This window comes from Thalassotalea mangrovi (genome assembly GCF_005116735.1).
In the GTDB taxonomy this organism is placed as follows: Bacteria; Pseudomonadota; Gammaproteobacteria; order Enterobacterales; family Alteromonadaceae; genus Thalassotalea_A; species Thalassotalea_A mangrovi.
The window spans coordinates 1-57,671 of the sequence record NZ_SWDB01000007.1; the positions used below are offsets into that span (position 1 = coordinate 1).

Consider the following 57,671-nt stretch of genomic DNA (forward strand, 5'->3'; position numbering starts at 1 on the left):
TACTGATCGGTGGTACCAATACCGTTAGCACCGTGACAAGCGGCACAAACAGCAGCTTTTGTTTTACCTGCTTCTGCATCACCTTGAGCCAATACATTACCCATCAAACCGCAACCCAGGATCGCTGAGAGAATGATTTTTTTCATAGAGTTTCTGCCTGTTTTTTAAACTGTAATACACTCTAGCAATACAGTTTATAATGCGTTTATAAAAAATTTTCGATATTTTACACGAAATTCTCTGGATCTGTAATGGCTTTGGATAAAATTATCCGGCAAATCTTGACCTTATTTACTAATCTTCTCGTCTAAAAAAGGATATAATTTAGCGCAAGTAAATTTCATCATTGGACATAATTTTGACTGCACCGGTTATAAATCTTCACAAAGCGACATTCACCCTGAGCGCTCCGGATATCCGCCGCCTGCCAGAAGACTCAGGCATTGAAGTGGCGTTTGCGGGGCGGTCAAACGCCGGCAAGTCCAGTGCCCTTAACACTCTGACTAACCAGAAAAGCCTGGCCAGAACCAGTAAAACTCCCGGGCGCACGCAGTTAATTAATGTCTTTGATATCGGTGATAATCGCCGCTTGATCGATTTACCCGGTTATGGGTTTGCCAAGGTTCCTCTGGAAATGAAGAAAAAGTGGCAAAAATCACTGGCAGAGTACCTGGAAAAACGCCTGAGCCTGAAAGGCTTGGTGGTACTGATGGATATACGCCATCCGCTAAAAGATTTAGACTCTGATCTGATTGAGTGGGCTAATGACTGTGGGTTACCAGTGCTGGCTCTTCTTACCAAGGCGGATAAATTAAAATCCGGTAAGCGAAGCGCAGAAGTGTTAAAAGTGCGTAAGGAGTGCCAGAAGCTTCATGAAAACATTAAAGTTCAGGCGTTTTCATCACTTAACCGCATAGGACTAGATTCCGCTAATCAAATCATTTGTGATTGGTTTGTGTACCTTGAAGAGCAGCAAACCGAAGAATCGCAACCTGAAGAAGAGTAGCTCTCTAACATTCTCTAAACCGAGGTTAACCATGTCTGTGCTTTCAATGGGTTAATCATGAATTTGCAATGTTCTGCTTATATCGCCACTTCCGTTGATGGCTTTATTGCCGGCGAGGGTGGTGATTTATCCTGGCTCGATGAAGCTAATAGGCTAGTGCCCGAAGGCGAGGATTGTGGTTTTTCGGCCTTTATGGATAGCATCGATTATCTGGTTATGGGCCGCAATACCTATGAAAAGGTACTCTCTTTTGGCGGCGAGTGGGTATATACTAAACCCGTTATTGTATTGAGCTCAAAATTCGTATCGATTCCCGATCACCTGAAGGATAGGGTATCCGCTTGTTCTCAATCCATCGAAGAGCTTTGCCTCAAGCTCGCCAACCAAGGCGCCCGGCGTATCTATGTTGATGGCGGCTATACCATTTCCCAATTCATCGATGCCCGACTACTTACGGATATCGAACTAACCCTGATCCCAATTGTGTTGGGAAAGGGTATTCCTTTATGCAATGGATTGCATCAACGACAAGAGCTCAAACTTGTCGATAAAAACGTTTATGACTTTGGATTTGTGCAGCTCAAATATGAGATTGACTACGGGAGTTGAAATTCCCTAAAGAATTTAGTTTTGAAAAAGCAGTTTTGGTTTGAGCCAAGTCTTCAAAGAGTTAAGTGTTATCCATGCACACTCGCATTTCAGTTCTCAGCAATTGAATCGATTGTCAGTTCCCGACAAATTCGATCTACCTACTTCCGTGTAGGCAAACCCTGACTAGCACCATCCATGGCTCGTCAGGATAAGTGCTTTCCATGCACAAAAAAAACCGATGCCAAGGGCATCGGTTATAAGCTTATGGGGAAGCTAGAAAACAAAAGTTATTACAACAAGAATTCCGTTAGGAATGAGTGTATTTTAGAGTACTCACTCTAGCTTGTAAAGTCTTTACTCTAAAAAAATTACATTTTTTAGTAATTTTTTGTAATTAAACGTCATAAAGTGACAGCATTTATACTATCTACCTAAATAATCGCACTTTATATGTAATTTAATTTCAATTTTGATCTCTAGCTCCAAAATAACAAGTTTTTAATGTGCTTGTTGCCAATTATCGCCGATACCAGATTCGGCAATTAATGGCACATTCAATTGAACGGCATCATTCATGATTTGCACCAGTTTTTGGGTTGCATCCTCGACAATATCTTCATGAATTTCAAAGATTAATTCATCGTGAACCTGCATTGTCATTTTTATTCTTGGATCATTCTGAGCAACTATCCATTGATCAACCGCTAACATGGCCAACTTAATGATATCGGCGGCTGTACCTTGCATCGGAGCGTTAATGGCAGCACGTTCAGCCGCTTTCTTACGTGCCTGGTTACGAGATTTTATTTCCGGCAGAAACAGGCGTCGACCATACAAGGTTTCCACATAGCCCTGTTCATTAGCCAAATGGCGGGTGTCTTCCATATACGTTAGTACGCCCGGATAACGTTCAAAGTATTTATCCATGTAGTCCTGGGCCTTGCCTCGGGCAATTCCTAGTTGTTTAGCCAGGCCGAAAGCAGACATACCATAAATTAGACCAAAATTAATGGCTTTGGCACTGCGACGATGATCACTTGTAACCTCATCTAACTCGATGCCAAATATTTCAGCAGCTGTTGCCTGGTGAATATCACGCCCCTGAGCAAACGCTTTGAGTAAACCCGGGTCATTGGATAAGTGCGCCATGATGCGTAGCTCGATTTGCGAATAATCGATAGCAACAATCTTATGGTTATCAGGAGCAATAAACGCCTGGCGTATCTTTTTTCCCTCATCGGAACGAATCGGAATATTCTGTAAATTCGGATCGGTCGATGATAGCCGGCCAGTTGCAGTTACCGCCTGATGATAAGAGGTATGAACACGACCAGTGTTAGAGTCGATCATCAATGGCAGCTTATCAGTATACGTTGATTTGAGTTTTGCCAGCCCTCTATGCTCAAGAATCAATTTAGGCAATGGATAATCCAAGGCCAGTTCCTGTAATACTTCTTCGGCTGTGGAAGGTGCACCCTTTGGCGTTTTTTTGATGACCGGAATTTCTAGTTCTTCAAAAAGAATCGTCTGCAACTGTTTTGGCGAGCTGAGATTGAAGCTTTTGCCGGCGATGTTATGCGCGGCAACTTCGATTTCATCAAGGCGGTTAGCAATATACTGACTCTGCTCATTAAGAAGGTCCGCATCGATAAGCACTCCATGCTGTTCCATTCGGGCTAATACCGGCAAAAGAGGAAGCTCAATATCCGTAAATACCGAACATTGCTTTTCGCTTTTTTGCAATTTAGGCCACAATACCTGATGCAATCTCAGGGTAATATCAGCATCTTCTGCGGCATAATGACCGGCCTTATCAATATCGATTTGGTTAAAGGTGAGCTGTTTCGCTCCTTTTCCGGCGATATCCTCAAAATGCACGGTTTTATAATCAAGATATTTTTCCGCCAGAGCGTCCATATTGTGACGCGTGGCAACACTGTTAAAACAGTAAGATTCAAGCATCGTATCAAAGCCGATGCCTGCCAGTGTAATCCCGTAATTGTTTAACACATTCGCATCATATTTAAGGTTTTGGCCAATCTTAATCAGGTTCACATCCTCGAGCAGAGGCTTGAATTTTTCCAGGACAAGTTCGAGATTTAGTTGCTGCGGCGCTCCCTCATAATCATGGGTGAGGGGTAGGTAAGCTGCTTCACCAACCTCGGTTGCAAAGGACAAGCCAACCAGCTTTGCCTGCATATAATTTAACGATGTTGTTTCAGTATCAAAGGCAAAAATACCGCTTTCGGTCAGCTTTTCAATCCATTTGTCCAGCTCGTCTTCGTCAAAAATAATTTGATAATTACTGGGAATATCCTGGTTCAGTACGGTTAATTCTTCCTCTGCATCGTCGCTGGCCTGTGCTTCGCTGTCATCGGGTGCTGAACCAGCATTCAATTCTGCCAGTAAGCGCTTTAATTCAAACTCTTCCAAAAGAGAGCGCAGGGTATCGACTTCTGGTTCACTGGCTTTAATTTCACAAAGATCCTGCTCTAATTCCACATCGGTTTTTATTGTTGCCAGCTCATAGGAAAGTGGTAATTGGTCGACGGCAGCCCGAAGGTTTTCACCAATTTTACCTTTAACCTTTTCGGCATTAGCGATAACGCCTTCGAGGTTTTCATATTCGCTAAGCCATTTCACTGCGGTCTTCGGTCCACATTTGTGTACCCCGGGAATGTTATCCACTTTGTCACCAACCAGGGCCAGAAAGTCGATAATCTGATCCGGGCGAACGCCAAACTTTTCAATTACGCCATCGACATCCGTGGTGGTGCTGGTCATGGTGTTAATCAGGGTTACATGCTCCGTTACCAACTGGGCCATGTCTTTATCACCGGTGGAAATAACCGTCTCTAAGCCTTTTTCGCTGGCTTGCTGGGCGAGTGTGCCGATTACATCGTCAGCTTCAACGCCCTCTATGACCAATAGTGGATAGCCCATTGCTTTGATGATGTTGTGCAATGGAGCTATCTGACATCGAAGGTCGTCAGGCATAGGGGGGCGATTGGCTTTGTATTCGGGGTATAAGTCGTTTCTGAACGTTTTACCTTTTGCATCAAAAACCACGATGACCTTGCCATCAGGGTAGTCCTTTTTCAAACTTTTCAACATATTAAGAACGCCGGTAATGGCGCCGGTTGGGTGGCCATCGGCGTTTGATAAAGCCTGTAAGTAAGGAACATGATAAGCACGGAACAGATAAGAAGATCCGTCCACCAGAATGTAAGGTGATGATTGGGTCATGGATATTTTTTGCAGTACAGAAATAGTGGTTATAAGAATGCCACAACCAGAAAGGTTATACCAAACCTTATCCGCAGTCGGTCGACCAGGAAGTAGGGATAACAAAAGTTACCGGCAGTAATCAACAATATCCGTGACGACTATCCATATTGAAAACTTGTGAACGAAGGGGTTGTTCGCAACACCCGAATCGCATAATTGCAGGTTAGAGAATGTCATTAACAAACCATCAACGATATCCGAGCCAGTTTGTCACTGCAGAATTTCACATTGTGTTGAAGAAATTTGCTTTATATCAATGCGAACTGCACCAATTTTGCACATCACTTCTTGTGGATAAGTCTGTTGAACAAATAGTGCCATCACCAGTTCATATTGTTAATGAATTAGTGTGCTATGTTAACAGGGCTTGAATTTATTGGGCGAGGGAAGAAGTGTAGAACCGTTTCTATTTATTATTATTGGTCAAATAGATGTGGATAAAAAATCTGATTCGCTCGCTTTTTCGGCATCGTTAGATATGTCTGGATGCTGACTTTTTGTACAACAGTGAAAGATACTAGCAGAAAGAATTTCAAAAAAAAACGCCTTTTTTACATTTTTTTAAAGATTTTGTGAAGACGCTATCGCGATTGATTTGCAGCCCCTATTAAGCCTGAATTTTGGTAACTGACAGAGAAACCGAAAGATTTTTTGCTAAGCGCCGTCAATCGATTTCTCGCCATTGATAGCTTCAGTCAATATCAATGTTATTGGCAATGACCGAACTGTCTATCGCATGGTAACAAACTCTTCAGCCGCAGTGGGGTGGATCGCGACAGTGTTATCAAAGTCGGCTTTGGTGGCACCCATTTTTACCGCAACGGCAAATCCTTGCAGCATTTCGTCACTACCAAGACCAATGCAGTGCATGCCGATGATTTTTTCATTATCACCCTGGCATACCAGTTTCATCCGGCAAGGCTGTCTGTGCCTCGTTACCGCCGTATACATGGAGGTGAACTGAGAGGTATAAATTTTTATATCGTCTTTGCCAAATTGCTTGATAGCTTGTTGCTCGGTAACACCAATGGTGCCAATGGTCGGGTGACTAAATACCACGGTTGGTATCAGGTTATAATCCAGGTGTTCATCCGGTTTGTGATTGAATAATCGTTCTGAAAGGCGACGACCCGCGGCGACTGCTACTGGTGTTAGCTGCGCCCGTCCGGTGTTATCGCCCACCGCATAAATATTGTGGACTTCGGTATTCTGATACTTATCGGTAGGGATAAAGCCTTGCGCGTCGACAGCAATGCCTGCATTTTCCAGTCCGATTTCGTCAGTAGCTGGCTCGCGACCAATCGCCCAAATCACAGTATCAACAGTAAACTCTTTGCCGTTTTCTAGCTGTAACGTCAGTGAGTTGTCATCGTTTTTAATCACGGCCTTGGGGACAGCATTGGTTTCTAAACGTGGGCCTTGCTGCTCCATGATTTCTACTAACGTGTCGCTAAGCAAATCGTCAAAATCACGAAGTGGTTTGTGTTTGCGCACGAATAAATGCGTGTCACTGCCCAATGCATTAAGAACACCGGCAATTTCAACAGCGATATAGCCGGCTCCGACCACGGCGACTCGCCCTGGCTGTTCGGATAGAGCAAAAAATCCATCGGAGGTGATTCCGTATTCTGCTCCCGGAATATCTGGAATAGACGGACGGCCGCCGGTAGCAATTAGGATATGGTCGGCGGTGTAATGTTCACCATTAACTTCGACGGTGTTTTTGTTAATTAACCGGCCAAAACCTTCGATGACTTCCACCTTATTTCTGCCAAGCACCGTGTCATAAGAGTGATGAATACGAGAAATGTAGGCTTCACGACTTTCTACCAGCTTACCCCAGTCCAGAGGTCCTGACTGTAAATCAAAGCCATAGTCTTCGCTTAAATGTACTGCATCGGCAATTTGTCCCGCATACCACATGACTTTTTTCGGAACACAGCCAACGTTTACACAGGTCCCACCAAGTGCTTTAGCTTCGATCAGGGCACATTTTTTACCGTACATGGCGGCGCGGTTAATGGAAGCAATGCCACCACTGCCGGCGCCTATGGCTATATAGTCAAAGTGTTTAGTCATGGGGATACTCCTGATTCTTAGATGCTTTTCCTGTCATCGAAAGCCGAATCTGAATTCTCAAAAATGGTCGTTGAAAGGGTAAGGTATATTCTTTGTTGGTATTAATCATTGTGTCTATCAGGTTGGTTTTCAACTTAATTATGTTGATTATTGACCTGGGCCAATGAAGCCCATACCAATTCCATTAAGTTTGTGCACAACTCAGAGTTAGGGCAGAGGTTCAGTTACAACATAGATTTCATTGATATAGCCATTCTATATTAATGAAATATAGGGTCGTAAATGGGCCTCTGATGAACTCCCTATGGGTGAGTTTTAAAGGCGTATATCCTGCGTTACTGATTTTGACAATGGAGCGACCATTCTCTGCAATCAATGCCTTGCCTAAAAGCCTTTAAACTCTCACTGAGTGGGGAAACACTTAGTGGAATTGGTATATACAAACTAAGAGTACAAGAGGTGCACTGGAACAGGTTGACGAGATCCAGCAAATTATCCTGAATATGGTCTTGAATATCGACGCCTGAGCACATATTACTTAGCTATTAATACATCGAATCAACAAGAGCATCTATGACTACGGCAAATTCATTATCTTCTTCCGCAAATCCATTATTGGCAAATCACCTTTTGCCCGCATTCTCTGAAATTAAACCTGAACATATTCAGCCCGCCGTAGAAAAGGCTATTAGCGATTCGAAACACGCTATTGAAGCTGTGGTAGCCACCGGTGGCCCCTATACCTGGCAATCATTAATTGCCGATATTGAAGCCGTTGACGATGTTCTGGAAAAAATCTGGTCGGCGGTATCGCACTTAAATTCCGTTGCCAGTACTGATGCCATTCGCGAGGCCCATGATGCCTGTTTACCTATGCTCTCTGAATACGGAACCTGGGTAGGGCAGCATCAGGGGCTTTATCAGGCATATGATGCCTTTTCGAAAAGTACTGAATTCAATGGTTTGAATGACGCTCAGAAAAAAGTAGTGGATAACGCCCTTCGGGATTTCAAATTATCGGGCATCGCCTTACCTGAAGAACAACAAAAGCGTTACGGTGAAATTCAGACCCGATTATCAGAGTTATCTTCACAATTCAGTAATCATCTGCTTGATGCTACCCAGGCATTCACGGTTCATGTTACGGATGAAAGCGAGCTTACCGGTTTGCCTGAAAATGCCAAAGCCGGTGCTGCGGAACTGGCACAGGCGCAGGACAAAAGCGGCTGGATATTTACCCTGGATATTCCCAGTTACCTGCCGGTAATGATGTACGCAGATAACGAAGCCCTGCGGGAAACCTTATATCGTGCATACGTCACCCGAGCTTCCGATTTAGGTCCTAATGCCGGCGAATTTGATAATTCTGCCATCATGGCAGAAACCTTAAAGCTTCGTCATGAAGTGGCACAGTTATTAGGTTTTGATAACTATGCGCAGAAATCCCTGGCGACGAAAATGGCACAATCTAACGATCAGGTCATTCAGTTCCTGGAAGATCTTGCGACCCGTTCAAAGTTGCAGGGACAGTACGATTTAAAGCAGTTGCAGGATTTTGCCAAGCAAGAACACGGTAAAGAACAATTAAAACCCTGGGATCTGGCATACTATTCTGAAAAACTTAAACAAAAGAAATATGCAATCTCCGACGAAGATTTGCGCCCTTACTTCCCGGAAGATAAAGTAGTAAGCGGTTTGTTTGAGGTCGTTCATCGCCTGTATGGGTTAACCATTTCTGAGCGAACAGATGTGGATGTATGGCACAAAGACGTCAGTTTTTACGATGTCTTTGATAAAGACGGCGATCTTCGCGGAGGTTTCTACCTCGACTTATACGCCCGAGATAAGAAACGTGGCGGTGCCTGGATGGCCGATTGTGTCGGCCGTCGTGAATTAGGCGATGGTCAGGTGCAGCTCCCGGTGGCATTTCTAACCTGTAATTTCACCAAACCCGTAGGTGGTAAACCTGCGCTATTCTCTCATGATGAAGTCGTAACCTTGTTCCATGAATTTGGTCATGGTTTGCACCATATGCTGACTCAAATCAACGCCGCCGGTGTCGCTGGTATCAACGGTGTGCCTTGGGATGCGGTAGAGTTACCGAGCCAGTTTCTGGAAAACTGGTGCTGGGAACCTGAAGCACTGGCATTCTTATCTTCCCATCATCTAACTGGTGATCCTTTACCTCAGGAAATGTTAGACAAAATGCTGGCGGCCAGAAATTTTCAGTCGGCTATGCAAATGCTACGACAATTGGAATTCAGCCTTTTTGATTTCAAGATTCACGCCGAATATGATGCATCGAAAGGGGATGAGATTCAGTCGATTTTGAATCAGGTTCGCGAGCAATATGCGGTGGTTAAGGCTCCGGAATTTAATCGCTTTCAACACAGCTTTGGTCATATATTCGCTGGCGGTTATGCCGCAGGATATTACTCCTACAAGTGGGCTGAAGTGTTATCCAGCGATGCTTATTCCCGGTTTGAAGAAGATGGCGTATTCAATCGTGAAACCGGGCTGGAATTTTTGACCTGTATTCTCGAAAAAGGTGGCAGTGCCGAGCCGATGGAGCTTTTCAAAGCGTTCCGTGGTCGTGAGCCGCAGGTCGATGCGTTATTGCGTCATTCAGGAATTGGGGCCTAACTTAAGACAGTATAAGAGGCAGGTTTAACCTGCCTTTCAGGAAAATCCATGGAAAAAGTAAGCTCCATTTATCAGCGAGCCACTGATCGAAAAGGAGGAGAGGGTAATTTACAACTCCTCCTGACTCCTTATCACACTGAAGCCTCAGGTAATGACGAGCTTACCCGGTTGGGCGATGACCGGTTTTTAGCGCACTTCACCAAAAAAGTCTTCCAGTCGGGCTTTGTCTGGCGAGTTGTGGAACAAAAATGGCCAGATTTCGAAGCCCATTTTTTTGAATTTGATATCTTCAAAATCATGATGATGAGTGAAGAAATGCTTGAGAAAAAGGCTCAGGACCCAAAAATTATCCGCAATTTCAAAAAAGTCCAGACCATCAGAGCGAATGCCCAGATGATCTACGATGTTCAGGTTGAGAGTAATGGGTACGCCAGCTTTGCCGAGTTTGTTGCTGCCTGGCCAGAGGAAGATATTATTGGTCTCTGGGCGTATCTGAAAAAACACGGTCAACGTCTGGGTGGTAATACCGGCCCTTATGCCTTGCGCGCTTTAGGTAAGGATACCTTCCTGCTTAGCAGGGATGTGGAAAGTTATTTTCGTGAGCACAAATTGATAGATGGTGGCCTGATGACCAAATCAAGCCTTAATACGATCCAGCGATGCTTTAATGAATGGCAGCAGCAATCTGGGTACAGTTTGCAGACGTTGAGCCGACTCATTTCTTACAGTTGTGGCGATAATTCCCTTCAGGTTTAACTCCGAAGCAAAAATATTTCATCTATAGTTTCTTCTTAACTTGTTGTATTTGATAAGCTTTTGGTATTTATTTGGTTCAGTTCTCGTATTTCTTATTTTCTCCATCATAAGATTAATTATCGGCGCATGATTTTAATAAGTGTCGATATACGTGATCTTATGAAGGTCAAATTTAATGGATAAATTCAAAAGGAACGGACATGAACGAACTAACGTTAACGGAATTAGAGCAAGTTAGTGGTGGTAACCCGGTATTGATTGGCATTGGAATAGGAGTTGGTGCAAATTATGTTTATGACTCAGTAGGGGGCATGGACGGTATTAATGCAGGCTTTTCTGCTGTAGGCGATTTCTTTGTTGAGGCCTGGGAAAACGATCCTGTTGTTTCAATGTTTTAATTATGGAGAGGGAAGCTTGTGCTTCCCTTTTTTAATATGAAAATCATTGCGATTTTTTTGGGACTCTCTTGTTATTGGTTAAGCGAAGTCATTCAATCCCTGAGGGAATCCGGAGATACGACCGATTTATTTTTAAAATTGTTCATATTAAGTGGACCAAACTTTGTTTCGCCATTGTTTTTCTGCTCTTTTGTATTTTTCTTTTGTCGTGAATTGAGAATGACGAAGCAACTGATAGTTGCTTATTCCATTGGAGTGGTAATTTATGAATTTATGCATGTTTTTCTCCCCGGTAGAGTCTTTGATTGGCTAGATATATTGTTTTCCTGTTTGGGTTTGATTGTTTCCTTTTGCATTGTTTTGAGCTTTGAAAAACTTGGATGGCTGAGAAATTCAAAAAACTCTGAAAATTAGGGAAACTGCTTGATAAAGAATTTAATACTCACCGTAAACTTACTTTATAATGCTCACAGTTTAACTTTTTAGGATGTAGTTCGTGAGCGTGGAGTCATCTCCTCATTGTTTAGTATTCGCTGAAAGCTTTAACAATATTTTGCAGGCGGAGCAGGTGAGTGAAACCTGGGGAATTGCCTATGGCGGAGAGCTTAAAGACATCAGCAAAGTGAAATCTCCCTTTTACCTGCTGGCGACAGATACACAGTTGGAACTTCACAAAACGGATGAGCCAAAGCTTGGTGGGATCGTGGTAGATTTCGTCAGCGGCGCAGTAGGGCACCGTCGTAAATTTGGTGGTGGGCGAGGTCAGGATATTGCTAAGGCGGTTGGTCTCAAGCATGGGTTCTCTCCCAAAGTTCTGGACGCAACAGCTGGCCTGGGAAGAGATGCGTTTTTATTGGCGAGTTTAGGATGCCAGCTGGTCATGATTGAACGACAGACACCGGTTGCCGCATTGCTTGATGATGGCTTACAGCGAGCAAAACAGGATGCTGAAATTGGTAATTGGGTAGGTGAGCGGATGCAAATGATGCATGCATCATCGCTGGATGCGATGACCTCAGAAAACTTACCTGAAGCACTCCAGGATATAGACGTTGTGTACCTGGATCCTATGTACCCACACCGGGAAAAGTCTGCTCAGGTGAAAAAGGAAATGCGTGTGTTCCAATCGCTTGTGGGCGACGACCCTGATGCTGATGGACTACTCGATAACGCTCTGAAAATTGCTCAATATCGAGTCGTAGTCAAACGTCCTAATTATGCGGAGCCTCTTGCCGGAAAAACGCCATCGACCAGCATAAAAATGAAGAAAAATCGCTTTGATGTTTATGTGAATAAAGGCATTCCGAAAGGCTAGGACTGTTAGCACCTTTCTCTTCGTCAGCACCCACCGATGGCTTATCTTTACCATTGGCAGCTTGTTGGCACAACTTAACACTAAGGCCCTGATAGTTTAAGGCTTTAACGTCACATATATTGGTCGCTCAAATTTTTACACAAAATCCGGGCAGAAAAGGACAACCGAACCTAGTCTTAATGAGTTAACAGACATTATCCATTCTTTAGATTTTTGGGTGTCATAACTCATGGTGAATGCGCTTTTGTGTCGATTGGGCCAGTATCTACCCGTACTCTCGTCGGCATGGACATGCACAATTTTGTGTTTTTTCCTTATAGCTAGCTCGAACGCAAGTCTGGCTGCGGAGCAGGGCCGTGAGCCTGCGGCGATTCTCATTGAAAACGTTAATATATTCGATGGTAAAAGGGACGCAATAAAAGCGAATCAATTTGTTTTGATTGTGGGTCAGCAAATCCAAACAATATCAGATACAAAAATACCGTTTCAGGGGAATGCCGTACGTATAGATGCCACAGGCTTTACCCTGATGCCGGGGCTTATCGAAAGTCATGGTCACCTTGCGCATGTGGCTAGCCTGGAGCAATTAAAATACCAACTGGATTGGAGTGATATTGGCGTGCGCCAGGCCGCAATTGCTAAATCCTGGCTACTTGATGGGTTTACAACTATCCGGGATGTTGGTGGCCCTACTCTGGGATTAAAGCGGACAATTGACGCAGGGATAGTACCAGGGCCAAGAATTTATTCCTCTGGGGCGATAATCACTCCGACCGCAGGTATCGAGGATTATCAATCTGTAAATGCACGAACACGAAATATGACTTTTGCAAATGATCGAGAGCATCTTGAGTCTCTAGGCTACTACTCTCGTGTTGATGGCGTAGCCCAGATACTAACGGCAACCCGTAATAATTTGGGAAGTGGAGTATCGCAAATCAAAATCATGGCAGGCGCTTCAGCGAATGATGGCAAAGCACCAGCTGCCCGATTGCCATTTCGACCAGAAGAAATCAAAGCCGCGGTTAACGTAGCGACAGACTCGGGTACATATGCTTCAGCGCATGTGTATTACCCTGTGCAAATCAATCAATTTATCGAGGCAGGTGGCATGAGCATTGAGCATGCCAGGGCAATTGATAATCCAACCATGAAAAAAGTCGTCAATAAAGGGGTGTTTGTTTCAGTGCCGTTGCGAGCGTTAAGCAAAGACAACAGCGATGGCGATAATAGTGACCAGCAAAATCTGCTGCAATTGGTGCAAAAACATAACCCGAAAATGGTATTTGCCACAGATGCAAAAGGCAGCGTCGATAATCAAGCCAGGCAACGGCGCCAGGAATTGTTCGAGCGTGCCCGTCTGTTAGGAAACTTTGCAACCTTAAAAAGTGCGACATCGGTTGCAGGTGAGTTGATGCAATTGAGCGAACATCGAAACCCTTACAAGCTGGGAAAGCTGGGGGTGATTGAACAGGGTGCCTATGCGGATTTACTGGTTGTCGCCGGTAATCCATTGGCAGACATCTCATTGCTAGGAGCCAGAAAAAGTTGGAAAAATAAAGAGTCACCAGAGCCGATAGATACGATTAAAGTGATTATCAAAGATGGAAAGATCGTTAAAAATATCGTTCGCAGACGCAACCAGGCAAATTAGCGCTGCCTCGGTGCTAAGGTGAAGAATATTGAGCCACTGTTATGAATCTATATTGGTGAACTGAAAGGGTTCAGCTATATTGATGATTCATCCTACATTTTGAACGTCACAATTTTTAGCCAGAGGAACTTTTTATGATCAAGGTAAATGACAAAATACCTGCCGGTGAATTACAGCAACTAACCAGTGATGGTATGAACAACCTGTCCACTGACTATTTATTTTCTGATAAAAAAGTGGTGCTATTTGCCGTGCCCGGTGCATTCACACCAACCTGTTCTGAAGCTCATCTACCGGGTTATGTGGTTAATTACGACAAATTCAAAGCCAAAGGCGTTGATAGAATCATTTGTGTAGCGGTTAATGATGCGTTTGTGATGAGTGCCTGGGGGAAAAGCCAGAATGCCGATAATATCCTGATGCTGGGTGACGGTGATGCGGCTTTTACTAAGTCCCTGGGGCTTGATATGGATACTGCAAGTTTTGGTGGTATACGTTCGCAGCGTTATGCCATGGTGGTAGATAATGGTGTAGTAACCCACCTGAACGTGGAAGCACCAGGTAAATTTGAAGTCAGTGACGCAGAATCAATCCTGGCAGTTCTCTGATACTGAGCTAAATACCTATTACTCGAGGCATCAGGTTGTAAAACCTGACCTTCCTGCATCCTGATTTCCGTTTTAAATTCCAATGCGTTAAGATCGCCCTACCGCAAAGATGGGGCGATCGAATATTTCCCTGTTGTCATCCATGATAAAGAGCAGAGAAAGCTATGTTAAATGCGCAAATGGTTGAGCACTTAAACCAACAAATCAACCTGGAATTTTATTCATCCAATTTATACCTGCAAATGAGCGCCTGGTGCGAAGATAAAGGCTTTGAAGGCGCTGCTGCATTTATGCGCAAGCATGCCATTGAAGAAATGCAGCATATGAATCGTTTATTCAATTACGTCAGTGAAACTGGTGCATTACCGATTTTAGGTACAATTGATGCGCCGCCGCATGAATTTGAATCATTAGTCGAAGTGTTTCAGGCGACCTTTGAGCACGAGTGCCTGGTGACGCGTAAAATTAACGAATTGGCGCACTTTGCTTTTAGTAATCAGGACTATTCAACCTTTAACTTCCTGCAATGGTATGTCGCCGAGCAACATGAAGAAGAGACCTTGTTTAAGTCCATTATCGATAAGATTAAATTAGTGGGTGATGATGGCCACGCATTATTTTTTGTCGACAAAGATTTGGCTGAACTTGCCAAGAAAGGTCCAACGTCAGTGACGCCTCCTGCAAACGCGTAACCTCAGGTTTTTTGGCTAAGCTTAATTGAGCTTGGTATAAAGCCCTGCTATGCAGGGCTTTGTTTTTATCTGTCTGATGAGGTAGTTGTGACCATTCAAAAGGTTGATGTACTGGTAATCGGTGCCGGCGCTGCCGGACTTATGTGTGCTTTAAATGCCGGCTATAGAGGCCGCACGGTAACGGTCGTGGATATGGGTAAGAAGCCCGGTCGTAAAATCATTATTTCCGGCGGTGGTCGTTGTAACTTCACCAATCAGAATGCGAGCCCTGAAAACTTTTTGTGCCATAACCCGCATTTTGTGAAATCTGCACTAAGCCGTTATACCCAATACGATTTTATCGAGATGGTTGAGCGCCATGGTATTGATTATCATCATAAAACGCTGGGACAGTTATTTTGTGATAACTCTGCACACGATATTGTTGAGATGCTTACCACAGAGTGTGAATGGGCAGGTGTTACCGTCAAAATGCAGTCAGAAGTGCTCAAGGTCGAATCGCTGGAAGAAGGTGGTGGATATCAGGTCACCACATCTGGCGATGATTACCAGTGTGAATCTCTGGTTATTGCCTCCGGCGGCTTAACCATGCCAAAACTCGGTGCCAGTCCGATTGGTTACAAAATTGCCGAGCAATTTGGCCTAAACGTATTGCCAACCTGCGCAGCACTGGTGCCATTTACTTTACACGATCAGGATAAAGCTCGATTTGATGGGCTATCCGGTATTAGCGTGGATTGTGAAGTGACTAGCGAGTCCGGGCAAATGTTCCGAGAGAATATTCTGTTCACCCACCGTGGCTTATCGGGCCCGGCGATATTACAAATCTCTTCTTACTGGCAGGCAGGGCAATGGGTAAGCATTAATTTACTGCCGGAAATGTCATTGCAGGAAACGTTGCAAGCCATCCGAGAGAAACACCCGCAACGTAGCCTGAAAAATGCCTTAACACAGCTTCTCCCTAAACGCCTGATCGAAAAACTGGATGCCGCCGAAGAAATTCCTCAAAAGAATTTGAATCAGTTGAATCATCAGGAGTATCAGGATATCCACAATCATTTCCATCACTGGCAAATCAAACCCAATGGCACCGAAGGATATCGTACCGCAGAGGTAACATTAGGTGGGGTTGATAGTGATGAACTATCGTCAAAAACCCTGGAAGCGAAAAAAGCCCCAGGGCTTTACTTTATCGGTGAAGTGACTGAAGTCACCGGTTGGCTAGGTGGCTACAACTTCCAATGGGCCTGGTCGAGCGGCTGGGCCGCCGGGCAGGTTGTGTAGGTAAACTTTCATTGAAAGACCCGTAAAGTTCAACAGACCTTACGCTCTCGTTACTGTTTTAATTGCCTTTTGATACCAGAAAGAGGCAACGAGAATAAATATCCCTATGCCCATAAACAGAATAACTTTTTGCCACAGCAGAGCATTTGCCGCATCGATGAGAGAAAGCTTAGCGATTCCTAAAAATATCAGTGTAAAGCTAAACTTTATCGTTTGTGGGGTTCGGGCTTTGAGGAATAAGATTGCAGCGCCGTGCACCGCCATTACCGGAGCAATGAGTAAATCGGCTCGAAAGCCAGATATTGCCAGCAACACCAGAACATAAGTGATGGCAAATATCGAGTTAAGGGGGACGGTCAAATTACCATGTAAACGGATTCCGATATCAGACGTTTCAAATCGTTCGGCGCGTCGGTAAAGGATGCCCGCAACCAGCAGACAAGGTACTGTCGCATATAGAGGGTTCGAGTCAATTAACACCCAGGCACAAACTAATAACAGCACATTGATTATCTGCGTTAATGTTTTAATAGTTCTAAGATAGCCGGATTCCTGGCTGAGGTTTAAGCAAACGGTCCAGTATAGGGATGCCGAAATAATGCCAAACAATAAACTGTCAGCGACAGAGCCTATTAGATTTGGCAGTGCTAACCCCATGGAGATAATCCCAATTATCACCACGAAATGATACAGATTCGATGGGTATCTGTTATTGAAATACCAGGCTAAAAGATAAACGCCAGTAATTCCGGTCAGTGCGATGACGCTTAATATCGGATCCACAATGCCTATCCCTAAAACTACTGCCAGGCTTGCAAGGAAAATCAGAACCTTCACTTCCTTAACTAAAAAGTCATGCTTAACGTACTTGCTGATTAACAATGCGGTTAGCGGTGAAAGCCAAATTACTGCAAGAACATCCAGCTCTAAGCGACGAACCGCTGTACCTAACCAACACACTGGGATCAGCATGTAAAACAGAATTCTGGCATGTTCGGAAAACGCTCTGTAACGACTGTTCGGCTGAAACTTTCGATAAAAGGCTGACCAAAGCCACAATTGTAAAAATGCTGAAATCACCGCGAATTTGGCAAACCAGGGCAGATGGGTAAACCTAAAACTTTCGGCGAGTAGCGCTCCCTGATAGGCATAGCTTAAAGAAACAAGAATTAATGCTGCAGCAAATAATTCGATCCCACTATGACTGATGCGTTTAGCCCGGAATAAGAGCCCGATTTGCAGTAAAAGGATAATGACTCCTGTCCAATTGCCAATGAGTAAGTGACTCGCGCTAATTACTAAAATGGACAACCACACCATTTCAAGCAGCTGTACCGCTGGTTTGACATATTGTCTGGTTGGTGGGTCAAAACTTTCGCTGTAACCAAGTAAATAACGCCAACCGCTCAGTGCTATAAGCATGACGATGGATATACTCCAGCCATCGATGGTCTGTAGTGCGGGTAGAGGGAAATAAGGCGCCAGGGCAAAGCCACAAAATAACATTGCGATAGCGGTTAGTGCCTGGCCCTGATTTATGGTCGCAGATAATTGATACCGTTGCCCTAAATACAATAACAACAGACCTTCTGCAGCCCAGCCAATTCCCCAATATGCCTGGCTAAATAAACTGATGATAGAGAAGGCTGCCCACGCCGCTGTGAGAAGAATATAAAATGGTGCCAGCGATCGATACAGTTTGTGGAGCAAAACGCTGGTGCCAAGCGCGATGAGCGTATTGATCAGAAACAGGGTGGTAACCTGCCATGAAGAAATATCGGTTGTTTGCAGGAAAAGGAGTATGGTTGAGCCAAAAACTGCTGCCAGGAAGATCAGGTTTTTCTGAACGGAACTTTTCTGCTTCAACAGGCTAAGTAACGTATATGCATAGAACATCAGATAGAAAACACTGATAAACCATCCGGAAATCGATAAGGATTCAGGGCCTATCAACCACTCGATGGAAGCTACGACAAATGCCAGGGTTAGGTGAGCTAACCATTGTCCGACAATTCGATAAGCCAATATCAAACTGCTGCAGCCTACAAATATCAGGGAAGCGAGATAATAATCAGTATCGATATGGATGCTGTCAGATAAGATAGGCATGGTCGCGATGCCTATGATCCCCATTGCCGCGACAATTTTAGTATCAAAAACATAAGCCAGAAAATGACACAACAGGGCAACCCCGAGATACAAAATCAAAATTGCCAATTGAGGGATTAATTCATAGACACTACCTGAAAAATAAACGGTGCTGTAACCTAAAAGAACCCCCAGTGCGATGATCGCAGACGCAAACTCATGGTGTATTGTTTTCAGCTTTAATCCGATTCCGATACCTATAACCCCAGCGGCAGCACCCGCCATCAGCAATGATTTGGCACCTGCGCCCATTTGATCGATAACCAGTTGCATCAGGTAACCAAATCCTGACAGCGTCAGTCCAATGCCGATCACGGTCAGGATAAATATCCCTAACAACCCTCGTTGTTGATAAGAGCGATATATGTTTCGAACCGGTGCAAACCAGTCAAACAAAACCGACAATAAACTTCGTAATATGGTGGCCAAAAATGACCAGGGGGCAGGTTGTGAACAATCGGCTTCCTGAATCGTCGATTGCCCCGATTGTTCTGCGGCACTGTTGTTTCCGGGGGCAGTGTTGACAGGATTGGTGTCTGCTTGCACCGACAGTTGTTGAGGGCTTGCGGTTTCTGTAACAACGTTCTGATGACCCTTCTCGGTTAAGTCATCAAGGCGCTTCTCGATGCCATCTAATTGTTGATTCAATTGCTCTCGAATCAACAATAATTCGCATTTAAGTGCCAATATATCGTTGCTCATCAATTACTTCCTGTAATTTTATTTTTATGCACCTAGCTTAAGCGATTTAATTGGTTAATGCCATCGGCTGATATGATCATCTATGTTGTGATTTTATTTTTGTTTTCGTTAGCTAGGATAGATCACGATTAGCTGTGCGTCTTCACTTGCTGTAAATTCGATACCACTTTCGAGGTGAAACAGGGTGCGAAGCTCAACTTTGTCACCGTTAAGCGTGCCTTTCCCTTTGCTTAGATACAGCATCGCATCCCCCCAGTGGTGAATTGACTGGCCCGCTATTAGGTTTGCCACGGCAATCGAGGTTTTGCTGTGGAAACGGTCTGTCTGCGATCTATCGCCTCCATATACCTGCTGAAGTTTTCCGACTTCTGGTTCAAAAACCTGATAGCCGGCTGGTTCGCCCGGATTATCCGGCAATACCCAAAGCTGAATCATTTGATTCTCTGAGCTATCCGGGTTTATCTCATTGTGAAAAAAGCCCTTGCCGCCCGCGCGTTGCACTTGCGTGAAACCTGCATCTAATTGCTGCCCGTGCTCCAGTGATCCTGCATGAGAAATGCGGCCTTCAACCATCACCGAAATGACATCGATCTCCCGATGCGGGTGCATACCAGTCTCGCCATGGGGCAAAAAGTTGGCATCCGCCAGATAGACAAAATTTCCAATACCGTTAAACGCTTTGGGGTGCTTGTGAAGACCAAAAATTCGCTCATCCGTGACCATACGCTTTTCTTTGAGTCCGGCAAAGCCGCCTAAAGGCAATTCTGAATAGTGTAAAATTTTCATGGTGAATCTTCTTAATTCCTTCTACCAGGATCTGTCGCTTTTTATGTATCGATATTATCGAAAGTTGCCAAAGGAAATACGAAATTTATTACATCTTAGTTTAACGATGCCAATAGTTTTTGTCAGTGCTGGCGGTAAATGAATATAACTTTACAGGATACCCATGGTGGGTTGTTAAGTATTATCTATCAGCCATTTACTTAATCCCTTTGCTGTGATTTATTGAGCACAAACATTACATGTCATCCGTTGATTGAAGTTAGGGGTAGTTAAATGAATGGCGGCAATTTAATTAAGTTGGTTACGGCTAATTTGGGCTGTAATCAAAAAGCACTGGCACAACAGCTTGGTGTGTCAGGGGCGCAAATCAGTAAGTGGAAATCCGGGGAGTATATTTCAGGAGAAATGGAGAAGCTGTTGGTCTCTTTGTCAGGTATCGGTGATCGGGACCCGGATATTGTTGCCTGGACTGGTGGTAACGCCCAGGCAGACCAGTGGGACTCCCTGGTTCGTTTTCTGGCATCGCTATCGCTGGAATATAATGACACTGGTTACTACATCGAGCCGCTAACCATGGTGGAAGATGACTTTCTGTGTTGGAAAGTCATTCATGCTTTGTTGCAGGCCGGGGTTGAAATGCCCCTTGAGTTTCCGCCAGAGTTAATCATCGACCATGAAAAATTCCTGCAAAAAGGCGTGCAGTTACCAATAGAATTTACGACCCATCCAATCGTTCAGGTAATTTTTGACAGCTTCAAAACGCTGATTCATCTTTACGGGTTTTATTCTGCTTACATTGGCGAGATTATTGAGAGTTGGGAGTTAAATCTGCTGGAAACCGAGGCTTGTAATATTGAACCTTGTTTGCTTGAACTCGCCTTCAGTAAAAGTGGCAGGCAATCACCTCTGCTTCCTGACTTTAATGATTTTAAACATAAAACCATTAACGAGTATCGGCAGTGGCTGGAACTGGTGAAAAAGACCGCATACCAACATAACGTGCCAATGCGGGCAGAGTTATTGAATCTGATTTACGATAATCACGAAAATATTGGTTATGCCGCGAAAGAAGAACATACTGGCGCTAATCGTTATCGTTTGCACCCTGACATTTATATGAATGAGCTTTTGCAGAATCAGCGGACAATTTTAAAGGTCCTGCCGGTGATCTGTGACAAGCTGGGGATCGAGATGACCGAGCTTGAAAAGGCGTAGAGTGAAACTCCGGCAGGCCATTTAGCCTGCCGGGTTTATGCTAGATATTTACTCTACCAATGCGATTTGTTTTTGTGCGTATTCGAATTTCAGGCGATACTCAGTAACCTGATTTTCCAGTGTGGACACTTCTTCGTGCAACCTGGCTTTTAGTTCGTTGTTCTCATCGCGCAACTGTTTAAGCGTTTCTCGAATCTGAGCATTACTGTCTTCCTGGCGATTTTTAAACTCCGCATTTTTCTTCACCAACTCAGCGATTTTCTCTCGTTCATCGGCCAATAGTTGCTTAAGGTTTTGCAGTTGCTCACGCTCTGTAGAGCTATCATTACGTGCATCAAGCAACTTACTTTCGAGAACATTTTTGTCCTGATTTAACTGGCCGATTATGGCATCACTATTGACGCGTTGTTTTTCTGAGTCCTGTTGCTGCTTGCTAAGGTTTGCTTTAAGGGTTCGAATTTCTTCGGTTTTTTCCGTAAGTAAGGCCTCAGTTTCTTTCTTAAGCGAAGCGATAGTATTTTGTTGTTCTGACTTGGTTTGTTCGAGTTGCGTTTCCTGCTTTTGCTTCACAGCCATTAGCTGTGCATTTACTTTTCGAAACTCAGATTCAAGTTCTGTAATTTTTTCATCTTTGCGGCTAACTTTGTCTTTTAACGTGTTTGCCTGAACCCAAAGACTTTTCTTTTCCTGCTCATTTTGCTTCAGTGCTAATTCCAGTTGCTCCAATTCGTCCAGTTTTGACTTGTTACCATTTACCTGGGACTGCAGGGTAGCGATATTCTTTTCATAGCCTTGCTGTAGTTCCATAATTTCTGAACTGCGTTGTTCGAGCTGAGTGGCAAAGTCGCTTTCCTGTTGTCGTAACAGTTTCTTCAACTCTGCTATTTCGGCTTTCAACTGAGTTTCCCGATCACGGGTTTCCTTGAGTTGTTGCGCCAGTGCCTGGCCATCCTCTTTACCATTAGCAACTTGCTCATCGAAAGACTTTTGTTGGTTAGCGATGGCGATTTCATGAACCTGCTGCTGTTTTTTCAACTCTTTTTCAGTGTTTGCCAGAGCTTTTTGCACGTTAGCAAGATCATTGTTCAACACATCGAGCTGCTTTTTTTGCTGCGCTAATTTATTGCTTTCTTTTTCCTGTGCCAATTGCGCTTTTTGCAATTCAGTTTCGCTGGCTTTCAGTTTTTTACTCAACTGGTTGATTTCTGACTGTTGCTCTTTGCCGGCCTGCTCAACCGCTTTCGCCTGGGCTTTTTCGGCATTTTCAATCAATGTTTTTTGTTGCTTTAACTGGGTCTTTTGACTCGCTAAAGTCTTAGTCAGCGATGTTACCTCATCGCTTAACTCTGAATTTTGTGTCTGCAAAGCCTGAAGCTGAGTGTGTAACTCTTTAGCTTCACTGGCTCTGCCAGTATTGTTTTTCTCAAGTGCTGTAATTTGTTGCTTGTGCTCGCTCAGCAATTCTTCGAGACGTTGTTCATAGCTGTTTTTTTGCGTGTTCAGATCTGCCTGATACTGCTTAGTTTGTTTCTCGGCTTGCTGCAGTGCCGTCTTCAATTCGGTCAGCTCTTTATTCAGGGCCTTTTGTTCCGACAGGTTTTTATTTTCCGTACCCTGAAGCGACTTTAATTCAGCCTGCAGGTTTTTTAATTCAACGCTATGTGCAGATTTTAATTCTTTTAGCTGCGCTGCGGTCTTGTCTAACTGAGTTTGTAGTTTGACATTCTCTTTGCTTAACGTGTTTTTTTCTTTACTGAGGGGATCGATCTGAGTTTGCAATAGCTCGCGATTTTCCTGAACCAGGCGTAGTTCTTTTTGTAGCTTTTCTTCGTTACTGGTCTTTTCCTGGAGTTGTGCCTCTGCTTTTTGGGTACGTTCCTTCAGGGAGTTGTATTTGCCTTCATATTGATCGATTTTGTGTTTGAGTTGCTCGATCTCACTGTACTTGAGATTTACCGTATCATGTTTGGAACGGCTAAGTTTTTCGTGGACGGCAGTGAACTTTTCTTCGAGTTCTTTTTTTTGTCGCGCTAATGCCTGTTTCTTTTGCTCTTGAGCTTCGCCGTCGAGCTTTTTTCTTAACTGGGAAAATTTATCTTCAAGCTGAATAAATATATCACCGGCGAGTAACTGTAACTGTTCTTCGATTTCTTGGTTTAGGGTTGGCTTAGTACTCATAAACAGGCCTTTATTATTGTTTTCTGTTGAAAACCATTAAGTTATTTAACCATCTTTATCGAAAACTGAAAAGGATTTATTCATCATCAACCCTTGCCCAGAGGTAAAATCCAAGCGATACAGATAGTTGTATTGCTTTTTATTTGAGCAGCAGACGCCAGTAATTTATTTGTGAGAGAAATTGCTAAGTTGCATTTTTAACCACTCGTTTTTCCTGGCAATGGCGTAGTCGGATATAGATGGGAGGTGTATTTTTACTGGCGTTATTTTGCCTGTATGAATGAGGTCCATACAGGCACTTGCTACCAGTTTGACGGATCAAAGGTTCCTGCTTTGTTAATCGGAATGTCCGGTAACAGGTTGGCAAACTCAAGCCGGGCGTTAAATTCATAGTTGACTGCTTGTTGGGGATGCTCGGCGACTTGTTTGATCACCCTCAAGCCATTTAAAAGTGAAGCTTTCCCTTGTAACGTGATGGTTTGCCGCGAAAAAGGCTGCAAGGGAGGCACCTGGTAACGGTTGCCAGTAAAGAGGGAAGAGTCGTTGATGATAAATTCGTAGCTGACCTTGGAAAAGTTTAACTCAAAATCGTTAGGGTTAAATACTTCCAGGGTAATTTCGAATTTAGGGCTAAATCCCTTGACCGGTAGCATCTTTACAGCAACCACATCGATTTCGGGCTCTTCCATCTTTAAGCCTAACCCCGCACAACCACAAAGCAGAAAACAGGCCATAACCAGCGAGTAATGTAATTGCGATAAAGTGTTTTTAAACGTCAAAACCCGTTCCTTTTTGCATTCTGGAGATCACCAGCATGCGACATCGTTAACCTGGACACTATTATGCGAATTACAAAATCGGAAAAGCAAGTGTTTAATTTTGTGGTTATCCCGCCGTATTAGTTAAACTGCGACAAAAGCTAGGGTTTGAGAAACTCTACTAAGTCGTCGCTACCGCCAATATGCTTGCCTTCAATATAGATTTGCGGGGTCGTTTCCAGACCGGTAAGCGCCTTTAATGAGGTAATAGTAATATCTTTACCTAACAGGATTTCTTCATAGCGATATCCATGTTCTGTCAACAGGGCTTTGGCTTTAATACAGAAAGGGCAACCTGGCTTGGATAAAATGCTGACCGCCTGCGGTTTGGAAGCATCCGGGTTAATGTATTGCAACATAGTATCGGCATCGGACACCTCAAATGGGTCACCAGGAATATTCGGCTCAATGAACATTTTTTCAATCACGCCGTTTTTAACCAACATGGAATAGCGCCAGCTGCGCTTGCCAAAACCCAGATCCTGTTTATCAACCAGCATGCCCATACCTTCGGTAAAGTCGCCGTTGCCATCCGGGATTAGGGTAATGTTGTCACATTCCTGATCGGCCCCCCAGGCGTTCATGACAAACGTATCATTAACGGAAACGCAGGCAATTTCATCAACACCATTGTCTTTAAAAGTATGAGCAAGCTCATTGAAGCGCGGCAGGTGAGTCGACGAGCAGGTTGGTGTGAATGCACCAGGCAGGGAAAATACAACCACAGTTTTATTGGCAAATAACTCGTCGCTATTAACCATCTTCCAGTCATTATCAACTCGCATGGGAAAGGTAACACTGGGTACTTTCTGGCCTTCACGATTCTCAAACATAGCAGACTCCGCGAGCTTAGGGGTGTCTTTACAGCATAGATGATACTTCGCCTGTTGGCGCACAGTGCCAGTGGATTCGGGGATAGAAATCCAATAATCGATTTGTGCAATCAAAATAAAGCTTTTAATTAATAATTAAACTCATTTGCCTGATTCTGAAAAGTGTCTTTATTGATATTTAAATCAATTGGTTATGGGTTTGCTTAAATGCCTGGTTAATTCTGGGGTAAAACTGGCTTTGCGCTTATCCGGTTGTTCAACTAGGGTTTCTATACCAAAATTCAACGCTCAAATGGTGCTTGTTCTGCGCTTTACCGTGGAAGGCATGTATTCAGAGTCGTTGTCATAACAGGCAATTGAGGGTGTAGTTATGAACTCTGTTGTTTGCAAGGGCGCATTGGCGACAGCCCTGATGCCGCTGTTAATGATTCCTGCGGTTGTAAGTGCAGGTGAATTCACGATTGAAGTCGGCGGCTTCTACGCTAAAACCGACTCTTCCTTTAACGCTCGCTCTCGAGTCGATGAACTCCAGGAGCAAATCGATTTGCAATTGGACTTTGAGAAGGATCTGAAACTCGAAGAAGAAGAGCTACTTCCCTACTTCAAATTAAATTACGCATTTAATGACAGGCATTATGTCTATTTTGATTATAAACGCCTGCACCGTTCAGCAACCTCCCAGGGCAGCATAGAGCCATTTGAGTTTGATTATGACGGCGATACATACATCGTCGATGGTAGTGCGGAGTTGACCAGTTCGATGAATGTGGATATTTCCCGCATCGGTTATGGCTATAAGTTTTTTAATGGTGAACGCCTTGATTTGGGTATTTCCCTTGGGTTACACGTAATGTATTTTGAGGTCGGCTTTGAAGGGCAAATTGAGGTCTGTGATCAAGGTGATAATTCGCTTGGCTGCGCCCAGTCCGATCCCGATAATTCCGTATTTTCCGATGTCACGGCGCCTTTGCCGGATATCGGCTTATCAGCCGATTTTGACTTAACCGAGCATTGGACAATCAATACCCATGCTCAATATTTTCATATTAAAATCGATAATATCGAAGGCGAGATGATTGATCTCCACGCCGGGTTGAAATATCAGTTTGTTGAGGACTGGCACCTGAATTTTGGCTGGCGCTATTATGATGTCACCGTTGATGACAATCGAGACAATGGCGGCCTGGATGTGGGATATCAGTTCCAGGGACCTATGCTGATCCTCGGTGCTACCTTTTAATTATTGTTTCAGGCCGCATTAAACCTTTGCCTGATTGGTGCTTTGCGGCCCTTGATTCGACCTACATCTTAGAATTTAACATTGGATAATTCACCGCCTCCTCCAACCTACCACTACACTTGTGTTAAACCCCTTAATTTTTAGGGGATTTTTTGATCTTTAAGCGTTGCCCGTCTAGCCTTTTATAAAACCCGCGAAGTATTGCTAGCACCCGAAAAATCGAGAGGCAAAACAGCAAGATGATCACATCCCAGTTCCAATATCACAAAGCGTCCAGCATCGAAGACGCAATCCAAAAACTCCAGAATGAAGAAGATGCGAAATTACTCGCCGGCGGGCACAGTTTATTACCCATGATGAAACTGCGTTTTGCCGAGCCGCCATACCTAATCGATATCAATGACATCCCAGAATTACAGGGTATTGATTTGCAAGGCGATACTATCCGCATTGGCGCGATGACCACCGAAAATGAGCTAATCGCATCGGAAATTTTACAACAGCATTGTCCGCTTCTGGTGGAAGCGGCAAAACTGGTTGCCGATCCGCAGGTGCGAAATCGCGGCACTATCGGCGGTGATATTGTCCACGGAGACCCAGGCAATGACCACCCGGCGGTAATGTTGGCGCTAGATGCCAATTTCATTATTCAGGGGCCTGATGGCAAGCGTGAGCAACCGGCCAATGGCTTTTTTCTTGGCACCTATTGGAATGAGATTGCCGAGGATGAAATTCTTGTCGCTATCGAAGTTAAAGCACAAAAAGATAATCAGGGGTTCGGTTATCACAAATTAAAACGTAAAACGGGGGATTATGCGGTCGCCGGCTCACCTGTGATGTTAACCCTTGATGGTGACAAATGCTCGGATATTCGCATCGGTCTCACCAATGTGGCACCGATGGCAATTCGTGCGACTGAAGCGGAAAACCTGTTAAAGGGTCAGGAGATTGACTCGGCATTAATTGAAAAGGCTGCAGAGCAGGTGATAGCCGCCTGTGAACCCGCAGAAGACCTGCGCGGTAGCAGCGAATACAAATCCCATATGGCGGCGGAGATGGTGCGTCGCTCCATTCAAGATGCACTGCAACGGGCGAGGAGCTAACCATGGCGAAACATCATATTTCCTTTAACCTCAATGGCAAACCGGTTGAGGCATTGGTTGAGCCGCGGGAGTTACTGGTGCATACCATTCGCGAAAATATCCAGTTAACAGGAACCCATATTGGTTGTGAAACCTCCCACTGCGGCGTGTGTACCGTAGATCTTAACGGCAAATCCGTTAAGTCCTGCACGGTGCTGGCAGTACAGGCTGATGGTGGCGACGTATTGACCGTTGAAGGACTGGCAACCGCCGAAGGATTGCATGCGGTGCAACAGGCATTCGTCGAAGAGCACGGGTTGCAATGCGGTTTCTGTACACCGGCGATGCTGGTGCGTGCATACCGGTTCTTGCAGGATAATCCAGACCCTTCTGAAGATGAAATCCGCTGGGGAATGTCAGGCAACTTGTGTCGGTGTACGGGCTATCAAAACATCATTAAAGCAGTGCAAAGTGCTGCCAAGAAATTACAACAGGCGTAAGGAGAATATCGATGGATAATGCAAACGATGCCAATAACGCTCCTGAGCAGGACGATCCGATAAAAGGGGTAGGATGCGCCCGTAAACGTAAAGAGGATGCTCGTTTTATTCAGGGGAAGGGCAATTACGTCGACGATATTAAAATGCCCGGCATGTTGTTCGCCGACATGGTGCGAAGCCCTTATGCCCATGCCCGCATAAAAAGTATCAATAAAGAAAAAGCGCTGGCACTTCCCGGCGTGCATGCGGTTTTGACCGCAGATGATTTAAAACCATTGAATCTGCATTGGATGCCAACGCTCGCCGGCGATGTACAGGCCGTACTTGCCGATGAAAAAGTCCACTTCCAGTATCAGGAAGTCGCTGTTGTTGTCGCGGATAATCGCTACATCGCCGCCGATGCCATTGAATTGGTCGAAGTGGAATACGAAGAGTTACCGGTATTGGTGGATGCTCACAAAGCCATGGATGACGATGCACCAATATTACGTGAAGATCTGGTTGGCAAAATGGATGGTGCCCATAGTAAACGCGTCCATGATAATCATATTTTTAACTGGCAGGCGGGTGATAAGGACGCAACTGATCGGGTTTTTGAACAGGCGGAAGTTACCGTCAAGCAGGATATGTATTACCCGCGAGTTCACCCTAGTCCCCTGGAAACCTGCGGATGCGTTGCATCTTTTGATAAGGTGAATGAGCATTTAACCGTGTATATCACCTCACAGGCGCCGCATGTAGTGCGTACTGTGGTGTCCATGCTATCGGGCATCCCGGAAAGTAAGGTTCGTATTGTTTCCCCGGATATTGGTGGCGGGTTTGGTAACAAGGTTGGCGTGTATCCGGGTTATGTTGTCTCTATTGTCGCTTCCATCGTGTTAGGTGTACCGGTCAAGTGGGTAGAAAACCGCATGGAACATTTATCCACCACCGCTTTTGCTCGTGACTATCATATGACCGGTGAAATTGCTGCCGACAGTGACGGCCGGATTAAGGCGTTGCGGGTAAATGTACTGGCTGACCACGGGGCATTTGATGCATGTGCAGACCCATCTAAATTCCCGGCGGGCCTGATGCATATATGTACCGGCTCTTATGATGTACCAGTCGCACATCTTAACGTGGATGGTGTTTATACCAATAAGGCTCCCGGTGGTGTGGCTTATCGATGCTCTTTTCGGGTAACAGAGGCCGTGTATGTAATTGAGCGCACCATGGATGTGCTAGCGCAAAAACTGGGCATCGACAAAGCAGAAATTCGTCGCCGAAACTTTATCAAAGCGGAACAATTTCCCTACCAAACCGCTCTGGGTTGGGAAATCGACAGCGGTGATTATCACACCGCCCTGGAAAAAGTGCTGGAAGCCTGCGATTACGAAGGCCTGCGCCGTGAACAACAGGAAAAGCGTGAAAAGGGCGAGTTGATGGGGATTGGTCTGGTGACCTTTACTGAAATCGTTGGTGCCGGGCCCACCCGCAATTGTGACATACTGGGGGTCGGTATGTTTGATAGCGCCGAAATTCGCGTCCACCCAACCGGTTCGGTAATCGCCCGTATGGGCACCATCACCCAGGGACAGGGGCACCAGACCACCTATGCCCAAATTATTGCCAGTGAACTCGGTATTCCTTCTGATGAGATTTCCATTGAAGAAGGGGATACCGATACCGCTCCTTATGGCCTGGGTACTTACGGATCGCGTTCAACGCCGGTGGGCGGTGCGGCAACGGCCGTAGCGGCTCGGAAAATTCGCGCTAAAGCGCAGAAAATTGCTGCTCACCTGCTGGAAGTAAGTGAGCAGGATCTCGAGTGGGATGTTGACCGGTTTAAAGTCAAAGGGGTACCAGGCCAGGAAAAAACCATGAAGGAAATTGCCTGGGCTGCGTATAACGATCGCCCTGAAGGAATGGAGCCGGGACTGGAAGCGGTGGACTATTACGATCCGCCTAATTTTACCTACCCGTTTGGCACTTACCTGTGTGTGGTCGATATCGATAAATACACCGGCGTTACTAAGGTTCGACGCTTCTATGCCCTCGACGACTGTGGTACGCGCATCAATCCGATGATCATTGAAGGGCAGATACATGGTGGCCTGAACGAAGGCTTTGCGGTGGCAATGGGACAGGAACTACCCTTTGATGAGCAGGGTAATATTCTTGGAAATACCCTGATGGATTACTTCATTCCTACCTTTGTGGAAACCCCGAAATGGGAAACAGACTATACCGTTACCCCATCACCACATCACCCGATTGGCGCCAAAGGTGTGGCAGAATCTCCCCATGTCGGCAGTATTCCCACCTTTACGTCGGCGATTGTTGATGCTTTCTCACACTTGGGCACCACTCACCTGGATATGCCTCATAATGCGTTTCGATTATGGCAACATATCCGTGAATTAGGTCTGGACAAGCGTACAGGATAAGGAGCAGCTAATGAAAGTTAACATGGAGAAAAGCTTTACCTTGCCGGGTCCGGCGATAAACGCCTGGACCTTTTTGCAACAGATTGAAAAGGTCGCCGCGTGCATGCCGGGAGCCGAGATAACCGAGGCGATTGATGAACGCAATTACAAAGGCAAGGTCAAAGCCAAAATTGGTCCAGCAACTATGGCTTTTAATGGCGACATTGTGGTTGAAGACATAGATCCAGAAGCGATGAGCCTACGTCTGATTGGTAAAGGTCAGGACAGCAAAGGGACGTCATCAGCGGCGATGGATTTAACCGCTCGCGTGATAGCCGTGGATGAGTCGAGCTGTGAACTGCAGGGTAATGCCGAGATGACCGTCACTGGTAAGGCGGCGAGCCTTGGCGGTCGTATGCTAACTCAGGTGGCGGATCAGATCCTCAATCAGTTTGGTAAAAACTTTGAAAACAATGTCGCAGCAATGGGACCAGACGAAGCTGCGGCACAACAAGCCAAAGAAGAACTGGCACAACAGCCCAAGGAGCTGAATGGCCTGGCGCTGGCCTGGTCGGTGATTACCGGTTGGTTTGCAGGGCTGTTTGGCGGTAAGAAGGCGTAATCCGGTTACCGCTCTACCTCGTACTAACAATAATAATCGGGTAATTCTTGATGACTGCGACAGCGGAACTTGAACAGCAACAACGAAAACTGGCACAGCAAGGTTATATTGCCGACCGGCAGTTGTGTGCCAGTTTGTTATTAATGCAACGCATAGGTCGACCGCTGCTTCTTGAAGGCGACGCGGGTGTTGGTAAAACTGAGATTGCCAGTGCGTTGGCCAGGAGCGAAGGTTGTGAACTCATTCGCCTGCAGTGTTATGAAGGGCTGGATATCAATGCTGCAGTCTATGAATGGAATTATCAGCATCAATTACTCTCTATCAAACTCATCGAGCAATCTCACCTTAAAGCATCAGCAAAACACCCGAAAGAATCGCCTGAAGAGCATATATTTTCGCGAAAATACCTGTTGGAGAGACCCTTGCTGGCGGCGATAAGTCGCCCTGAACCGCCGGTGTTGCTGATTGATGAAATTGACCGGGCCGACGAGGAGTTTGAAGCTTTCCTGTTGGAGTTGCTTGCCGATTTTCAAATTTCCATTCCTGAATTGGGTACCATTAAAGCGACCAGTATCCCCCTGGTCATCCTTACCTCCAATGGTACCCGGGAGTTGAGTGATGCGCTGCGACGGCGATGCTTATATCACTATGTCGACTACCCGCCATTTGACAAAGAATTACTTATTATTCAGGCGAAAGTTCCGGATATCAGCCAGCAGCTTGCCCGTCAGGTGGTGGCATTTGTGCAGGATATTCGCAAAAAGAGCCTGCGGAAAATCCCCGGCATTGCGGAAACGCTCGACTGGGCCGTTGCATTAATGGCGCTGGATATCGACAAGTTAGATCAAAACCCGGAAGCGATCCGTGATTCTCTGGTGTGTTTATTAAAAACTCGTGAGGATATGGAAGCTTTTTCTGATGTCGATTTGCAACGCCTGATCGCTACCAGTTTATAGTCCGTATCCATGCCAACCACAAACCAGATATCGCCTCTACCACTTGTGAACGTCTCCAGTCAGTTGCAGGAGCGCATTATTGGCTTTATTCAACTTCTTAAATCCCAGAATTTCGTGATCGGTATCAAAGAAGAAGTCGATCTATTCGCCAGCATCCAGCACGTTGACCTGAAATCGCGGCGCCAGTTTCAATGGCATCTGCAGGCCTGGCTATGTAGCAGCAGGGAGGACTGGCAAAAATTCGATGAACTGTTCAGTTTGTACTGGTTTTCGAGCAATATCCGTAGCCGGTTTCAAGCCAGTGATAAAGCGCCGGTTCAGACTAAAAAACAAAAACATTCTCAAGCCGAGGAGCGGGCTGACAGGCAGTCTCAGCAGCCTTCACAATCTGGAGATCAGCCGGGAGTTGACGATGACCCCCAGCAACTGGCTTTAGATACCGGCAGTCGTGAAGGAGCGAGTGCTACAGCCAGCCTGGCGCGAGCCGACTTTCAATCGCTAACCGACCCAGAGCAAATGCAGCTGATGCAACGCCTGGTGGAAAATTTAGCCAGGAAAATGCGTAAACGACTGGTAAGGCGTCAGAAAATAAGTAAAAAAGCCGCACAATTGGATATGCGCAAAACCCTGCGTAAAAACCTGCGCTTTGGCGGCACGCCGATTAATCTCGCATTTAAAGCACCGCGTAAAAAGCAACCACACCTGGTGCTTTTTATCGACGTAAGTCGTTCCATGTCGATGTATAGCTTCATGTTTTTACGCTTTGCCAGGGGGTTGAGCGCAGTGTTTCGCCACGTAACCGTATTTGCTTTTCACACCCATCTTTTACCCATTACCCAGGCGTTAAAGCAAACGGATTTAATGCGGATGAGAAATTCATTGGCATTGGTCTCGCAAGGCTGGTCAGGAGGCACAAAAATTGGTGCCAGCCTGGCGACGTTTAATCAAAAGTACCGGTCGGTGTTAAATCGGCAAACTGTGTCTGTGATATTAAGTGACGGCCTCGATACGGGCTCAGTGGAAACGCTTGTGGAACAGGTGCGGGATATAAAACAACATAGCCGTAAGTTAGTATGGCTGAACCCTCTGATCGGCCGCCCAGGATATGAGCCAAAAGCGCAGGCAATGGCGGCGACCCTGCCATTATTGGACGTATTTGCTGCCGCGAATACATTAGAAAGCTTACAGGCGCTGGAACAGCATTTTACTGCTCTATAATTAATGTTATGAAAGAAACCTTATCCGCCATTCAACTCGCCCATCAGGCTGAGCAATTAATTGCCCAGGGAGTAGATTTTTGCTGGGCGACCGTGGTTCAGGTCACCCCCCCATCTTCCGCCAGTGTTGGCTGTAAAGCGCTGGTGACTGCACAGGGAGACATGTATGGGTGGATCGGAGGTGGTTGTGTGCAAGGGGCAGTGAGAAAGGCATCAAGGGACTGCCTTAAATCGCAACAAAGCCGGTTGCTGGATATTGGCGAGCAAATTCATCAACAATTACCTGGCGTATCGGCGTTTCCGCAAACCTGTCATAGTGAGGGCAAGGTTCAGGTGTTTATCGATCCCTTTATTGCCCTGCCACAATTACTGGTGCTGGGACATTCGCCAGTCGCAAAGGCTCTGGTAACGCTTGGACAAGCCAGTGGTTTCGAAGTTTATGCAAGTGCCTCAGCCATCGCCGATACCACGCACAATAAGGTTCAGCAAATTGACCCGGAACAACTTTCTGATTACAGTCACTGGCGCCAGCCATATATCGTTGTTGCCAGCCAGGGCTATGCCGATGAGGCGCAGCTGGGTTATGGGCTTAGCATCGAACATCAATATCTGGCATTTATTGCCAGTCCCAAAAAAGCCGAGAAAGTAAAAGCGAGAATTGCCGCTAAACTTGATGACATCGGTACGAAAAGACTGAGTCAGCTAAAAGCTCCGGCTGGCCTTGATATCAAGGCCATTACCCCCGAACAAATCGCGATTTCTATTCTTGCCGAGATCATTCTTCGCTTGAATCATCAACGCATTCGCGCCCAGCACCCGGAAAAACAGCAACACACTAATGCAGTGGTGGCTTCTAAAGGTTGCTGTTCAGGCAAAGCAAACCCATAGAACTGTTCTGCTTTGCGAGATTTTTCACCCTCATTTGTAAGCAAATACTAATGTCAACTTGCAAAATGGCGGGTTTTATAAAACTATTAATAACAAGTCGTTAAGGGTTAATAAGTGATATTTGATCATTGCCGAAACTGTCGCGATGTTGGTTAAGGTAATCGTGCTTATGTGGTTTTCCCTCCGTGGATATTTCTTTCAAATAACAAGGAAAACCTATGCGAAATTCTATAGCCGTTTTACTGTCAATAAGCGCTGTTCTTGCAGGTTGTAACAGCGCCCCCAAGGACATTGCTCAATCCGAACCACACGTTAGTGAACAATCCGCTGCGGTTGTAGCACCAGCATTAATCGATCGTAAAGTACTGTTCGGAAACCCAAGCCGGTTTCAGGGGCGTATCAGTCCGGACGGTGAGATGATGAGTTTTCGTGCGCCACTTAACGGCGTCATGAATGTTTTTGTCGGAAAACGAGGTGACTTTGACAGTGTAAAGCCCATCACCAATGATACGGGTCGCGGAATTCCGGTACATTTCTGGTCTCTTGATGGCAAGTATGTAATGTATACCCAGGACAAGGATGGTGATGAGAACTGGCATTTGTACGCGGTAAATTTGCAATCCGGTGAAATCAAAAACCTAACTCCATATCCAAATACTCGCGCCGAAATTATCGCCCAGAGTCAGGCCAGACCTGGAGTGGCGGTTGTTGGACTTAATGACAGAGATCCAAAGTGGCATGATGCCTACCTGGTGGATTTAGCTAGTGGCAAACGCACCTTACTGGCAGATGCCACGGGCTTAGGCGCCATAATCGTTGATAATAATCTCGATGTCCGGTTAGGAATGAAATCCCTGCCCGATGGCAGTTACCAGATATTACAGCGGGAAGGCGCGGGCTGGCACGAGATTTTTAAAATCCCATTCAGTGATACGCTGACCACCTATATCCTGGGTTTTGACGGTGAAAACAAAGGCATTTATATGCTTGATAGTCGCGATCGCAATACTGCAGCCCTTGTGCACCTGGATTTAGAATCCAAGGAAAAAACCGTGATTGTCAGTGATGATGACGTGGATGTCGGTAGCGTTGTCTTTGATCCTAAAAGTCACCAACCGATAGCTTACGCACTAAATAAAATTCGTCCGATTTATTTTGCCATAGACGAACAGATGCAAGACACGATAAGCAAATTAAATCAGCAGCTAAGCGGAGGTTCGCAGTTGCTGGCGCAAACTCTGGATAATCGTTACTGGACCGTATATACCGATGAGAGTGATGAATCGCCCGTTTACAAGGTATTTGACACCCAATCCGGTGAATTAACGGACATGTTTGTTACCAACCCGGATCTTGAAGGGCTACCCTTGGTAAAAATGCACGGTACGGTGATCAAATCCCGCGATAATATGGATTTAGTTTCATATTACACCTTACCCTTAGAAGCTGACCCGGATCAGGATGGCAAAGCTGATAAAGCAGTGCCTATGGTGATGCTGGTTCATGGTGGACCCTGGGGGCGGGATGGTTACGGCTATCGTGGTGATATCCAGTGGCTGGCAAATCGTGGCTACGCGGTGCTGCAGGTAAACTTCCGAGCGTCCACTGGTTTTGGCAAAGATTTTGTTAATGCCGGTAATGGCGAATGGGCTGGCGCTATGCATGATGACTTGATCGATGCCAAGCGATGGGCAGTCGAGCAGGGCATTACCGAGGAAAATACGGTAGCCATCATGGGCGGTAGCTATGGTGGTTACGCGACGTTAGTGGGCTTAACCTACACCCCAGATGAATTTACCTGTGGTGTCGATATTGTTGGGCCTTCCAATCTGCAAACCCTACTGGAGTCAATACCGCCTTACTGGGAAAGCTTTAAGCAGACCTTTTATCGCGCTATTGGCGACCCGAATACGGCAGAGGGTAAAGCCTTGTTAGCAGAGCGTTCGCCGTTGAATAAGGTCGATGAGATTAACAAACCTCTTCTGATTGCTCAGGGCGCTAATGATCCGCGCGTTAAGCAGGCCGAATCCGATCAGATTGTTGCAGCCATGAAGGCGAAAAATATTCCGGTAACCTATGTCTTGTATCCGGATGAGGGCCATGGATTTGCGAGGCCAGAAAATAATATGTCCTTCTATGCCGTTGCCGAATCGTTTCTGGCATCCTGTAATGGTGGCCGGGCGGAACCGCAAGGTGATGCTTTTGCAAATAGTAGTATTCAAATCCTCCATGGTCTGGAATATGTTGCCGGTATCAGCCTAGATGACGGTTCAAAAAATTTGGAATCGGTGAGCAAATAAGAGCTGAGCATGTATTGAACTTAAAAAGGCCTGATACTTTTCAGGCCTTTTCATTTGCGGGGATTCGGAATTATTTTCTCAGCTCGCGTCGCAAGATTTTGCCAACACTGGATTTTGGTAATTCGTCCATAAACACGATGGATTTTGGTACCTTGTAGCTAGTCAGGTGTTCACGGCAGAAGGCAATGATTTGCGCTTCATCGACACTTCCCCTGGTTGTCAGGTATGCGGTGACGGTTTCGCCGCTGCGCTCATCCGGATGGCCGATGACGGCGGCTTCTATAACTGCCGGATGGGTCACCAGTACGTCTTCCACCTCATTTGGGTAAACGTTAAAGCCGGAAACGATGATCAGGTCTTTCATCCGGTCGACGATTTTAATCTTACCGTCGCTCTGGCGAATACCGATATCACCGGTTTTAAAATAGCCGTCATCGGTGAGTGCCGCTTTGGTTTCCTCAGGCATCTGCCAGTAACCTTTCATCACTTGCGGACCTTTGACTACCAGCTGTCCGGCATCACCATCGGCAACCGCTTTGTCGTTTTCATCCCAAAACTCTACCTGGGTACCTGCCAGGGGCTCACCAACGGTGCCAATTTGTTGCTGAGACGGACGGTTAAGGGCAACGATGGGAGAGGTTTCCGATAATCCATAGCCTTCACAAATTTCACAATCGGTCACTTGCTGCCATAAATCGGCTGCCGTTGTGGTCAATGATGTGCCGCCCGATAAGGTTAGTTTCAAGGCGCTAAAGTCTAAATCACGAAACTCTGGCTGGTTACACAAACCCACAAACAACGTATTCAGGCCCATAAACGTGGTAAATTTAAATGGCTGTATGGAGTCAATAAATGCAGGCAGGTCCCTGGGATTGGGTATTAACAGGCTGTGGTTACCCTTGCTGGCGTAAAATATCATCGATACCAGGAGCGCATAAATATGATACAGGGGTAGGGGACAAACCAGGATTTCCTCCTGTTCGCGACAATGCCCACCTAACATTTCTGCGGTCTGCAGTGCATTGGCAATCAGGTTTCGATGGGTTAATTGTGCTCCTTTAGACACTCCTGTGGTGCCACCGGTGTATTGCAAAATGGCCAGGTCATCTAAGGTAGCATTGCTGGTATTCAGGGGTAAGTCTTTGCCGTTCGCAACCGCCTGGTTAAATGCAATACCTGAGGTGATATCAGCTATTGCATCCGGGGTTAATAAATCAGTGGCGCCGGTAACAATCACCTGCTCGATACTAGTCTGTGCCATTATTGATTCTAATTTCGGCATCAGGTCACTGAGGATAACAATGGCTTTGGCGCCGGAGTCATTAAACTGATGCAGCATTTCCCGTGGCGTATAAAGAGGGTTGGTGTTGACCACAATGAGTCCCGCTTTTAACGCTGCATACATTGCTATCGGATACTGAATCAAGTTCGGTAGCTGGATAACAATGCGATCACCGGGTTGTAAGTCAATGGATTGAAAATAGGCCGCCAGTTGCGTGGCTTTTTCATTAATTTCTGCGAAATTGAGCGTCTGTCCCAGGCAGGTATAAGCCGGCCGGTCAGCGTAGGATTCAAAAGCGTTGTCGATAAGCGACGTTAAGTTTTTATAATGGTTTATTTCTGCCTGCATAATCGCCTCGCATCTTATGTCTTTACTGGGTAAAGCCCAGCCTTACCCAAACTGGAAAGTTATCGATTATCGGTCAGAAAAATCGTAGCTGGATTTTGGCTTAATATAATGCGGTTCGATGCCTTGTTCTTTAGCCGCAGCTAGCATGACCTGCTCAATCCAACCTGCATCCATGATGTTAACGAAATTACCATCGGCATCGAAATTGATGTTGGCGCCGTGAACCACCATAAAGGTATCGGTTAGCCCTTCATTGGTTTCTGGTGTGTGGAAGGTGTGAATAGAGCCGCCTGGTTCAAATAAGTAGCTACCAGCCACTTGTTTATCATCCGGATATTCAACGTAATGCCAGCAACCACTCATGGTGTACAGATGTACGATGCCCGTGTGGAAGTGGGTTGGCAGGGTAACGCCAGGTTCGAATTGCACGCGCAATACCCACAAGCCATTTTCCACATCCAGGACCAGTGGATATAAGTGGACGCCTGGCAGCACGTCTTTAATTAACTTCTCTTCATTGGTATGCACGCAAAGCAGGTGCTCCATATGATTGATCATTTCCGGTAGTGCCATCTGTTTTTCCTCTTGCTATAAACTTTTGTGGTTTGCCGGCCTTGGCTTGCTCCGCACAGATATTGGAGTTTTAGCCGGCCATGCTTATTGTTTTCTTGTTAATCGGTTATGCAGCCTTGTTCAGCCGCCAGGTTGATATCAGAAGATGAAATCTAAGCCCGTGTTATTGGCAGGATTTTTGTCATCTTACTGACAATGTGTCACTGATATCCGGCTTGCTGGATGTGGAGCCGCGCTCCGACGCCTCGATGAGACGTGCGGAGCCCAGCATGTCGCCAGAGGCGATGCTGGTGGTCACCACAAAGCGAGCATTATGCTTTCAGTTCGAGTTCATTCATCAGTTCTGCATTCTGCAGTGCTATTCTTGTTATCTTTTTCACTAATACTTCACACAACCTGCACCTATATCCGCACCTAGGTTACAGGCTTTCCAGAGCACCATTGCGCCAGGGCTCGATGATAACTTTGACGTGATCATTGGGTTGCATCAGGGTATCGAACGCGGCGCTTACACCATCGATGCCAACTTTGCCGGTGCACATTTTCTGCCAGTCAATTTTGCCGTCGGCAATGTTTTGTAGCGATTCGGCGAACTCTTCAGGGGTGTAATAATAGGAAAACTTAATATCCATTTCTTTCACGGTGGCATAGCCGAAATTGACTTTGGTATCGGCGGTATGAATACCGGTGATAATTAGCGATGCGTGTGCTGGTGCGCGCAGAATAAAGCTGTTTATCAACTGATGGATACCGGCGCATTCGATAATAACCACGCGTTTTCCCGCAGCCTGCTCGGAGGCGAATTTGACTTCATCTTCTGCGGTCGGATCAACGCAATGGGTTGCCCCGTATTCTTTCGCCATATCACGTTTACTTTGCTGAGGATCTGAGGCGATGATGGTTTTTACGCCTTGCAGTTTCAGGGCGGCAATCGTCGCCAGGCCAATTGGCCCGCAACCGGCGATCAGAGCGACCTCGTCCGCTTGCATGGCGGCGCGATTCGCTGCATGTAAACCAACCGCTAACGGTTCGGTAACCGCTGCTGCGGCCGAAGGCAGGTTATCTGGCACCGCTAACAACAGGGCTTCGTCGACAATAAAATACTCCGAATACGCACCATGGATGCCTGGCGTGACGCCGACCCCGGCGCCTTCTTTGCTCAATAAAATGGGTACGCAGGTGACCCGATCGCCAGGGTTGAACTTACTACTCGTATCTGCACCGAAGCTTACGACTTCCGCGCAAAATTCATGGCCTAACAGTACTTTTGGACTGGCTTCCATGGTTTCAGGTAGCAGTCCCATCTTTTGAAAAATTCCGAACACTTCTGAACCATGGCGGGTGATATGAAGGTCAGAGCCACAGATCCCACAAGCCAGGCTTTTTACCAGAACCTGACCCGGTCCAGGTTGCGGAATGTCGATATTAGTTAACTGGACTTTGCCGTCCTGCATTACGATGGATTTCATGGAACTCATACTGATTTCTCCTGTTACCGCTGGAGTCTGTTGATAGATGCCGTTAAGTCAGCGCCCTGAGCGCTATGTCGCTTAACTCCGGCATCACCCGTTGTAACGGTGATTTTCCAAGCACTGTCCTAACATTCTAGTTGCAGTTATGCCGATTATCTTGACAATTTGCGACAGTGCTATGGCATAATGCGACACTTTCTCCGGTAATCCACCGAGGATGGATTGAAAATATGCAGTATTATGTGCGAGTCGGGTCTCTGGATGGCTACACTCAGTTAGTCGAGCAATGTGGCGGCTCGCCTTTTCAGTTGTTAGAGCAGGTTGATTTGCTTCCCGCGCAGATCGCCGAGCCTGATTTGTTGATCCCTTACTCGACGTTGGGACTTTTGCTGGAGCAAACCAGCGACGCTCTGCAGTTGCCCTATTTTGGGGCTCTGTTAGGGCGTGCCCAGGGGTTATCGTCGATTGGCCTGGTTGGCGCCTACCTGGTACAGCAGGACAGTGTTGGAGCGGCATTGAAGTGCGCACGAAAATATGCGGATTTACATGCCCAGGGCGCCAATTTGCAGTTAACCCTGCGCGACTCAGGGCTCTGTGAGCTGTCTTTGGATATTTGCTCGAACGAGCGCCACCAGTTTCCGCAATTGGTGCAGATGAGCCTTGGACTCCTGAATGGCATTATTGGCGAAATGGCCGGTAATCGCTGGCAGGCCGAAAAAATCTGCCTGCGCCAACGTCTGAGTGATTCACAGCAAAAGCAATTATTTTCGATTTTTGGCTGTGAGGTGGAAACAGGGAGCAATCGCGATAGCCTTTGGTTCGCCCAATCTGCTTTGACTGAACCGCCATATCAGCCCAGGCATTTACTCGATAACATCATCGAAAAACAATTCAACCACCTTCAGGCAGGACAACTGGATTATTCAAAACTGGTGCGACATGCCATCAATGTATTATTACCAACCGGCGACTGCAGCAAACAGAGTGTGGCCTTGAGTTTAGGCATACATCCGAAAAAACTGGAACGTTTATTGGCGCAACAATCGACGTCGTATCGACGGCTACTGGAACAAACCCGTAAAGAAATGGCGCTATCGATTCTGGAGATGAAAAACATGCCGATGCAGACCCTGGCATTAAACCTGGGCTACGCCGACTTTTCAGCATTTAGCCGCAGTTTTAAACAATGGACCGGTCAGGCACCGACCTTATATCAGCAGGCTGCAGGGCGGTAATTCTGAATGAAGGGTAAGTATGCGACCCGGCTGAGCCGCATACTTAAAAAATGGAGCTTATTACTCAACTGTAACTGATTTTGCCAGGTTGCGAGGCTGGTCAACGTCGGTTCCTTTGATGATGGCCACGTAGTAGGACAGCAGTTGCAGTGGTAAGGTGTAAACAATTGGTGCAATCGCTTCTTCACAATGCGGCACCGGAATTACCTTCATGGTGTCATCACTGGCAAAGTTGGCGTCTTTATCAGCAAATACATACATCAGGCCGCCACGGGCGCGTACTTCTTCAACGTTGGATTTTAATTTCTCAATCAAATCATTTTTCGGCGCAACGACAATTACAGGCATGTCGGCATCGATCAGGGCCAAAGGACCGTGCTTTAATTCACCGGCGGCGTAAGCTTCAGCGTGAATATAAGAAATTTCTTTCAGCTTTAACGCACCTTCCATAGCGATAGGGTATTGATCGCCACGTCCCAAAAACAATGAATGGTGCTTGTCGGCAAAATCTTCAGCCAGGGCTTCGATGTCTTTGGCAAGCGCCAGGACTTCATCAATTTTCGCTGGAAGACTCATCAATGCCTGCAACAATTCTTGTTGTACATCTGCGCCCATGCCTTTGTTTTTACCGATGGCGATAGTCATCATCATCAGGCCAACTAACTGGGTGGTGAAGGCCTTAGTCGAGGCAACACCGATTTCAGCGCCGGCCTTGGTCATAAACGCCATATCTGATTCTCGAACCAGCGATGAACCAGGGACGTTACAGATGGTTAAACTGGCGGCATAGCCGAGCTCTTTACCTAAACGCAGTGCCGCTAAGGTATCGGCAGTTTCGCCCGATTGTGAGATGGTTACCAGCAAGGCATTATTCGGCACGAAGGATTTGCGATAGCGGAATTCGCTGGCAATCTCAACATTACAGGAGACACCCGCATATTGTTCCAACCAATAGCGAGCCACCATGCCTGAATGATAACTGGTGCCACAGGCAATGATTTGCACGTGCTCGATATTTTTCAAAATTTCGTCGGCATTAACATCAGCGCCGCCGAAGGCTTCGGTATTAATGTCATTGCCAAGGATACGATTTTCCAGAGTGTTGCGAATTGCAGTTGGTTGCTCGTAAATTTCTTTAAGCATGTAGTGGCGGTATTCACCTTTGTCACCTGCGTCATGACTAACCTGAGCTTCAGTTGCTTCACGTTCAACGGCTTTACCATCTTTATCGAAGATGTTTACTTCAAAACGGGTAATTTCCGCAACATCACCTTCTTCTAAAAACGCAAATTTGCGGGTTACCGGCAACAGGGCCATCATGTCGGAAGCTAAGAAATTTTCCCCCAGGCCATAGCCAATAACCAGTGGACTGCCTGAGCGGGCAACGACAACGCGTTCCGGATCGCGACGATCCATGATCACCGTGCCATAAGCACCGATAAATTGTTTACAGGCAGCCTGAACCGCTGCCAGTAAGGTTTTTTCGGTTTTTAACAAGTGATCGACCAAATGCGCAATAACTTCGGTATCGGTTTGTGAGGTAAAGGCATAACCTTGCTCGATCAGCAGGTTTTTCAGCTCCTGATGGTTTTCAATAATGCCATTATGGACAACGGCAATGTTGTCGCTACTTACGTGTGGGTGAGCGTTTTCTTCACTCGGAACACCATGGGTTGCCCAGCGCGTATGTGCGATGCCGGTGCCGCCATTCAGGGGATTACTTTGCACAGCGTCGGCTAGTTCCTGCACCTTGCCTAAGCGGCGTACTCGCTGTAACTCTTTGTCATTATTGATAATTGCCACACCGGCTGAATCATAGCCGCGATATTCCAGGCGACGAAGACCTTCGACTAGGATATCAGCGACATCACGCTGCGCTACTGCGCCAACAATTCCACACATAATACGTTTCCTGTTTAAAAATTGATTATTTTATTTGCTACTTAATAGGCTGCGCACAGATGACCTTGACCTGGTGCGCGCCAATCAGCTGCTGTAATTCGATACTTAATTCGGAGTCAGTGATCAGGGTATCTACTGCACTCCAGGGCAATTCCAGGTTGGGAATCTTACGCCCGATTTTTTCTGATTCGACCACGACAATCACTTCCCGGGCAACATCTGCCATGACCTGGCTCAGGCCAATTAGCTCGTTAAAGGTGGTGGTACCGCGTTCGAGATCAATGCCGTCGGCGCCGATAAACAATTGATCAAAATCATATGAGCGCAAAACCAGCTCGGCGACTTGCCCCTGAAATGATTCCGATCTCGCATCCCAGGTACCTCCGGTCATCAATAATGTTGGCTCATTTTCCAGTTCATGGACCTGATTGGCGATGGACAGGGAGTTGGTCATTACCACCAGGCCACGTTTTTGGTTAAGCTCGGGGACAATGGCGGCGGTGGTGCGGCCGCTGTCAATGATAATGCGGTTATGATCTTTTACATGGCGTGCCGCTTCGCGGGCAATTGATAACTTTCGGTTCGAAACTTTTTCGTTATTCTCTGCCTGGATAATTTCCTGGGGCAGTGGCACAGCGCCACCATAACGCCGCAACAACAAGCCGCTATTTTCTAGGGCAGCCAGGTCTTTTCTGATCGTTACCTCTGACGTATCAAATTGCAAAGCCAACTGATCGACAGTAACTTCGCCCTGTTCAGCCAAATGATTTAAAATAATGTGACGGCGCTGTTGAGTATTACGTTTCGACATAAGTTTCGAATGCGTTATTTTAAGTTTCGGTTCGAAAGATGTAATTAAAGCAAAGGACCGACGAAAATGCAAAACCGAAAGCGTAAAAAAGCGTAAAAAAGCGTAATCGGCAGATTTTTATTGATGGTTATTAATTTGTCAGCGCTGAACGGCTTTTCGCTGACGCTTAAAAATGCTAAATTACCGCTAATTGTATATACAACTTAACGAGTTAGGGCCTGTTAAACTTTGCTGGCCGATGTTGGTTCCTTAATCTTAAAGATTTACAGCAGCCCCGAATAACGTTCACCGCTGATATTGATGACATTCTATGAAAGACGCTATTTTTCAATTACACAAAGGTTCTGTCCCACTACTGATATCAATGCCGCACAATGGTGTGGATATTCCGGAGGGGATTCGTAATACCATGACTGATGCAGGCCTTAGTGTGGCGGACACGGATTGGTACCTGGATCGCCTGTATGCATTTGCCCGGGAGTTAGGCGCTTATATCATCGTTCCTAAGTACAGCCGCTACGTGATTGATTTAAATCGCTCCCCTGACGGTGAGAATCTATATCCGGGCGCTGATAGCACCGAATTGTGTCCGACCAGTAACTTTCAGCGACAACCCCTGTACAAAGTAGGGCTTGCACCAGATGAGCAGGAAATTCAGCATCGGGTGACAACATACTGGCAGCCTTACCACCAGGCCGTTATCGATACCCTGGATGTCATCAGGGAGCATCATGGCTGCGCGCTGCTGCTGGAAGCCCATTCGATTTGTTCACAGGTACCTAGATTTTTCGAAGGTCAGCTACCGGATTTTAATTTTGGCACCAACCAGGGACAAAGTTGTAGCCAGGCATTGCACCAATTATTGGAACAACTTAGCTTCGCGCCGTATTCACAGGTAATCGATGGTCGATTCAAAGGTGGCTATATAACCCGCGCTTATGCCAATCTTGAGCAATATATAGAGACGTTGCAATTGGAACTATCCCAGCGTACCTATATGGACGAGGTGCTACCCGGGGAATCGTCAGTAACATCAGGACAGGACCCGCTTCAGGTTAGCCAATATAACCCGGAAAAGGCGGCTCAGGTGATGCCGCAGCTGCAACATTTGGTGGTCTCATTGATTGATTATGTGAGCCAAAAGTCAGAAAACCTTGCATCGAACGGGAGGGCGTAATGATGAACCAGTCCACGTCTCGCCAATATCTATTTGCCGCCGACATACTGCTCGATTCTGGCTGGCATAAGAATAAAACCCTGGTCATTGAAAATGGCGTGATCACCGATATTACTGACGACAGGCCCGCGGATGCAGTAATAGCCAATGGGCCGGTGATCCCAGGCATGGTGAATTGCCACTCCCATGCTTTTCAACGAGGTTTTGCTGGTTTTTCTGAGCAGGGCAGTGAGAGTAAGGACAGCTTCTGGACCTGGCGCAAGATTATGTACAAATTTGTTGATCATATCTCGCCAGAACAAGCGAAAATTATTGCCAGGCAGTTGTATATTGAAATGCTAAAAGCTGGTTATACGCGGGTGGCGGAATTCCATTATCTGCACCATGACCCACAAGGCAATCCATACCCTCAGTTAAGCACGATGGCACGATCGGTGTTTGACGCTGCCAGCGATGCAGGCATTGGCATGACCATGTTACCAGTGCTTTATCGGTTCAGCGGCTTTGGGCCGGCAGAGCCGACTCATGGTCAACGCCGCTTCATTAATTCGATTGCCCAGTTTAATCAACTGGTCAGTGAATGTTTTGACTATGCCAAATCATTAACCAATGCCAATGTTGGTATTGCTCCGCATTCTTTACGAGCCGTAGATTTACCGTCATTACAGGCGGCGGTGCAACATCTGAAAGACCTAGATGCTAACGCGCCGGTACATATCCATATTGCCGAGCAAATGCAGGAAGTGAATGATTGCCTGCAACATTATCAAAAACGTCCGGTGCAGTGGCTGTTGGATAACATGGACGTGGATCAGCACTGGTGCCTGATTCATGCCACTCACATTAATCACCGTGAATTACAAGGAATCGCTGACGCTGGTGCTATTGCCGGTATTTGTCCCACCACCGAAGCAAATCTTGGCGATGGAATTTTCCCTACCGAAGAATTTTTAGATGTGGGCGGACAATTAGCGATTGGCTCTGATAGTCATATTAGTGTATCTGCCACAGAAGAACTTAGGCTGCTCGAATACGCACAGCGTTTGCAAAAGCAACAGCGCGCCGTTCTGGCAAATTCCACCACGCCTTCCGTCGGTCGTAACTTATGGCAACATAGCGCCAAAGGAGGTGCATTATCGACCTCGAGCAATACCGGCGTAATCGCCATTGGTCGTCAGGCAGACTTATTGGTTCTTGATGCTGAAAAGTTACGCTTGTACGCCGGCGGCAGTGATTATCGTATGGATAGCTTCATTTTTGCCTGTGCCAGCAATGCCGTGCGGGATGTGATGGTTGCTGGTCAGTGGGTGATCGATGATTATCAACATGCGCAACAACAACAAAGCGCGGATGATTTTGCTACCGTGATTGAACAGTTATCAGCGGGCAGTTAACGCATACGAATCATTCAAATACCGATAGAAATGACACAGGCATGAAACCAGCGATTATCAAACAATCAATCAGTGTGCGTGATTATAAATCCGCCCCGGAAGGCTCGGCGCGGCGGGTTGTTGATAATCTGGTGGAGGAGCTACCGGTAGCGGTGGTGTATAATGGTTTAACTCATGCAGTGATGATGTTAACACCGGTGGCACTGGAACATTTTGCGCTGGGGTTTTCATTAACGGAAGGGATCATTGACAGGGCCAGCGACATTTTTGGTATTGAGGTGGTCGCCCGGAATAATGGATTGGAATTGCATGTTGAACTGAATTCTCGCCAATTTAACCGCCTCAAGCAGCATCGCCGAACGTTAACGGGCGCTAGTGGTTGTGGTTTATGCGGTAAAGAATCGTTGGATATGGTCACCATTGAACGACCGCCACTGACATCGGGGAAATTGCCACCATTTGCGTTAATCGAGCATAGCCTTGATAGGTTTAGTCAGGCGCAGGTACTGAACCAACAATGCGGCAGCGTTCACGGTTGTGGGCTATTTACAGCATCTGGCGAATTACTTCATGTGAGCGAAGATGTTGGCCGCCACAATGCACTGGACAAACTCATCGGTTTTACGCTGAGCGAACAGATAAATATTGCAGACGCATTTGTGATTACATCAAGCCGTGCCAGCTTTGAAATGGTACAAAAATGCCTGCTTGCTAAAATCAAAACCCTGGTTTGTGTTTCGGCAGCGACCCATATGGCGGTGCGACTGGCACAGCAGGGTAATATCAACCTGGTTGGTTTTGCCCGTCATGGCCGCCATGTGATTTATCATCAGTCGCACAACTGACGGGCAAAAATTATAGCAATCGATGTTGGTCGATGGTGCTGCAAAGTTGCTGTTGCAGTTCGCGATTCAGGCGACGATTGTAATTACCGCCACTACAAAACTCATTGTAGTAATCGCGAATATTCTCCCTTGACGTGGCAAGCTCTTCGACATAACTGCGCTCACTCTTCGAGTATTTCTTTAAATGTGGAGACATTACGGTGAGCAACTTTGAAGGACTGACCCGGGCACGGGTGTCGGCAAACTCATTGACATGACCATCCATCCAGGCTTTCTGGCTTTCCCACCACGCATTAAGCTGCGGGGATGGATAAAAGTGAAGGTAAACCGCGGCTGCAACGATCAATATAATTATTTTTTTCATAACAGAACCCGAACAAGATTAGTTCGCCCATAATAACCAATTTCCTGGGGAAAAAACCATAAAACTTGTGTTAAATCATAGTTTGTATGGTCTATTCAGGTATAATTTAACAAAAATGTGACATTAGCCCTGGGTGAGTTTGTCGTCAAATGGAAGAAAACAAGTCCGCTGCAAAGCCAGTAAAAACCATTCCGGTGAAGGAAATTAAAGTTCATCGCCCGCGTCATGTTGAGGCCGAACAATATAGTCCCCGGGATCAAATCTATGTTCGCAAAGTGAGTGGTTACTTTCAACGCTTGCGCCAAAAAATGAACTTCTTTTTTCTGGCGTTATTCGCCGCCTTGCCCTGGTTGCAATATAATGGCCAACAAGCTCTGTTGCTGGATATTGGTGAGCAACGTTTTAATATCTGGGGGTTGACGCTGTGGCCTCAGGATCTCACCTTGTTGGCCTGGATTTTTATTATCGGTGCCTACCTGCTGTTCTTTGTTACTACCTTCCTCGGTCGTGTCTGGTGTGGTTATATGTGCCCGCAAACCGTCTGGACCTTTATTTTTATCTGGTTTGAAGAGCGGTTTGAAGGAACCGCCAACCAGCGCAAAAAGCTCGATCAGCAGCCGATGTCAGTCGACAAGTTCTGGCGTAAGGCGGCAAAGCACAGCTGCTGGATTTTGTTTGCGCTGTTTACGGCGATAACGTTCGTTGGCTACTTCACTCCGATCAGGCAATTAGTTCCTGACTTTTTTACTACTAATGCCGGCATCATGGCGACCGCCAGTATTATCTTTTTTGCTTTTGCTACCTATGGAAACGCTGGCTGGATGCGGGAAGTCATGTGCCTGCACATGTGTCCATACGCACGATTTCAATCGGCAATGTTTGATAAGGATACGCTAACAGTCGCCTATGACAGTGGTCGTGGTGAGACCCGAGGCCCACGCTCGCGCAAAGTTAATCCTGCAGATGTCGGTCTGGGTGATTGTATCGATTGTAACCTGTGTGTGCAGGTGTGTCCGACCGGAATAGACATTCGAAATGGCTTGCAGTATGAGTGCATCAACTGCGGTGCCTGTGCGGATGCCTGCGATGGAGTGATGGATAAGATGGGCTACCAGAAAGGCTTGATTCGTTATACGACGGAACACGAGTTAACGGGTAAAAAAGTCCATATATTACGCCCGAAACTCTATATGTACGCCTTGATTTTACTGGTCATGACTGGTTTCTTTGTAGCGGATTTGGCAACCCGGGTGCCGTTACAGTTAGATATCATTCGTGATCGCAATGCGTTATCACGGGAAACTAATGAAGGGTTAATTGAAAACGTATATACCCTCAAGGTGTTAAATAAATCACAAATCGATAGTGTCTATAAAATCTCAGTGGAGGGGCTTGAAAATCCCCAGTGGCAGGGTAAAAAGCGCGTGAAAGTAAAAGCGGCGCAATTGGAAACCATCACCATTAGCGTTGCCGTCGACCCGGTTGAGCTGAACGAATACATGACTGATATTTCGTTTGTGGTGCAACAAGTAGAGCCGAGAGACAATAACGTGATCATCAAACATTCCAGCAAATTTTTTAACCGGCGCCCCTAATGCAACAATATAATTCTGATTTTAATTTTTCGTCGCTGGCACCAGAAACCATTATTGATGGCCTGGAGGATGCGGGGTTTATGGTAGACAGCGGCTTGCTGGCTCTGAATAGCTACGAAAACCGGGTATACCAGTTCCATGATATGGAGCGGCATAAATTTGTCTGTAAATTTTATCGCCCCGGACGCTGGCAACTCTCGCAAATACAGGAAGAACACGATTTTGCATTTCAGCTGCAGGAGCATGAATTACCTATTGTTGCACCGCTAAAACGTGACGGTCACTCTATTTTCCATCATCAGGGCTTCCTCTTTGCAGTATTTCCCTGTCGCGGAGGTCGCATATTTGAAGTCGATAACCTTGAGCAGCTGGAATGGATGGGACGTTTTGTTGGCCGAATTCATGCTGTGTCTTCACAACAAAGCTTTCAATATCGACCCACTATCTCAATTCAGGAAAGTTTGTTAGATGCCCGCCAGGTGTTGATGGATTGCCAGATGGTACCATTAAGCCTGCAAACGCCATTCTTTACCGTGTTAGAACAAGCCATTGATTTAGCCGCAGCCCGGTATTTACCGCAGACGCAAATCAGGCTACATGGTGATTGTCATGCCGGCAATATCCTGTGGACCGATGATGGCCCGCATTTTGTCGATCTCGATGATTGTCGCACCGGACCTGCTATTCAGGATCTCTGGATGATGTTAAGCGGTGACCGTTCGCAGCAGCTTGTACAATTAGATACACTTTTATCCGGCTACGAAGAGTTCTTTTCATTTGATAATAGCGAACTGTCACTGATAGAATCGCTCAGAACCATGAGGGTCGTGCATTACATGGCCTGGCTTGCCCGACGTTGGCAGGACCCGGCATTTCCCCGTAATTTTCCCTGGTTTGATACCGAGAAATACTGGGAACAACAGATACTTGCATTAAAAGAACAAGTGGCCGCGTTACAGGAGCCACCCTTGAGTTTAATGCCATAATGGTATAAATAACTCATATTCAAAGAACGAAAGGAATATAAATACATGAAGAAGTTAATGTCTTTGTTTTTGGTTACCGCATTAGCGGCATTTAGCAGTCAGGCAGCTAAATATGTGGAAGGTAAGCACTACACCATAGTGAGTGAGACAGCATCAGCTACGCCGGAAGTACGTGAGTATTTCTCTTTCTATTGCCCACACTGTTTGCGTTTTGAGCCATTTATGCAGGATCTGGCCCGTTCCCTGCCAGAAGGTGTGACGTTTGAGAAAAACCATGTGGATTTTTTACGTGCGGCTAGCCCCGAAGTGCAATTTGATATCACTAAGGCGTTAGTAGTTGCCGAGCAGTTACCACAAAAAGAACGATTAATTGGTGCGATCTTTAATGAGATTCAGGTACAGCGCCGCCCGATTACTTCGCCTGACGATATTCGTAAGATTTTTGTGATGAACGGTGTCGACGGTGAGCAGTTTGATAAAATGTTCAAAAGCTTCGCAGTAAACTCGCAGGCGAAAAAGCAAAAGAAAAATCAGGATGATTTGGTTGCTAAGCGTGCCTTAACTGGCGTACCAACCGTGGTTGTTAATGGCAAGTATCGGGTAAATGCCAGTGAGCTGGATAAAGCCGACTTCCTTAACGATTACAAAAATATCGTGATTTACCTGAGTCAGATGGACTAGTCACTGACACTGGGTTTGTGATTGATAAAGGCATCTTCGGATGCCTTTTTTTGTACATGGACGTGCTTCGTCGAGATATTGCCATCCATGATATCTCGACATTCCATAAATCCCTTTATATCTCCTCCCGCACCATGGATGGGGGAAGGGGAGGGTTGCTTACAGGGATGTAAGTACCCTGCATCACAGGATGGTCTGATGCATGGGTGTAAGGGATATACCTCGCCTTTTTCAACCCACCCTCACAATTCTAGCGCTTTCTCAATGACCAGGCGATTATCACTGATATCACAGCGAGCAAAACACTCACGGATATTTGGGTGCTTGACTGCACTTTGATGCCGCTCCCCATTAACGCGAATATGCTCATTTGTGGCAAAAAACCCAGATAAGAGCCTGCCAGGTAGGGTCTCAATGGCACCCTTGCAACCCCGGCACACAAGTTAAAGAGAAAGTTGTTACCGGCAGGGATAAAACGAACCATCAGGGTTTTGCTGAACGTACGATGTTTTAATAAATCATGAATTTTGCTGACCTGAGGCTGAAAGCGGGGAAGCATCAGGTAATGTAGCCCATAGCGGGCCACTAATACCGTAAGCAGACAACCAGTAATGGCAGCGGTACTCGCTAGCAAAATTCCCATGCCACTACCGAATAGGTAGCCACCACTAAAGGCGCAGATTTGCCTGGGCAAGCCGATGGCCGTGCCAAGTGTCATAAAAACCAGGAAATATAAAGTTAAGTTTTGCTCAAACCGGTGCGCAAATTCATTCAGGGTCTGGAGGTTGAAATACTGACTCAGGCCGGAAAAGTGGATTGCTGCAGTGATGATAATGCCAAGCAACAGGAAGCCCAACACCAGGGTTATGGTAAGCCGGTGTGAGTGCCAACAATGTTCTATGTTTATCCGGGTTAAGAATTGCCTGAACACCAGGATTGCCTTTTTTCACCACGATAAGGGCGAGCCAAACCGCTATTGATTAACTGCTGCGCGAGACTTTCACCATCGAGGTAGACGTCGGCAATTAAACGAAAATATTTGCCTCGTTCAATATTTCTTAATTCAATGACGTTAGCTGTTGATAATTGCTGCCGGGTAAAATCGCGGGCTTTTATTGCCAGTTGTTTTTCCGCGACACATTTGCCCCGAATCTCCGGTGTATCGACTGAGTTGATTCGCACCGGCGTATTATTACCAATAATATCCGGCCAGTGTGCTATGTTGGCACGGAACGTATCGCCATCGTATACATTAACGATACTGGCAACCCGAACGGTTCCATAATTACCCTGGCTCGGCAAAGAAATGCCCATCAGGCACATTAGCGCACTTACGCGTATCAATAGCTTAAAACGAGACACGATGTTCAATCTTCTGAATTGTTATTCTGGGCAGATTATAACGCGCCTGGTATCGATGAGCTGTAATTGTTTTTGCTCATTTTGTTGGGCAAGGTGTCCTTCAAGCAGGAGTTGCTGACCCGTTTGGGCTTTATCAGCAAGGTATTGGGCCGATTTTCCAAATACATGCACCAGGCGTTGTACACTGGCGTATTTAGCCGGCATGCCAGATTGCCGGCATTGAATGGTAAATTCGGCCATGGCGACATTGTTCTGAGTTTGCATGAGCTTCACTTCAGAAACCAGCGTTGCCTGCATATGCAATTGATTAATGCTTTGCGCCAGACCCTTGCCTAACACTGAGATATCGTTAACCCAGACCAGATGCTTATTACCATCACCGCTGAGCTTGCCGGTTAACATCACTAACTGGCCTTTATCGGCGTGAATAAACTCGCGCTCCAGCATGTCGCCCTGAGCAAAGCAGGTCAGGTAGGTGGTCCAGTCTTTGAAGCTGTTGGAGGATTTATCAAACCAACGATGATGGGTGGCAATGACAAATTCACAGACAGGAATCGCCGGATTGGCGCGGTAGCGAATGTCTGGCTTGGCGACCAGGTTTCCAGCCAGTACAAGCTGGCATTGTTGCCATTTGTGGTCGGGGGTAGAGTGTCCCATAACAGCTTAATTTTATGAATAAAAACACATCATAAAACATTTATAAGAACAGGGAAATGATCGACAAAAAGATTGTGATGGATGGCCCACTCGGCAGGAGTCGAACCTGCGGCCTCACCCTCCGGAGGGGTGCGCTCTATCCAGCTGAGCTACGAGTGGATGCTTAAAAGACTTTTGTCTGAAGGATGATAGCAACAAAAGCCATGTCATTCTATACAGACATTTACCGGTGTCAACTTTTGTCCTCGTCAAAGTGGCCGATTGGTTTAAAAATGTACATTTGCTCTGAAGATTGCAGTTAACCGTCGATTGCCAGGGATTTAGCGGGCAATCTGTGAGTTATCAACTAGTATTAAAGTTAATTGAAATGTTGATAATAATAAGCTTAAACGTACATGGAATTGTTAGGCCTGATAGGCTATGGATTCAGTAGCCTAATCTATTTAATATTTTTTCTGTTGCTGCTGGCTTCCCGGCAGCAGTCCCTCGCGGGCACCCTGACCAGATTGCTCGGTATCACTTTTTGTCTGGCCTCTTTGGTTAGCTGTTGGCAGCTTTACCAGGGCTTCAGCCTGCTTTATGTTTTCGGCTTAGAGGCGCTCAAAAATCTAATGCTCAGTTTATTGGTACTGGGAATTAAACTTCGCTCTGAATCTTTACGGCATTTATTTTCTCAACGGGAAACTCGGAACTATCTGCTGGCGGTTGTGGCGCTGATCACTGCTGCCGCATTTAGCCTGGTATACAGGCAAAGTTTTGTCTGGTTATTTATCGGTTTTATGGCGCTGAGTTTGTGGCCACTGGTACTGCTCGAACAGGTGTTTCGTAATGCTCAGAATCGCGCCCGCTGGGCAGTATGGCCATTCGTTTTCGGTATCGGCAGCATCTTAGTGTTTGATTTTGTGATGTATGCTCAAGGGGCATTGATCAACCAGCTGGACTTTAATTTCTGGTACCTGCGTGGCTACCTGAGCGCAGCAATGATGCCGTTTATTTTGCTAAGCTCTAAACGCATAAAGAACTGGTCTTCGGACTTATTTGTTTCCCGGGATATCGTGTTTTACAGCTCGATTCTGGTATTGAGCGGCGGTTATCTGTTGCTGCTAGCCTTTGCTGGTTACATTATTCGCTTTCTTGAAGGGCAATGGAGCGAAATGCTCAGCATTGCATTTATGTGCCTTGGCTTGCTGGTGTTGTTCGCCATTTTACTGACTCAGAATTTCCGTAATCGAATTCGGGTATTTATTTCCAAACATTTCTTTGCCAACCGCTATGACTACCGACTCGAGTGGCTTAATTTAATCTCGGCCATCGAACGAGGAGCCGGTGATGATATTTATGAGAATGCCTGCGCCGCCCTTGCCGAAGTGTTACAACTCGATGGCTGTATCTATCTGCAGTTAAATAATATCAATCGTTTGGCTGTGATGAACCATGGGCAGTTAAAGCCGGGCACTGCTTCAATGCAGGAGCTGGATGGTCTGGTGAGGTATTTCCAGCAGCAAAGCTGGATCATTGATTTAGGCGAATATGACAAATCACCACAGACCTATCAGGACCTGAAACTTCAACATCATACCCTGCGCAATGAGAACATTGAGGTTCTGGTGCCAGTATATTTTCAGCAACAACTAACAGGTGTATTCGCGATGACGCGGCCGGCCACGAAAGGATTTTTGAACTGGGAGGACCGTGATTTTCTGTTTGCCCTGACCAAGCAGTTGGGCAACTACCTGTCGTTGCAAGAGGCACAACGGCAGTTGGCTCAAACTCAGCAATTTGCTGTATTTCACCGCATGTCAGCTTTTGTATTACATGATTTAAAAAATATTCAGGCACAGCTTGGCCTGATCACTACGAATGCTGAACGGCATCGGGAAAATCCGGAATTCATTAATGATGTATTTGCTACCGTCAACTCCGCCAGTATGCGCCTGCAAAAAGTGGTGCGGCAGCTAGCCAGTAAATCGATGGAGAAAATCAAAGAGCCGAATCAGCAGGTCGAGGTCAAGTCATTACTGGAACAAGTGGTAAAACTTGCCAACATGCATACGCCCCAAGTGTCTTTACGGTGTCCGGCAGGGTTGTATGTATTTACCGATAAAGAGCGTTTTGCTGGTGTATTGATGCATTTAATTGAGAATGCTCAGCAAGCCAGCGATAGCAATAAAAAGGTGCAACTCGTTGGCGAAAAACAAGAAAATAGACTAATTCTTACTATAAGTGATAAGGGCTGCGGGATGAGCCAGGAGTTTATCCGGGAGAAACTTTTTACCCCATTTTCGACCACTAAAGGTAATGCAGGAATGGGCATCGGTGTGTACGAAGCCCGGCAGTTTTTTGAAGAAAACTGTGGCGTGCTGTCGGTCGACAGTGAAGTTGGCACAGGAACAACATTCACCATTGAAATGTCGTTGAGCAATTATCAGGAAATCGGATATAACAATCATGGAAAAATTATTAATTGTTGATGATGACGAAGGAATCCAGAAGCAGTTGAAATGGAGCTTGTCTAATTATCAAACCATTTTCGCCACCAATCGCCAGACTGCGATCAATGCACTTCGGTTACATGAACCGAAGGTGGTATTACTTGATTTAGGGTTGCCGCCAGACACCGCGAACGCTAGTGAAGGTTTGAAAACGCTGGAAGAGATTATCGCCCTGGCGCCGTTTACCAAAGTGGTGGTAATCACCGGTAATGATGACCATCAGGTTGCCTTAAAGGCGATCGCGAATGGCGCCTACGATTTTTATCAAAAGCCTCTTGATGCCGATGTCATTAATGTCATTGTTGATCGAGCAAATAACGTTTCTTCGATTGAAAAAGAGAATCGCATTATCCGTGAGCTGGCCGGGGTAGATTTTGGCATAATCGGCAGTAGTGAGGTTATGGAGAACCTTCGCATTCGGGTGAAGCGGATAGCGCCGACGGAAATTACTACCTTATTACTCGGTGAGAGTGGTACAGGCAAAGAAGTCGTTGCAACCGCCATTCATAAATTCAGCAATCGCAAAAAGAAACCTTTTGTGGCGATAAACTGTGCTTCGATTCCTGACACTCTGCTAGAGAGCGAGCTATTTGGTTTTGAAAAAGGCGCCTTCACCGGGGCACATCGAACGACCAAAGGAAAAATCGAGATGGCTCAGGGAGGGACTCTTTTTCTTGATGAAATCGGCGACATGCCATTTAATCTTCAGGCTAAGTTATTGCGGTTTTTGCAGGAAAGGGTGATTGAGCGTATCGGTGGTCGGGCGGAAATCCCTGTTGACGTCAGGGTAGTTTGTGCGACCAATCAAAACCTGGAACAAATGGTGGCAGATAAAACCTTCCGTGAGGATCTCTATTATCGAATCAGCGAAATGGTATTTTCGATACCACCGCTAAAAGAACGGGAATATGATGTGCTGATTCTGGGGCAGTATTTCTTATTGCAGTATGCCAAAGATTACAATGTCAAAGTACAGGGCTTTTCCGATTCCGCAGCGAATGCGATGAAAAGTTATCATTGGCCCGGTAACATCAGGGAATTACAAAATAAAATTAAATCGGCGGTGATTCTTGCCACCGGAGGCCTGGTCAAAGCTGATGACCTTGGCTTTAATGAGCTCGATGAATCCGCATCGCCATTAGAGCTGAATCTCAGGGTGGTTCGGGAAAGAGCTGAATCGCGGGCGGTAAGTAAGGCATACGCGTTGGCCGACGGTAATATGAGTCGAACTGCCGAGCTGCTCGGCGTCACTCGACCCACTTTGTATGCCTTAGTTGAAAAGTATTCGATGCAGCTAAAGTCTCAGGAGGCCTGATTCTGAGTGGGTCTGTGAGTTACAGGCCCACTACTGAAACGCATGGGGCAGGACTTTGGCACCGGTAATTATTCGATAATGTTTAGGCGCAGGCATGGTTACATGCCGACTCGCTTGTTACCGTCATCCGTATGTCGTTCAAGAATGCTCATCTGGTCTTCATTTAGGACAATTTCTTCGTTATTGATTTTCTCTTCCAGGGCTTTGACCCGTTTCGTATAATTCTCGAGATTATGTTTTAACCAGATTGAACGAATCGCCGAACCAGAAATGTCGACGCCATCATGACGCAGAGCTTCGCTGGCCTTATACTGACCATCATCCGGATGGGAAATAGCATAGTCAATCACCGCTTGTTCGGTGACCGGGTCGATGACCTTCTTTGGGCCTTCTGCCCTCGATTGCTGGCGTTCCGTTGCCAGAGCTACCTTTTGCTCGATTAGTCTGTCGAGATCGCGACTGATAGACATTTTATGATCGATACTTTCCTGCAAATAATCGGCAATCTTTTTTAATGACTTTAAGATACGTTTATCAACCAGACGCGCATTTTTCCCCGTGGATTTTGTTTTGCCCGACGGCTTTATTTTGGTGGTAGCCTCATTACTAACGGGTACTTGCGACTGACTGGGTTGTGAGGTGCTAAGTTCTTCGGCAAATTCTTCACTAACGGCCTGCAGGTCTTCACGAATCAGGAACCGCTTATTGTTCAAAAAGCCATACAGCAGGACCCGGTCGACAAATAAATTGATTTTACGGGGAATGCCTAATGTTTTTTGCTTAATAAATTCATAACAGTCATCGGCAAATATTTGTAATGGCTTCTCGCTGACCAGCTCGAGGCGATGTTTAATGTACTGGGCAATTTCCTCAGTGGTTAAAGGTTGCAGGTGGCATGAAGCGATAATACGTTGCCGAAACTGTTCCATCCCCTGGCTCTGGATTATCGGTTTTAACTCTTCCTGGCCGAGCA

General features: G+C 46.1%; 46 protein-coding genes and 1 tRNA gene (1 of these 47 running past the window's edge). 29 read left to right on the forward strand and 18 right to left on the reverse strand.

Annotated elements, in window-relative coordinates:
• Positions 1–358: 358 nt before the first annotated feature.
• Both yihA and E8M12_RS03215 read left to right on the forward strand, forming a co-directional pair.
• Positions 359–1,006: a ribosome biogenesis GTP-binding protein YihA/YsxC gene (gene yihA, locus E8M12_RS03210; RefSeq protein WP_136734645.1), complete on the forward strand. Its 648-nt coding sequence runs from the start codon at positions 359–361 to the stop codon at positions 1,004–1,006.
• Between the two features lie 57 nt (positions 1,007–1,063).
• A complete protein-coding gene (locus tag E8M12_RS03215; protein ID WP_136734646.1) occupies positions 1,064–1,615 on the forward strand; it encodes a dihydrofolate reductase family protein in 552 nt (183 codons plus the stop codon).
• A gap of 480 nt (positions 1,616–2,095) precedes the next feature.
• Here the strand turns inward: E8M12_RS03215 and polA are convergent, their stop codons facing one another.
• Entirely contained in the window at positions 2,096–4,849 is a 2,754-nt protein-coding gene (gene polA, locus E8M12_RS03220; protein WP_438363450.1) for a DNA polymerase I, read from the reverse strand.
• Between the two features lie 765 nt (positions 4,850–5,614).
• A complete protein-coding gene (gorA, locus tag E8M12_RS03225) occupies positions 5,615–6,964 on the reverse strand; it encodes a glutathione-disulfide reductase (RefSeq protein WP_136734648.1) in 1,350 nt (449 codons plus the stop codon).
• A gap of 573 nt (positions 6,965–7,537) precedes the next feature.
• Here gorA and prlC point away from each other — a divergent pair.
• The 8 genes from prlC (at position 7,538) to E8M12_RS03265 (ending at position 16,314) form a co-directional block, all read left to right on the forward strand.
• Complete coding sequence (gene prlC, locus E8M12_RS03230) at positions 7,538–9,607, forward strand: oligopeptidase A (protein WP_136734649.1); 2,070 nt, start codon at positions 7,538–7,540, stop codon at positions 9,605–9,607.
• 48 nt (positions 9,608–9,655) lie between these two features.
• Positions 9,656–10,363 (forward strand): DNA-3-methyladenine glycosylase I, encoded by a 708-nt coding sequence (locus tag E8M12_RS03235; protein ID WP_136734650.1) that lies wholly within the window; start codon positions 9,656–9,658, stop codon positions 10,361–10,363.
• 200 nt (positions 10,364–10,563) lie between these two features.
• A complete protein-coding gene (locus E8M12_RS03240; RefSeq protein ID WP_136734651.1) occupies positions 10,564–10,761 on the forward strand; it encodes a hypothetical protein in 198 nt (65 codons plus the stop codon).
• Positions 10,762–11,329: 568 nt separating this feature from the next.
• Positions 11,330–12,076 (forward strand): class I SAM-dependent methyltransferase, encoded by a 747-nt coding sequence (locus E8M12_RS03245; protein WP_438363451.1) that lies wholly within the window; start codon positions 11,330–11,332, stop codon positions 12,074–12,076.
• A gap of 442 nt (positions 12,077–12,518) precedes the next feature.
• Positions 12,519–13,730 (forward strand): amidohydrolase family protein, encoded by a 1,212-nt coding sequence (locus E8M12_RS03250; protein ID WP_169303023.1) that lies wholly within the window; start codon positions 12,519–12,521, stop codon positions 13,728–13,730.
• 134 nt (positions 13,731–13,864) lie between these two features.
• Positions 13,865–14,338, forward strand: a complete 474-nt coding sequence (locus tag E8M12_RS03255) for a peroxiredoxin (protein WP_136734653.1) — start codon at positions 13,865–13,867, stop codon at positions 14,336–14,338.
• A 164-nt stretch (positions 14,339–14,502) separates the two neighbouring features.
• Complete coding sequence (ftnA, locus tag E8M12_RS03260; protein ID WP_136734654.1) at positions 14,503–15,030, forward strand: non-heme ferritin; 528 nt, start codon at positions 14,503–14,505, stop codon at positions 15,028–15,030.
• A gap of 93 nt (positions 15,031–15,123) precedes the next feature.
• Positions 15,124–16,314 (forward strand): BaiN/RdsA family NAD(P)/FAD-dependent oxidoreductase, encoded by a 1,191-nt coding sequence (locus E8M12_RS03265; RefSeq protein ID WP_136734830.1) that lies wholly within the window; start codon positions 15,124–15,126, stop codon positions 16,312–16,314.
• Positions 16,315–16,353: 39 nt separating this feature from the next.
• Here E8M12_RS03265 and E8M12_RS03270 read toward each other — a convergent pair whose 3' ends face one another.
• The gene (locus tag E8M12_RS03270; protein ID WP_136734655.1) at positions 16,354–19,164 is read right to left on the reverse strand and encodes a DUF2339 domain-containing protein; all 2,811 of its coding nucleotides are present in this window, start codon (positions 19,162–19,164) and stop codon (positions 16,354–16,356) included.
• Between the two features lie 108 nt (positions 19,165–19,272).
• Entirely contained in the window at positions 19,273–19,950 is a 678-nt protein-coding gene (locus E8M12_RS03275) for a pirin family protein (protein WP_136734656.1), read from the reverse strand.
• A 273-nt stretch (positions 19,951–20,223) separates the two neighbouring features.
• Between E8M12_RS03275 and E8M12_RS03280 the strand changes: the two genes are divergently transcribed.
• Entirely contained in the window at positions 20,224–21,165 is a 942-nt protein-coding gene (locus E8M12_RS03280) for a helix-turn-helix domain-containing protein (RefSeq protein ID WP_136734657.1), read from the forward strand.
• 48 nt (positions 21,166–21,213) lie between these two features.
• Here E8M12_RS03280 and E8M12_RS03285 read toward each other — a convergent pair whose 3' ends face one another.
• The 3 genes from E8M12_RS03285 to E8M12_RS03295 form a co-directional block, all read right to left on the reverse strand.
• Positions 21,214–23,343 (reverse strand): coiled-coil domain-containing protein, encoded by a 2,130-nt coding sequence (locus E8M12_RS03285; RefSeq protein ID WP_136734658.1) that lies wholly within the window; start codon positions 23,341–23,343, stop codon positions 21,214–21,216.
• A gap of 302 nt (positions 23,344–23,645) precedes the next feature.
• Positions 23,646–24,122: an LEA/WHy family protein gene (locus E8M12_RS03290; RefSeq protein WP_136734659.1), complete on the reverse strand. Its 477-nt coding sequence runs from the start codon at positions 24,120–24,122 to the stop codon at positions 23,646–23,648.
• Between the two features lie 140 nt (positions 24,123–24,262).
• Complete coding sequence (locus tag E8M12_RS03295; protein ID WP_136734660.1) at positions 24,263–24,994, reverse strand: glutathione peroxidase; 732 nt, start codon at positions 24,992–24,994, stop codon at positions 24,263–24,265.
• Positions 24,995–25,364: 370 nt separating this feature from the next.
• Here E8M12_RS03295 and E8M12_RS03300 point away from each other — a divergent pair, with 370 nt between their 5' ends.
• The 9 genes from E8M12_RS03300 to E8M12_RS03340 all read left to right on the forward strand — a co-directional run bounded on the left by E8M12_RS03300 (position 25,365) and on the right by E8M12_RS03340 (position 36,207).
• Complete coding sequence (locus E8M12_RS03300) at positions 25,365–26,234, forward strand: TonB-dependent receptor (protein WP_136734661.1); 870 nt, start codon at positions 25,365–25,367, stop codon at positions 26,232–26,234.
• A 239-nt stretch (positions 26,235–26,473) separates the two neighbouring features.
• Complete coding sequence (locus E8M12_RS03305) at positions 26,474–27,337, forward strand: FAD binding domain-containing protein (RefSeq protein ID WP_136734662.1); 864 nt, start codon at positions 26,474–26,476, stop codon at positions 27,335–27,337.
• A 2-nt stretch (positions 27,338–27,339) separates the two neighbouring features.
• A complete protein-coding gene (locus E8M12_RS03310; RefSeq protein WP_136734663.1) occupies positions 27,340–27,816 on the forward strand; it encodes a (2Fe-2S)-binding protein in 477 nt (158 codons plus the stop codon).
• A gap of 11 nt (positions 27,817–27,827) precedes the next feature.
• A complete protein-coding gene (locus tag E8M12_RS03315; RefSeq protein WP_136734664.1) occupies positions 27,828–30,245 on the forward strand; it encodes an aerobic carbon-monoxide dehydrogenase large subunit in 2,418 nt (805 codons plus the stop codon).
• A 10-nt stretch (positions 30,246–30,255) separates the two neighbouring features.
• A complete protein-coding gene (locus E8M12_RS03320; protein ID WP_136734665.1) occupies positions 30,256–30,846 on the forward strand; it encodes an SRPBCC family protein in 591 nt (196 codons plus the stop codon).
• Between the two features lie 50 nt (positions 30,847–30,896).
• Positions 30,897–31,802 carry an AAA family ATPase gene (locus E8M12_RS03325; RefSeq protein WP_136734666.1) on the forward strand — a complete coding sequence of 302 codons (906 nt, stop codon included), beginning with the start codon at positions 30,897–30,899 and terminating at the stop codon, positions 31,800–31,802.
• 9 nt (positions 31,803–31,811) lie between these two features.
• Entirely contained in the window at positions 31,812–33,020 is a 1,209-nt protein-coding gene (locus E8M12_RS03330; protein ID WP_136734667.1) for a vWA domain-containing protein, read from the forward strand.
• A gap of 8 nt (positions 33,021–33,028) precedes the next feature.
• The gene (locus E8M12_RS03335) at positions 33,029–33,907 is read left to right on the forward strand and encodes an XdhC family protein (protein ID WP_136734668.1); all 879 of its coding nucleotides are present in this window, start codon (positions 33,029–33,031) and stop codon (positions 33,905–33,907) included.
• A gap of 218 nt (positions 33,908–34,125) precedes the next feature.
• On the forward strand, positions 34,126–36,207 hold the full coding sequence (locus tag E8M12_RS03340; protein ID WP_136734669.1) for a S9 family peptidase: 2,082 nt from the start codon (positions 34,126–34,128) through the stop codon (positions 36,205–36,207).
• Positions 36,208–36,277: 70 nt separating this feature from the next.
• On the opposite strand, the gene E8M12_RS03345 is transcribed toward E8M12_RS03340, so the two are convergent.
• The 3 genes from E8M12_RS03345 to E8M12_RS03355 form a co-directional block, all read right to left on the reverse strand.
• On the reverse strand, positions 36,278–37,837 hold the full coding sequence (locus E8M12_RS03345; protein WP_211244974.1) for an AMP-binding protein: 1,560 nt from the start codon (positions 37,835–37,837) through the stop codon (positions 36,278–36,280).
• Between the two features lie 66 nt (positions 37,838–37,903).
• The gene (locus E8M12_RS03350) at positions 37,904–38,410 is read right to left on the reverse strand and encodes a 2,4'-dihydroxyacetophenone dioxygenase family protein (protein WP_136734671.1); all 507 of its coding nucleotides are present in this window, start codon (positions 38,408–38,410) and stop codon (positions 37,904–37,906) included.
• 419 nt (positions 38,411–38,829) lie between these two features.
• Positions 38,830–39,888, reverse strand: a complete 1,059-nt coding sequence (locus E8M12_RS03355) for a zinc-binding dehydrogenase (protein WP_136734672.1) — start codon at positions 39,886–39,888, stop codon at positions 38,830–38,832.
• 224 nt (positions 39,889–40,112) lie between these two features.
• Between E8M12_RS03355 and E8M12_RS03360 the strand changes: the two genes are divergently transcribed.
• Entirely contained in the window at positions 40,113–41,117 is a 1,005-nt protein-coding gene (locus E8M12_RS03360; RefSeq protein WP_136734673.1) for an AraC family transcriptional regulator, read from the forward strand.
• A 60-nt stretch (positions 41,118–41,177) separates the two neighbouring features.
• Here the strand turns inward: E8M12_RS03360 and glmS are convergent, their stop codons facing one another.
• Both glmS and E8M12_RS03370 read right to left on the reverse strand, forming a co-directional pair.
• The gene (gene glmS / locus E8M12_RS03365) at positions 41,178–43,019 is read right to left on the reverse strand and encodes a glutamine--fructose-6-phosphate transaminase (isomerizing) (protein WP_136734674.1); all 1,842 of its coding nucleotides are present in this window, start codon (positions 43,017–43,019) and stop codon (positions 41,178–41,180) included.
• A gap of 37 nt (positions 43,020–43,056) precedes the next feature.
• Positions 43,057–43,830, reverse strand: a complete 774-nt coding sequence (locus E8M12_RS03370; RefSeq protein ID WP_136734675.1) for a DeoR/GlpR family DNA-binding transcription regulator — start codon at positions 43,828–43,830, stop codon at positions 43,057–43,059.
• Between the two features lie 310 nt (positions 43,831–44,140).
• On the opposite strand from E8M12_RS03370, the gene hutG reads away from it, so the two are divergent.
• The 3 genes from hutG to fdhD are packed head-to-tail and all read left to right on the forward strand — an operon-like array spanning position 44,141 to position 47,246.
• Positions 44,141–45,007: an N-formylglutamate deformylase gene (hutG, locus tag E8M12_RS03375; protein WP_136734676.1), complete on the forward strand. Its 867-nt coding sequence runs from the start codon at positions 44,141–44,143 to the stop codon at positions 45,005–45,007.
• On the forward strand, positions 45,007–46,401 hold the full coding sequence (locus E8M12_RS03380; protein ID WP_246033996.1) for a formimidoylglutamate deiminase: 1,395 nt from the start codon (positions 45,007–45,009) through the stop codon (positions 46,399–46,401). The genes hutG and E8M12_RS03380 overlap by 1 nt, the downstream gene beginning before the upstream one ends.
• Positions 46,402–46,442: 41 nt before the next feature.
• On the forward strand, positions 46,443–47,246 hold the full coding sequence (gene fdhD / locus E8M12_RS03385) for a formate dehydrogenase accessory sulfurtransferase FdhD (RefSeq protein WP_136734677.1): 804 nt from the start codon (positions 46,443–46,445) through the stop codon (positions 47,244–47,246).
• A gap of 10 nt (positions 47,247–47,256) precedes the next feature.
• Here fdhD and E8M12_RS03390 read toward each other — a convergent pair whose 3' ends face one another.
• Entirely contained in the window at positions 47,257–47,610 is a 354-nt protein-coding gene (locus E8M12_RS03390; protein ID WP_136734678.1) for a hypothetical protein, read from the reverse strand.
• Positions 47,611–47,759: 149 nt separating this feature from the next.
• Between E8M12_RS03390 and ccoG the strand changes: the two genes are divergently transcribed.
• Genes ccoG through E8M12_RS03405 form a run of 3 tightly spaced genes read left to right on the forward strand, consistent with a single transcriptional unit; the run spans position 47,760 to position 50,872 of the window.
• Complete coding sequence (gene ccoG / locus E8M12_RS03395; protein ID WP_136734679.1) at positions 47,760–49,205, forward strand: cytochrome c oxidase accessory protein CcoG; 1,446 nt, start codon at positions 47,760–47,762, stop codon at positions 49,203–49,205.
• Positions 49,205–50,191 (forward strand): serine/threonine protein kinase, encoded by a 987-nt coding sequence (locus E8M12_RS03400; RefSeq protein ID WP_136734680.1) that lies wholly within the window; start codon positions 49,205–49,207, stop codon positions 50,189–50,191. The genes ccoG and E8M12_RS03400 overlap by 1 nt, the downstream gene beginning before the upstream one ends.
• A 45-nt stretch (positions 50,192–50,236) precedes the next feature.
• Positions 50,237–50,872, forward strand: a complete 636-nt coding sequence (locus E8M12_RS03405) for a thiol:disulfide interchange protein DsbA/DsbL (protein ID WP_136734681.1) — start codon at positions 50,237–50,239, stop codon at positions 50,870–50,872.
• 250 nt (positions 50,873–51,122) lie between these two features.
• Here E8M12_RS03405 and E8M12_RS03410 read toward each other — a convergent pair whose 3' ends face one another.
• The 4 genes from E8M12_RS03410 to E8M12_RS03425 all read right to left on the reverse strand — a co-directional run bounded on the left by E8M12_RS03410 (position 51,123) and on the right by E8M12_RS03425 (position 53,050).
• Positions 51,123–51,803: a TVP38/TMEM64 family protein gene (locus E8M12_RS03410; protein WP_136734682.1), complete on the reverse strand. Its 681-nt coding sequence runs from the start codon at positions 51,801–51,803 to the stop codon at positions 51,123–51,125.
• On the reverse strand, positions 51,785–52,234 hold the full coding sequence (locus E8M12_RS03415) for a thermonuclease family protein (protein WP_246033997.1): 450 nt from the start codon (positions 52,232–52,234) through the stop codon (positions 51,785–51,787). Before E8M12_RS03415 ends, E8M12_RS03410 begins: the two co-directional genes overlap by 19 nt.
• 21 nt (positions 52,235–52,255) lie before the next feature.
• A complete protein-coding gene (locus tag E8M12_RS03420; RefSeq protein WP_136734683.1) occupies positions 52,256–52,891 on the reverse strand; it encodes a single-stranded DNA-binding protein in 636 nt (211 codons plus the stop codon).
• Between the two features lie 82 nt (positions 52,892–52,973).
• A tRNA-Arg gene (locus E8M12_RS03425) sits at positions 52,974–53,050 on the reverse strand.
• A 236-nt stretch (positions 53,051–53,286) separates the two neighbouring features.
• Here E8M12_RS03425 and prsK point away from each other — a divergent pair.
• Together prsK and prsR are read left to right on the forward strand one after the other, a co-directional pair.
• Positions 53,287–55,362: an XrtA/PEP-CTERM system histidine kinase PrsK gene (gene prsK, locus E8M12_RS03430; RefSeq protein WP_136734684.1), complete on the forward strand. Its 2,076-nt coding sequence runs from the start codon at positions 53,287–53,289 to the stop codon at positions 55,360–55,362.
• On the forward strand, positions 55,340–56,698 hold the full coding sequence (prsR, locus tag E8M12_RS03435; RefSeq protein ID WP_136734685.1) for a PEP-CTERM-box response regulator transcription factor: 1,359 nt from the start codon (positions 55,340–55,342) through the stop codon (positions 56,696–56,698). Before prsK ends, prsR begins: the two co-directional genes overlap by 23 nt.
• A 98-nt stretch (positions 56,699–56,796) precedes the next feature.
• Here prsR and E8M12_RS16445 read toward each other — a convergent pair whose 3' ends face one another.
• Positions 56,797–57,671, reverse strand: the 3' portion of a protein-coding gene (locus tag E8M12_RS16445; protein ID WP_136734686.1) for an XrtA/PEP-CTERM system-associated ATPase. 481 nt of this gene lie beyond the right edge of the window; the window shows 875 of its 1,356 coding nt (coding positions 482–1,356); its start codon lies off the right edge, out of view — the gene reads right to left on this strand; the stop codon is at positions 56,797–56,799.

Excerpts from the sequence above, each read along its gene's own strand:
- E8M12_RS03215 (WP_136734646.1), top strand. The coding sequence starts at position 1,064 with ATGAATTTGCAATGTTCTGCTTATATCGCCACTTCCGTTGATGGCTTT.
- gorA (WP_136734648.1), bottom strand. The coding sequence starts at position 6,964 with ATGACTAAACACTTTGACTATATAGCCATAGGCGCCGGCAGTGGTGGC.
- prlC (WP_136734649.1), top strand. The coding sequence starts at position 7,538 with ATGACTACGGCAAATTCATTATCTTCTTCCGCAAATCCATTATTGGCA.
- E8M12_RS03235 (WP_136734650.1), top strand. The coding sequence starts at position 9,656 with ATGGAAAAAGTAAGCTCCATTTATCAGCGAGCCACTGATCGAAAAGGA.
- E8M12_RS03240 (WP_136734651.1), top strand. The coding sequence starts at position 10,564 with ATGAACGAACTAACGTTAACGGAATTAGAGCAAGTTAGTGGTGGTAAC.
- E8M12_RS03255 (WP_136734653.1), top strand. The coding sequence starts at position 13,865 with ATGATCAAGGTAAATGACAAAATACCTGCCGGTGAATTACAGCAACTA.
- ftnA (WP_136734654.1), top strand. The coding sequence starts at position 14,503 with ATGTTAAATGCGCAAATGGTTGAGCACTTAAACCAACAAATCAACCTG.
- E8M12_RS03270 (WP_136734655.1), bottom strand. The coding sequence starts at position 19,164 with ATGAGCAACGATATATTGGCACTTAAATGCGAATTATTGTTGATTCGA.
- E8M12_RS03275 (WP_136734656.1), bottom strand. The coding sequence starts at position 19,950 with ATGAAAATTTTACACTATTCAGAATTGCCTTTAGGCGGCTTTGCCGGA.
- E8M12_RS03280 (WP_136734657.1), top strand. The coding sequence starts at position 20,224 with ATGAATGGCGGCAATTTAATTAAGTTGGTTACGGCTAATTTGGGCTGT.
- E8M12_RS03285 (WP_136734658.1), bottom strand. The coding sequence starts at position 23,343 with ATGAGTACTAAGCCAACCCTAAACCAAGAAATCGAAGAACAGTTACAG.
- E8M12_RS03295 (WP_136734660.1), bottom strand. The coding sequence starts at position 24,994 with ATGTTTGAGAATCGTGAAGGCCAGAAAGTACCCAGTGTTACCTTTCCC.
- E8M12_RS03300 (WP_136734661.1), top strand. The coding sequence starts at position 25,365 with ATGAACTCTGTTGTTTGCAAGGGCGCATTGGCGACAGCCCTGATGCCG.
- E8M12_RS03305 (WP_136734662.1), top strand. The coding sequence starts at position 26,474 with ATGATCACATCCCAGTTCCAATATCACAAAGCGTCCAGCATCGAAGAC.
- E8M12_RS03310 (WP_136734663.1), top strand. The coding sequence starts at position 27,340 with ATGGCGAAACATCATATTTCCTTTAACCTCAATGGCAAACCGGTTGAG.
- E8M12_RS03315 (WP_136734664.1), top strand. The coding sequence starts at position 27,828 with ATGGATAATGCAAACGATGCCAATAACGCTCCTGAGCAGGACGATCCG.
- E8M12_RS03320 (WP_136734665.1), top strand. The coding sequence starts at position 30,256 with ATGAAAGTTAACATGGAGAAAAGCTTTACCTTGCCGGGTCCGGCGATA.
- E8M12_RS03325 (WP_136734666.1), top strand. The coding sequence starts at position 30,897 with ATGACTGCGACAGCGGAACTTGAACAGCAACAACGAAAACTGGCACAG.
- E8M12_RS03330 (WP_136734667.1), top strand. The coding sequence starts at position 31,812 with ATGCCAACCACAAACCAGATATCGCCTCTACCACTTGTGAACGTCTCC.
- E8M12_RS03335 (WP_136734668.1), top strand. The coding sequence starts at position 33,029 with ATGAAAGAAACCTTATCCGCCATTCAACTCGCCCATCAGGCTGAGCAA.
- E8M12_RS03340 (WP_136734669.1), top strand. The coding sequence starts at position 34,126 with ATGCGAAATTCTATAGCCGTTTTACTGTCAATAAGCGCTGTTCTTGCA.
- E8M12_RS03345 (WP_211244974.1), bottom strand. The coding sequence starts at position 37,837 with ATGCAGGCAGAAATAAACCATTATAAAAACTTAACGTCGCTTATCGAC.
- E8M12_RS03350 (WP_136734671.1), bottom strand. The coding sequence starts at position 38,410 with ATGGCACTACCGGAAATGATCAATCATATGGAGCACCTGCTTTGCGTG.
- E8M12_RS03355 (WP_136734672.1), bottom strand. The coding sequence starts at position 39,888 with ATGAGTTCCATGAAATCCATCGTAATGCAGGACGGCAAAGTCCAGTTA.
- E8M12_RS03360 (WP_136734673.1), top strand. The coding sequence starts at position 40,113 with ATGCAGTATTATGTGCGAGTCGGGTCTCTGGATGGCTACACTCAGTTA.
- glmS (WP_136734674.1), bottom strand. The coding sequence starts at position 43,019 with ATGTGTGGAATTGTTGGCGCAGTAGCGCAGCGTGATGTCGCTGATATC.
- E8M12_RS03370 (WP_136734675.1), bottom strand. The coding sequence starts at position 43,830 with ATGTCGAAACGTAATACTCAACAGCGCCGTCACATTATTTTAAATCAT.
- hutG (WP_136734676.1), top strand. The coding sequence starts at position 44,141 with ATGAAAGACGCTATTTTTCAATTACACAAAGGTTCTGTCCCACTACTG.
- E8M12_RS03380 (WP_246033996.1), top strand. The coding sequence starts at position 45,007 with ATGATGAACCAGTCCACGTCTCGCCAATATCTATTTGCCGCCGACATA.
- fdhD (WP_136734677.1), top strand. The coding sequence starts at position 46,443 with ATGAAACCAGCGATTATCAAACAATCAATCAGTGTGCGTGATTATAAA.
- E8M12_RS03390 (WP_136734678.1), bottom strand. The coding sequence starts at position 47,610 with ATGAAAAAAATAATTATATTGATCGTTGCAGCCGCGGTTTACCTTCAC.
- ccoG (WP_136734679.1), top strand. The coding sequence starts at position 47,760 with ATGGAAGAAAACAAGTCCGCTGCAAAGCCAGTAAAAACCATTCCGGTG.
- E8M12_RS03400 (WP_136734680.1), top strand. The coding sequence starts at position 49,205 with ATGCAACAATATAATTCTGATTTTAATTTTTCGTCGCTGGCACCAGAA.
- E8M12_RS03405 (WP_136734681.1), top strand. The coding sequence starts at position 50,237 with ATGAAGAAGTTAATGTCTTTGTTTTTGGTTACCGCATTAGCGGCATTT.
- E8M12_RS03420 (WP_136734683.1), bottom strand. The coding sequence starts at position 52,891 with ATGGGACACTCTACCCCCGACCACAAATGGCAACAATGCCAGCTTGTA.
- prsK (WP_136734684.1), top strand. The coding sequence starts at position 53,287 with ATGGAATTGTTAGGCCTGATAGGCTATGGATTCAGTAGCCTAATCTAT.
- prsR (WP_136734685.1), top strand. The coding sequence starts at position 55,340 with ATGGAAAAATTATTAATTGTTGATGATGACGAAGGAATCCAGAAGCAG.